The sequence below is a fragment of the Rhizobium sp. WSM1274 genome (assembly GCF_025200775.1).
Taxonomy (GTDB): Bacteria; Pseudomonadota; Alphaproteobacteria; order Rhizobiales; family Rhizobiaceae; genus Rhizobium; species Rhizobium leguminosarum_I.
In genome coordinates this window covers 1-57,671 of sequence record NZ_CP104140.1, presented here as the reverse complement: position 1 = coordinate 57,671, position 57,671 = coordinate 1, and the positions used below count along the sequence as shown (strand labels likewise).

The following is a 57,671-nucleotide window of genomic DNA, read 5'->3' as shown; positions in this document are numbered from 1 at the left end:
CCTTGCGGGCGCCATAAGGACCCATCGAAAATTGCCTGCGAGGCGGCGCTTTCGGCCGTGCATCAGGCGCAGGCGCGGGTCGCCGAGCTCAACAGGGACCGCGAGCAGAAGGGCCTGACCAGGGTCGGCTACGGCATCGGCCTGCATGTCGGCAACGTCATGTTCGGCAATGTCGGCCTCAAGGACCGCCTAACCTTCTCCGCCTTCGGCTCAGCCGTCAACGAGGTCCAACGTTTGCAGATCCTGACCAAGAAATACGGCCGCGAGGTCGTCGCCAGCCAGGCCTTCGCCGGTTATTGCGGCGGCGAATGGACAACGCTCGGCGAGGAGAAGCTGCGCGGCGTCCGCCAGAAGGTGACGGTGCTGCAGCCGCGCGCGCCGGCACCCACAATCAATGTCGACGAGAGCTTCCGCGAGGCCGTACAGAACGGACTTTCGGAAGCCGAGCAGGTCATTCTCCTGCATCGCGACGCCAAGAAACAGGTCAAGCGCACCAGCATGGAGAAATTCATCCAGTAAGAGCTTAGAACCCCTGCCATAATCTTCGCATCTCGCCCGGGGGAACTTCGGCGGGGGCGGCGGTTTTTCTATGATTGTCATCAGCTAGACACCCCGTTTGCGGTACGATAGTGTGCCTTAACGGGAACATAGAAGACTGGGGAATTTCATTGGTATGGCGTCTGCAGCCGATCTGTTGCGTATTGAAAATCTCGACGTCTCCTTCTCGGTTTTCGGTGACCGGTTACGCGTCGTAAAAGAAGCTAATCTTCGCATCCTTCCAGGCAAGGTCACCGCCCTCGTCGGTGAATCCGGCTCCGGCAAATCGGTGATCAGCCAGTCGGTCATGGGCATATTGCCCAATCCGGCCAAGGCCTCCGGCCGCATCCTCTTCACCGATCCGCTCGACGGCAGCACGACCGATATCCTATCCTTTCCGCGCGACAGCGAGGAAATGCGCGACCTGCGCGGCCGGCGCATGGCGACGATCTTCCAGGAGCCGATGACCTCGCTCTCGCCGCTGCATACGATCGGCAATCAGATCAGTGAAGTGCTGCTGATCCATACCGAGGCCGACAAGCGGGAAGCCCGTGAAAGGACCGAGGAGATGCTCGGCCTGGTCGGCTTTTCCAACCCGCATCGCACTTACGACATGTATCCGTTTGAACTGTCCGGCGGCATGCGCCAGCGCGCGATGATCGCCATGGCGCTGATCTGCAAGCCGGCTCTCTTGATCGCCGACGAGCCGACGACGGCGCTCGACGTGACGATCCAGGCGCAGATCCTGGAACTGCTCCGCGAGCTGCAGGCCAAGCTCGGCATGGCGATGCTGCTCATCACCCACGATCTCGGCATCGTCGCCAATATGGCCGACGAGGTGGTCGTCATCTATCACGGCGAGATCATGGAAGCAGGACCCGTCGAGGCGATCTTCCGCAATCCGCAGCATCCTTATCTCAAAGGTCTGATGGCCGCCGTTCCGCATTTCGACATGAAACCCGGCGAGCGGCTGAAAGCGCTGCGTGAGGTAACGGTCAATCTCGAGTCCCTCGTCGGCAAGAAGAAGCCGCTCCAGGCAGAGGCGCCGGGCACCCTGCTGTCCGTTGCCAATCTGTCGAAGACCTACAAGACGCGCAAGCGCAGTTTCTTCGGCAAGCACGAAGCCACCGTCCTGCGCGCCGTCGACGACGTCAGCTTCGACGTCCGCCGCGGCGAATGTCTTGGCCTGGTCGGGGAATCCGGCTGCGGCAAGACGACACTCAGCAAGATCCTGATGCGCGCCATCACGCCGGACAGCGGCGCGGTGGTATTCAACGACGGCAAGGAGGTCGTCGACGTCCTCTCCGTCAAAGGCGCCGAACTGCAGGACATGCGGACCAAGATCCAGATGGTGTTCCAGGATCCGGTCTCCTCGCTTTCGCCGCGCATGACGGTGCGCAACATCCTGAGCGAACCGCTCGAGATCCATGACCGCGGCGACAGTAACGAGCGCAAGCGCAAGGTCGAGGGATTGATGGCGGCAATCGGCCTCGACAAGCGTTATCTCAGCCGTTACCCGCACAGTTTTTCGGGCGGCCAGCGCCAGCGCATCGGTATTGCGCGCGCACTCGCGCTCGGGCCGAAGCTCGTCATCCTCGACGAGCCGGTCTCGGCTCTCGACGTTTCCGTGCAGGCGCAGATCCTCAACCTGTTGAAGGACCTGCAGAAGGAGCTGGGACTTACCTATCTCTTCATCTCGCACAATCTCGCCGTCGTCGATTACATGGCCGACCGTATCGCGGTGATGTGCAAGGGCCGCATCGTCGAGATCGCGCCGCGCGAGATCATCCTGCGCGATCCGGTGCATCCCTATACGAAATCGCTGCTCGCCGCCGTCCCCTTCCCCGATCTCGACCGGCCGCTCGATTTCAAGGCGCTCAGGGAAAACGGCGCCGCCGACAAGCAGAACTGGGGCGTGACCTTCACCGCCGAGCACGACGACGCTTCCGAACTCGCCTATGCCGACCTCGGCGACGGCCATCTGGTGCGCGCCCGCAAGGGCGCCGATACCAAGGAGTTGCGTTGATGGTGACGCGTCGCATATTCCTGGGCGGCCTCGTCGGCGCGGCGATCGCGCCTGCGGTGGTGAGGGCGCAACAAGCCGCCGAACCGGAATTCCTGAAGGAGCGGCTGACATCAGGCAGCCTGCCGCCGATGGCCGAGCGCATTCCCGCCCGCCCGCGCATCGTCAACCTGAAGGAATTGGGGCTGGAACCGGGTGCCTACGGCGGCACGGTGCGCACCATCATCGGCGGCCAGCGCGATATCCGCTTCATGACGATCTACGGCTATGCCCGCCTTGTCGGCTACAACAAGCACCTGCAGTTCCAGCCGGATATCCTGGCCGGTTTCCAGTCCGAGGACGACACGGTCTTCACCTTCACGCTGCGCGAAGGCCATAAATGGTCCGACGGGCAGCCGTTCACGGCCGACGATTTCCGCTACTGGTGGGAAGACGTCATCCTGAACGACAAGTTGACACCCGGCGGCGGCGCGCTGGAGCTTCGTCCGCACGGCAGCCTGCCGCGCTTCGAGATGCTCGATGCGCTGACCGTGCGCTACACCTGGGAAAAACCCAACCCGATGTTCCTGCCGACATTGGCAGGCCCGCAGCCGCTCGTCATCTTCGGCCCTGGTCATTATCTCAAGCAGTTCCACAAGAAATTCCAGCCGGACCAGGCGAAGATGGACGAGCTGATGAAGACCTACCGCGTCAAGAAATGGCAGGATCTGCACATCAAGATGGCGCGTTCCTATCGTCCGGAAAATCCGAACCTACCGACGCTCGATCCCTGGCGCAATACGACGCCGCTGCCGTCCGAGCAGTTCGTCTTCGAGCGCAACCCGTTCTTCCACCGCGTCGACGAGACCGGCAGGCAGCTTCCCTATCTCGACCGTTTCATCCTCAACGTCTCCTCCTCGTCGATCATCGCCGCCAAGGCGGGTGCAGGCGAAGCGGACCTGCAGGTGACCGGCATCGATTTCAACGACTACACCTTCCTGAAGGAGGCCGAAAAGCGCTTCCCGGTGAAAGTCAATCTCTGGAAGCTCGCGCGCGGCTCGCGCATCACGCTGCTGCCGAACCTCAACTGCGCCGACGAGGTGTGGCGCGGCCTCTTCCGCGACGTGCGCCTGCGCCGGGCGCTGTCGCTGGCGATCGACCGGCACGAGGTCAACATGGTGGCCTTCTACGGCCTTGGCACGCCAAGCGCCGATACGGTCCTGCCCGACAGCCCGCTCTTCAAGCAGGAATATGCCGACGCCTTCGTGAAGTTCGATCCCGACGAGGCCAACCGCCTGCTCGACGAGCTCGGCTTGACCAAACGCGACGACGACGGCATCCGGCTGCTGCCCGACGGGCGGCGCGCCGAGATCACCGTCGAGACCGCCGGCGAGAGCAATCTCGATACCGACGTGCTGGAGCTGGTGCATGACCACTGGGCCAATATCGGCCTTGCGCTCTATACCCGCACTTCGCAGCGCGACGTCTTCCGCAACCGGGCCATGAGCGGTTCGATCATGATGTCGATCTGGTACGGCCTCGACAATGGCGTGCCAACGGCCGACATGTCGCCCGCAGGCCTTGCGCCGACACTCGACGATCAGCTGCAATGGCCGCTCTGGGGCATGCATTACCTCTCCGCCGGCCAGGAGGGCGTCGCACCCGACCTGCCGGAGGCGGCCGAACTGGTCGACCTGCTTGGCCAATGGGGCTCGACGGCGAAATTCGAGGAGCGCCAGGTGATCTGGCACAAGATGCTGTCGCTCTATACACAGCAAGTGTTCTCGATCGGCCTCATCAACAGCACGCTGCAGCCGATCCTTCGCGCCGCCAAGCTGCAGAACCTGCCGGAGAAAGCGCTCTACGGCTTCGATCCCACCTCCTATCTCGGCGTCTATATGCCGGATGCATTCTGGTACAAGGAGGCCTGAGGCGTGTTCAGATATATACTTTGGCGGATCGCCGCCATGGTGCCGACGCTCTTCGTCATTTCGGCACTGGTCTTCACCATCATCGAGCTGCCGCCGGGCGACTTCTTCGAGAGCCAGATCGCCGAACTGCGCGCCTCGGGCGAAACCGCCAACCTCCAGGAAATCGAGGAGTTGCGCCAGCAATACGGCTTCGACAAGCCGGAGATCGTGCGTTATTTCTACTGGATCGGCGGCATGCTGCACGGCGATTTCGGCTATTCCTTCGAATACCAGCTGCCGGTCTCCGACGTGGTCGGCGATCGTCTATGGCTGACGATCCTCGTCTCCTTCACGACGATCCTGCTCACCTGGCTGATCGCCTTTCCAATCGGCATCTATTCGGCCACGCATCAGTACAGCTGGGGTGATTACGGGCTGACCTTCCTCGGTCTGATGGGCATCGCCATTCCGAACTTCATGCTGGCGCTGATCCTGATGTATTTCGCCAATATCTGGTTCGGCATCTCGATCGGCCATCTGATGGACCAGCAATATATCTCGGCGCCGATGAGTTGGGCGAAGGCGCAGTCGATCCTTGCCCATCTCTGGATCCCCGTCATCATCGTCGGCACGGCCGGCACGGCCGGCATGATCCGGCGGCTGCGCGCCAACCTGCTCGACGAGATGCAGAAGCAGTATGTCGTCACCGCGCGCGCCAAGGGCCTGCCGCCGCTGAAGGCGCTCATCAAATACCCGTTGCGCATGGCGCTCAACTTCTTCGTCGCCGATATCGGCTCGATCCTGCCGTCGATCATCTCGGGCGCCGAGATCGTCGCGATCGTGCTGTCGCTGGAGACGACGGGACCGATGCTCATCAAGGCGCTACAGAGCCAGGATATGTATCTTGCCGGCTCCTTCCTGATGTTCCTGGCCTTCCTCAACGTCATCGGCGTGCTGATCTCGGACATCGCGCTCGGCTTCCTCGATCCCCGCATCCGTCTGCAAGGCAGGAGCACCAAATAATGTCGCCCCTTCCCGCACCCGGCGCGCCGCTGCCGCATTACGTCTCGACCGCGCCTTTCGATCCGCTTGCGACCGAAAGCATGACTTCGGCGCAATCGCGCATCCATCTCGCCTCGCAGAAGCAGCTGATGTGGTGGAAGTTCAAGCAGCACAAGCTGGCCTTGATCTCCGGCATCTTTCTCGCCGCCGTCTACCTGATGATCCTGATCGTCGAGTTCCTGGCGCCCTACGGCCTGCACACGCGCAATGTCGATTTCATCCACGCGCCGCCGCAAACCATCCACTTTTTCGACAAGGGCAGCTTCGTCGGTCCCTTCGTCTACGGCCGCAGCATGACGCTCGATATCGACACGCTGCACCGCGTCTATACCGACAAGACGAACGACGTGCAGCCGATCCGTTTCTTCTGCCGCGGCGACGCCTATAAATTCTGGGGCGCTGTCGCCTCGAACTATCACCTCGTCTGCCCGGCGATCGGCGGCCAGATGTTCCTGCTCGGCACCGACCGGCTCGGCCGCGACGTGCTGTCGCGCATCCTCTACGGCGCGCGGATATCGCTGACCATCGGTCTGATCGGCATTTCGATCAGCTTCGTGCTCGGCATCGTCATCGGCGGCCTTGCCGGTTATCGCGGCGGCTTTTTCGATCTCATCGTCCAGCGCCTGATCGAAGTGTTGCAATCGCTGCCGAGCCTGCCGCTGTGGATGGCGCTGGCCGCCATCATGCCGGTGACGTGGAGCCCGATCGTCATCTATTTCGGCATCACCGTCATCCTCGGCATCATCGACTGGACGGGGCTGGCGCGTGCCGTACGCTCCAAGCTCCTGGCGCTGCGCGAGGAGGATTATGTCCAGGCCGCACAGCTGATGGGCGCCAGCACGCCGCGCATCATCGGCCGGCATCTGGTGCCGGGCTTCATGTCGCATCTCATTGCTTCGGCGACGATTTCAATCCCCGGCATGATCCTTGGAGAGACCGCGCTCTCCTTCCTCGGCCTCGGCCTTCGTCCGCCGATCACCAGCTGGGGCATTCTGCTGACCGAGGCAAAAAGCGTCAGCGTCATCGCCTTCTACCCGTGGCTGCTCTATCCGATCATTCCTGTTGTTCTTGTCATTTTGGCGTTCAACTTTCTGGGAGACGGCTTGCGTGATGCGGCAGATCCCTACAAATAGCAGGAAACGCGGCGGCGCATCTCGGCACCGCCCCCACCTCTTGCCCTCCGGACGGTGGGGGTACTAAGTATGTTGCTCACCCCAGAAGGGATGCCCATGTCCAGACGTCTCGAAGATGCGCGCATCCTCATGTACAGCCACGACACCTTCGGTCTCGGCCATCTCAGGCGCTGTCGCGCCATCGCCCACGCGCTGGTCGAGGACTATCGCGGCCTGAACATTCTGATCATTTCGGGTGCCACGATCGCCGGCGCTTTCGACTACCGCGCCCGCGTCGACTTCGTGAAGATCCCGAGCGTCATCAAGCTGCGCAACGGCGAATATACGTCGCTTGCCAGCCATATCGACCTGCACGAGACGCTGAAGATGCGCGAATCGAGCATTCGCCACACGGCCGAGACTTTCCAGCCCGATATCTTCATCGTCGACAAGGAACCGATGGGACTGAAGGGCGAAGTCGAAGATACGCTCGCCTATCTCAAGGCCCGCGGCACCGTTCTGGTGCTGGGGCTTCGCGAGATCATGGACGCGCCGCATCTGCTCGAGGCCGAGTGGAAGAAGAACAGCATCATGCAGAAGATCGACCAATATTACGATAGCGTCTGGGTCTACGGCCCACCTGACTTTTACGATCCGCTGATCGGCCTCGACGTGCCGGCAAGCCTGCGCCGGAAGATGGATTTCGTCGGCTTCCTGCAGCGTAGCGTCTCCAGGGGCAAGACCTCGATCAACGCCCGCAAGGACAATTACATCCTCGTCACCACAGGCGGCGGCGGCGACGGCTCCGATCTCGTCCACGACGTCATGAACGCCTACGAGGCGGACCCCACCTTGATGCAGAAGGCGCTCGTCGTGCTCGGCCCCTATATGCCGGCCGCCGAGCGCGCCAAGCTGGTGCAGAAGGGGGAAGCCATTCCCTATATCGAGGTGATCGAGTTCGACAATCACATGGAAGAGCTGATCGACAGCGCCACCGGCGTCGTTGCCATGGGCGGCTACAACACCTATTGCGAGATCCTCTCCTTCGACAAACCGGCCCTCATCGTGCCGCGTGTCAAACCACGCGAGGAACAGCTGCTGCGCGCGAAGCGGGCAAGCGAGCTCGGCCTCGTCGACATGCTGCTGCCGGAACAGTCGGTCGACCCCACAATCATGGCGGAAGCGCTGAAGCGTCTGCCCTTCCGCCAGCCGCCGTCAAAGAGCGGCGGCAACATGCGTCTTGAAGGGCTGGACCATATCTCGCAGACCGTCGGCCGGTGGATCGACGGCCGCGGCAGCCACCTTTCGCTCGTCGGCGCGGAATAGGGCCAAGCCTTGCCGCCACGCCGCAAGATCCTCGTCGTGCTGAAAGGCTATCCCCGCCTTTCGGAAACCTTCATCGCCCAGGAGTTGCTCGGGCTCGAAAAGTCCGGCTTCGACCTGACGCTGATTTCGATGCGCCGGCCGACCGACAAGAAGCGCCATCCCGTGCATGACGAGATCAGGGCGCGCGTCGTCTATCTGCCGGAATATCTGCACGAGGAGCCGATCCGCGTGTTGAAAGGCCTCATCGCCGGTTTCTCCAAGCCCGGCTTCAAGCCGCTGATGAAACGCTTCCTCGCCGACCTCAAGCGCGATATCTCCCGCAATCGCTTCCGCCGTCTCGGCCAGGCGCTGGTGCTGGGGCACGAATGGCCGGACGAGGGCGAATGGCTGCATGCCCATTTCATCCACACGCCGGCCTCGGTGACGGAATATGCGAGCATCCTCACGGAAACGCCCTGGACCTGTTCGGCGCACGCCAAGGACATCTGGACGTCACCCGACTGGGAGCTTAACGAGAAACTCGGCAGCGCCCGCTGGACCGTCACCTGCACCAGGACGGGCTATGACCACATGCGCACGCTGACATCACGCAAGGAGGCCGTGCACTTGAGTTACCACGGTCTCGATCTCGCCCGTTTCGGCCATTTTGCCGGCGAGCGTTCGAACAGGACCGGCAGCGACCCCGACGATCCGGCCTTCATCCTCAGCGTCGGCCGCGCCGTCGAGAAGAAGGGCTACGACGTGTTGCTGCGCGGGCTGGCGCTGCTGCCCGCCGACCTTCACTGGCGCATGGACCATATCGGCGGCGGCGAGGAGCTTGCGAAACTGAAGGCGCTGGCCAGCGAGCTCGGTATCTCCCGCCGCATCGTCTGGAAGGGCGCGATGGCGCAGGAAGACGTTCTCGATCACTACCGCCGCGCCGACCTCTTCGCGCTTGCCTGCCGCATCGCCGCCAACGGCGACCGCGACGGCCTGCCGAACGTCCTGGTCGAAGCCTCGAGCCAGCGGCTCGTCTGCCTCTCGACCGAAGTATCCGGCGTGCCGGAGCTGCTGAAGAACGGTGAAAACGGTCTCGTCGTGCCGCCCGAGGACCCGGCGCGGCTGGCCAGCGCGCTGGAGGCTGCGATCCGCGACCCGGCACTGCGCAAGCGCCTCGGCGACGCCGCCGAAGGCCAGGTGCGCGAACATTTCGACTATCACTCGAGCATCCGACAGCTCACAGGCCTGTTCGAGGCCGAATGGCAGAAGGCGTCATGACGGCACCGCGTATTTTCTTCTATGTCCAGCATCTGCTCGGTATCGGCCACATAGCCCGCGCCAGCCGCATCGCCAATGCGCTGGTCAAGGATGGTTTTGACGTGACTGTCGTGACCGGCGGCCTGCCGGTGCCGGGCTTTCCGGGCGAAGGCGTGAAGACCGTGGCCTTGCCGGCAGTCGTCGCCAGCAATGCCGGTTTCTCCGGCCTCGCCGATGCCGATGGCCGGCCAGCGGGCGAGGATTTCCTCCATGCCCGCTGCCAGCTGCTGCTCGATGCCTTTCATGCCGCAAGGCCCGATGTCGTCATCACCGAAGCCTTCCCTTTCGGCCGGCGACAGATGCGCTTCGAACTCCTGCCCCTGCTCGAGGCGATCGAAAGGGCCGAACCCCGGCCGAAACTCTTGAGCTCGGTGCGCGATATCCTGCAGGAAAACCGCAAGGCCGGCCGCGACGCGGAGACCGTCACGCTGGTCAAGGACCATTTCGATGCCGTGCTCGTCCACGGCGATCCCGGTTTCGTCAGGCTTGAGGACACCTTTCCGCTGACACCCGAGATCGCCGACAGGCTGCTTTATACCGGCCTCGTCGCACCCCCGCCGGCGCCGGAACCGACGGAGACATTCGACATCATCGCATCGGCGGGCGGCGGCGCGGTCGGCGCTGCGCTGATCGGCGCGGCGAAAGAGGCGGCAGCGCTGCTGCCCGCCGATCTTCGCTGGCTGCTGGTCGCCGGCCCGAACCTGCCGGAGGCAGATTTCGCCAAGCTGTCTGGAGACGCGGCGGCGAATGTGACGCTGGTGCGTTTCCGTAAAGATTTTCCCTCGCTGCTGCGTGGCGCCAAGGTCTCGATCTCGCAAGCAGGCTACAACACGGTCGGCGATCTACTGCGCACCGAGTGTCGGGCGATCCTCATCCCCTTCGTCGCCGGCGGCGAGACCGAGCAGACGGTGCGCGCCGAACGGCTGCAGGCGCTCGGCCTTGCCGATATTCTGCCGGAAAACGGACTGACCTCGGGCCATGTGAAAGAGGCCGTCGAAAAGGCGCTCACCACACCCACAAGGGGATCGTTCCTGCTCGACCTCGACGGGGCGGAGAAAACCGCCCTCATCATTCGCTCCATGATTGCCGAATCCCTCGCCCAATCCAAAATTCCTGTGGTATAAGCAATGTTCCGGCGAGAATCGGCGCTTTTGCGGCCGGTCGCTTCGCCTTGTTTTCATTGCGATATCGGCGGTCCGGCTGCATGATCCTCTTCTCAGAATTCCTCCCCGACCCGGCGCCCGGATCGCGCCCTCGGAATTTCCCAGCAAGCTGACGGTTAGCCATGGAAAAAAGCCTCGCCCGCTACATCTGGAAGAACACGCGGCTGCAGCAGCTGTGGATTCTGGCTGTCGTCGCCGCTTCTATGGTGCCCTATTTCCTGTCCTTCGACCTGCCGAAGCAGATCGTCAACGGACCGATCCAGGGAGACGGGTTCGAAGGTCCGGGCGCAAGGCAGACCTTCATGCATATTGCCTACGACATTCCGCTGATCGGACATGTCGAATTCTTTCAAGGCTTGCAGCTCAACCGATTCCAGATGTTGATGGCCCTCAGCATGGTGTTTCTGGCACTGGTGGTGCTGAACGGGCTCTTCAAGTTCTATATCAACACCTATAAGGGCCGGCTCGGCGAACGCATGCTACGCCGTATCCGCTTTGAGCTCATCGACCGGGTGCTGCGGTTTCCGCCCATCCATTTCAAGCGGGTAAAATCGGCCGAAATCGCCACCATGATCAAGGACGAGGTGGAGCCGATGGGCGGTTTCACCGGTGATGCCTTCGTCTCCCCTGCCCTTCTCGGCGGCCAGGCGATCACGGCGCTCGCCTTCATCATCGTGCAGAATTTCTGGCTTGGCATGATCGCGGCGGGCATCGTCGGCGTGCAGGCGCTCGTCATTCCCCGCATGCGCAAGCGCCTGCTGGATCTCGGCCGGCAGCGGCAGCTGACGGCGCGTGAGCTTTCCGGCCGCGTCGGCGAAATCGTCGAAGGCATCGGCACGATCCACGGCAACGACACGTCGAACCTCGAACGCGCCGACATCGCCTCGCGGCTCGGCCGGATCTTCTCGATCCGCTACGACCTTTATCAGTGGAAGTTCCTGGTGAAGTTCATCAACAATTTCCTGGCCCAGGTCACGCCGTTCCTGTTTTACGCGATCGGCGGCTACCTCGCGCTGCAGGGCAGGCTCGACATCGGCCAGCTCGTCGCCGTCATTTCAGCCTATAAGGACCTGCCCGGCCCGCTGAAGGAACTGATCGACTGGGACCAGATGCGCCAGGACGTGCAGGTGAAGTACCAGCAGGTCTATGAGCAGTTCAACGTCGAGCCGCTGATCGACAGCCGCATCCAGGAACTCGCAACCGCCCCCGTCGGCCCGCTGACGGGCGCGTTCGTCGTCACCAATCTGACGCTCTCCGACGACAGCGGCGCCCGAATCGTCGACCACGTCTCCGTCGAGATCAAACCGAACGAGACGGTGGCGATCGTCGGGCCGAACGGCAGCGGCGCGGAAGCGTTCGCCGAAGCGCTCGGACGCATGGTCTGGCCGGACTCCGGCCGCATCACCATCGACGGGCGCGATCTCCTGGAGATGCCGGAATCGATCACCGGCCGGCGGATCTCCTATGCCTCGTCCGACACCTTCTTCTTTCACGGCACGCTTGCCAGCAATCTGCTCTACGGCCTGAAACATGCGCCGATGACCGATCCCGTTTACGATGAGCGGGAAGCGCTGGAATATAAATGGCATTCCGCCGAGGCGGAGAAGGCCGGCAATCCGACGCTCGACCTCAACAGCGACTGGGTGGACTACAAGGCCGCCGGCGCCAGCGGGCCCGAGGATCTGCTGAAAGCGATCCGCCCTGTGCTCGACGCCGTCCTGATCTCGCAGGACATCCTCGATCTGGCGCTGCGCTCGACCGTCAACACCGACGTGCATGTGGCGCTCGGCGACCACGTCGTGGCGCTCCGCGCCTCGCTGCGCGACAGGCTGCGCGACGAGGGGCTCGACACGATCGTCGTGCCTTTCGATTTCGACGCCTACAATGCCCAGGCGACGGTTGGTGAGAACCTGCTCTTCGGCACGATGAAGCGGCCGTTGATGACCAATCGAAGGCTTGCCGCGCATCCCTATTTCCAGCAGCTCTTCCGTGAGACCGGCCTCAGCACCGATCTCTACGACATGGGCCTCGAGATCGCCGAGAACGCCGTGGAACTCTTCCACGACCTGCCGCCGGACCATCCTTTCTTCCAGCAGCTGACCTTCATGACGGCGGACGACATCCCGGCCTATCAGGCGCTGCTGCAGAAGCTTCAAAGCCGCCGCTTCGAGGACGCCACGCCAGAGGAACGTTCGGCCATCATCCGGCTGAGTTTTGCCTATATCGAGCCGCGCCACCGCTTCGGCTTGCTGACGAACGAGCTTATGGACAAGATCGTCAGTGCCCGCAAGCAGTTCCACGAACATATTCCGGCCGATCTCTCCGAGCTGATCGAGCGCTACGACGCCGAGCGTTTCACTCCGTCGGCTAGCCTGATGGACAATGTGCTCTTCGGTCGTATCGCCTATCAGCAGGCCGACGCCTCCGACCGCATCCGCGGCATCATGGGCGAGCTCTTCGATGCGCTCGACCTTTATGACGACGTGCTGTCGATCGGCCTCGAATTCGATGTCGGCTCCGGCGGCAAGCGACTGACCATGGTGCAGCGGCAGAAGCTGAACCTGGCCCGCGCCCTGTTGAAGCGCTCGGACTATTTCATATTCAACCGGCCACTGTCGGCGCTCGACCAACGCGTTCAGGATCAGATCACCCGCAATATCATCGAGAACCTGCACGAGGAAGGCCATCGGCCAGCGATCATCTGGGTGCTCTCCAATGCCCGGCTGGCAGAAATGTTCGACCGGATTCTGCTCTTCGACCGCGGGGGATTGGCGGAAGCCGGAAACTATCCGGAACTTTCCGAGAAAAACGGGATGTTCAAGGAACTGTTATCGTAATATTCTATAGGGGCGGCGATGGTGGGTGTTCCCGATGGGGAGCGCCTCGGAGTTTGAAGATGCCTGGTCTTATGGACCCTGCGTCAGGGGATTGAAACGCTCATGCTGTTGAGAGACGAAGTCGAAATGCTGCGAAGGGTACCGATCTTTTCAAGGATCGCGCCAGCAAAGCTCAAGCTTTTGGCCTTTACCTCCGATCGCATGACCTACAAAGCCGGGCAGAACCTCTTTCATCAGGGCGATGTCGGTGATGCGGCCTACGTCATCCTCTCGGGTACCGCCGATATCGTTGTCGCCTCGCCAGCGGGCGAGATCAAGGTCGCCGACGTCGAACCCAATTCCATCGTCGGCGAAATCGCCATCCTCTGCGATGTCTCGCGCACGGCAACGGTTCGCGCCACCTCGCCTCTCGAAGTGTTGCGCATCAGCAAGGAGCACTTCCTGAAGCTGCTCAGCGATTTCCCGGAGATGGCCGTGGAAATCATGCGGGTGCTGGCCGACCGCCTGAACCATACCACCGCGGAACTGACCGCGGCTCGGGCGGCGAAACAGCCGCAGATGGCGCAGTAAAACGCATTCAGCGTTTCGGCGGCCATTGCTGCGCGCCATGTAGAAGGCGCAGTATTTCCACCCTCTGTGCTTTTCTGTCGATGCGATAGATCAGCAGAAATGTGGTACGCGGAATGACCAATTCCCGGGTTCCGTCAAGACGGCCGCCGCGTCCTGCTTCGGGGTGATCGGCGAGCATTTTGGCCTGATGTCGGATAACATCATCCAATGCGATTGCAGCCTCTGGATTTTGAGCGAAGACGTGCCGGATCTGAGCTTCCCGATCCCGGAGAGCCTGTTGCAGCCATTTGACGATCAAGAAGCCTTATCTCCGGATTCCAGCTGCGCGAGCAGTTCGGCCCGAAGCTTGTCCATTCGCTCTTCGGCGTCCTGCGCGCTGATCCAGACCGCGTTCGGATCATCGGCTTCCCTGATCGCTTCCTCGATCTGTTTGCGGAACCACTTGTCGTATTCCGCCGCCTCATGGGTACGACGTAGAGCTGCGGCCCGATCCGGCCGCGATGCCGTCCCCGGAACGTAATCGGCCGCATCGACATCGAACTGCGAGATGCCGACATCCTTGAGATAAGACACCAAGCTATCCATGCGCTTGAACACGCGCACCTGCCGGCTGCGTTGGGCGGCGAGTGGGCGCTCGGCCTTGCCGTAGCGGATGACGACGGACCAGCCACCGGTCTTGCCGACGACATGAGCCGCCTCAACCGCCCCTGCTTCGACAAGGCGGGAAAGGGTCGAATGATCGATGGTTTCCGCGGTCATGGCCTATCCTCGTTCAGGCCGACAAGAATATGCATTTAATTATAGATTGCAATGCATTCAATAATTGAAATTGCGCTGCCCGAAGACGAAAGCCTGCATGGTTTCCCATGCAGGCCCCCATGCGTTCAAATCCGTCTATTCACGCTGTTCCAGCGCCCTGCTGAAGGCGAGGGCCGCAAGCGTGCAGATGGCGCCGGACAGCAGGTAGTAGCCGACGAAAGTCAGGCCGAAGCGGCTGGAAAGGCTGAGCGCCACCAGCGGCGCAAAACCCGCGCCGATCAGCCAGGCGAGGTCCGAGGTGAAGGCGGCGCCCGTATAGCGGTAACCGCGGCCGAAGCGCGAAGAGATCGAGCCCGTCGCCTGGCCGAAGGAAAGGCCGAGAACGCCGAAGCCGATGATGACGAAAGCGTCATGACCACTGTTGCCGGACGCGATCAGGATCGGCCCGACGAAGCTGAAGATAGCGATGATGACGGCGCAGATGGCAAGCTGGGCGCGTCGGCCGATACGGTCGGCAATCAAGCCCGAGGCGATAATGGTGACAATGCCGACCATGGCGCCGACCACCTGCACCACCATGAAGGCGCCGATCGGCTGGTTGCCGTAAAGGCTCATCCAGCCGAGCGGGAAAATGGTGACGAGGTGGAACATGGCAAAACTTGCCAGCGGCACGAAGGCGCCGATCAGGATGTCACGGCCATGGACGCGCAGCACGTCGAGGATGGGGGCTGCTTCCAGCTCGTGCTGTTCCAGCAGCGTGCCGAATTCCTTGGTCATGACCAGGCGCAAACGCGCAAACAGCGCCACGACATTGATCGCGAAGGCGACGAAGAAGGGATAACGCCAGCCCCAGGAGAGGAAATCCTCACTGGAAAGATTGGCGACGAAATAACCGAACAGGGTACTCGCCAGCGCAAAGCCGATCGGCGCGCCGAGCTGCGGTATCATCGCATACCAGCCGCGGTGCTTGGCCGGCGCATTGAGCGCGAGCAGCGAGGCAAGGCCGTCCCAGGCGCCGCCGAGCGCGAAGCCCTGGCCGAGACGAAAGAGCGCCAGCAACGCGATCGACCAGACGCCGATCTCGTCGTAACCCGGCAGGAAGGCGATTGAGGCCGTGGAGCCGCCGAGCAGGAAGAGCGCGATCGTCAGCTTCGTGCCGCGGCCGTACAGCCGGTCGATCGTCATGAAGACGACGGAGCCGACCGGGCGGGCCAGGAAGGCCAGCGAGAAGATGGCGAAGGAATAAAGCGTTCCCGTCAGCCTGTCCGGCGCGAAAGGGAAGATCAGCTGCGGAAAGACCAGGACCGAGGCGAGACCGTAGACGAAGAAATCGAAGAATTCCGACATGCGGCCGATCACCACGCCGATGGCGATGCTGCCCGGCGAAACCGGCTTGTCGTCGTGAATGCGCCGCGCGTCGCGTTCCAGCGACGACGATGACGGTCCGTAATGCGATGTTGTAGCCATGAAACGCCTCCCTCGTTGAAGCGCTTTCGCCAAGGCGCCTCAACCTGATCTTGATCAAACCTGCAGGCTTATCAAGTCCATAAGACGTAAATAGTTCATCATGGCGGCTCAAAATGAGGCGTGAACGGAAAAAACAGCGTGATCCGGACCGCGATTTTCCGACGGGATGCTGGCCTGCCCGGTTCTGGCGGATATATTGCTTGGAAACATGCGCTGGCGGAAGAATCCTTCTTGAGTTCATCAGGATTTCAAAGCTGTAGTGCGACATGATTCTTGCCGCAGTGCGGCATGATTGCTGCGCTGCGACCAAACACCTCATGTCGCTATCGGGTCCAGTGCGTTAGTCGCGGAACGAACGAAACAACAAGAGCTTAGAGACGTGCTAAAACTCATGAAGTTTTCCCGCCTTCTATCCGTCTTGCCGCTGCTTTTCCTGGCAGGATGCAACATGGTGGTCATGGCGCCTTCCGGCGACATCGCCATGCAACAGCGCGATCTCATCGTCATCTCGACGGTGCTGATGCTTTTGATCATCATACCGGTGATCTTCCTCACGCTGTTCTTCGCCTGGCGCTATCACCGCTCCAATACGGCTGCAACCTACGCTCCGGAATGGCACCATTCGACCCGTCTCGAAATCGTGATCTGGGCAGCACCGCTGGCGATCATCATCGCGCTCGGCGCCGTCACCTGGATTTCCACCCATAAGCTCGATCCCTACCGCCCGCTCGACCGCCTCGATGCGGAGCGGGCCATTCCGGCCGATACCAAGCCGTTGAACGTCGAGGTCGTAGCGCTCGACTGGAAGTGGCTGTTCTTCTATCCCGAACTCGGCATTGCCACCGTCAATGAACTCGCTGCCCCAGTGGACAGGCCGATCAATTTCAAGATCACCGCCTCCTCGGTGATGAACTCCTTCTATATCCCCGCCCTTGCCGGCCAGATCTATGCCATGCCGGGCATGGAGACGAAGCTGCACGCCGTCATCAACAGGGAAGGCGAATACGAGGGCTTCTCCGCCAATTACAGCGGCGCCGGCTTCTCGCACATGCGCTTCAAGTTCCACGGTCTCACCCAAGAGGGATTTGACCAATGGGTGGCGCAGGTCAAGCAGCAGGGCACCATGCTCAACCGCGACGCCTATCTGAAGCTCGAAAGGCCGAGCGAGAAGGAACCGGTGCGTTATTATGCCGGCACCGATGCCGACCTTTACAACGCCATCCTCAACCTGTGCGCCACGCCAGGCAAGATGTGCATGAACGAGATGATGCACATCGACATGATGGGGGGCGGCGGCAAGGAAAGTGCGGAGAACCGCGAGAAGCTGCGATATGACGGCCGTCACGCCGGCGGAGGTGTCGTCGAGCACGGGGCTACCGTGCCGGCAACGGGTGTTCCGGCACAAGTTGAGCCGCCCAAGAGCACCGATGGCGGCATGCAGCACGACATGCCTGGCATGCCCGGTATGCCTGAAATGGACATGCAGCATGAGGGTCATTCCATGCCAGGCATGAGCAATGGCGCCGATCCGGCGCCGGCGCAGCTCAACAACAACAATTAACCTGGCGCTTTGCGTCGCGAGACATAATGAACGGGTTGTTCCATGTTTTCCAATCCTGACCTCCTGAAGTTCGTCTTCGGCCGGTTGACCCTCGATGCCATCCCCTATCACGAGCCGATCCTGGTCGTGACCTTCCTTGGCGTCATCATCGGCGGTCTCGCCGTGCTCGGCGCCATCACCTATTTCAAGTTCTGGGGTCCGCTCTGGCAGGACTGGATCTGCAGCGTCGATCACAAGAAGATCGGCATCATGTATGTGATCCTCGCCGTCATCATGCTGTTGCGCGGTTTCTCCGACGCGATCCTGATGCGCGTCCAGCAGGCGATCGCCTTCAACGGTTCGGAGGGCTATCTGCCGCCGCACCATTACGACCAGATCTTCACCGCCCACGGCGTCATCATGATCTTCTTCGTGGCGATGCCCTTCGTCACCGGCTTGATGAATTTCGTGGTGCCCCTGCAGATCGGCGCGCGCGACGTCTCCTTCCCCTTCCTGAACAACTTCTCTTTCTGGATGACTACCGCCGGCGCGATCATCATCATGCTGTCGCTGTTCATCGGCGAATTCGCCCAGACCGGCTGGCTCGCCTACCCGCCACTGTCGGGCGCTGCCTACAGTCCAGGTGTCGGCGTCGACTATTATATCTGGGGCCTGCAGGTGGCCGGGGTGGGAACGACGCTTTCGGGCATCAACCTGATCGCCACCATCGTCAAGATGCGTGCTCCGGGCATGACCTTCATGAAGATGCCGGTCTTCACCTGGACGGCACTCTGCACCAACGTGCTGATCGTTGCCTCCTTCCCGATCCTGACCGCCACGCTCGCGCTGCTGTCGCTCGACCGCTATGCAGGCACGAACTTCTTTACCAACGACCTCGGCGGCAATCCGATGATGTACATCAACCTTATCTGGATCTGGGGTCATCCGGAGGTCTACATTCTCGTGCTGCCGGCCTTCGGCATCTTCTCGGAAGTCGTCGCCACCTTCTCCGGCAAACGCCTCTTCGGCTACGCCTCGATGGTCTACGCAACCTGCGTGATCATGATTCTTTCCTACATCGTCTGGCTGCACCACTTCTTCACGATGGGCTCGGGCGCCAGCGTCAATTCCTTCTTCGGCATCACCACGATGATCATCTCGATCCCGACCGGGGCGAAGATTTTCAACTGGCTCTTCACCATGTATCGCGGCCGCATCCGCTTTGAGGTGCCGATGCTGTGGACGGTCGGCTTCATGGTGACCTTTGTCATCGGCGGCATGACCGGCGTCATGCTTGCCGTGCCGCCGGCCGACTTCGTGCTGCACAATTCGTTGTTCCTCATCGCCCACTTCCACAACGTCATCATCGGCGGCGTTCTCTTCGGTATGTTCGCCGGCGTGAACTACTGGTTCCCGAAAGCCTTCGGCTTTAAGCTCGACGCCTTCTGGGGCAAGATGAGCTTCTGGTTCTGGCAAATCGGCTTCTGGTTCGCCTTCATGCCGCTCTACGTGCTGGGCCTGATGGGCGTCACCCGCCGCATGAGCCAGTTCGAGGACCCGTCGATACAGATCTGGTTCATCATCGCCGCCTTCGGCGTCGGCCTGATCGCGCTTGGCATTGCCGCCTTCCTGATCCAGATCGTGGTCAGCTTCATGAAGCGCGAGGAATTGCGCGACGACAGTGGCGATCCCTGGGACGGCCGCACCCTTGAATGGTCGACCTCCTCTCCGCCACCGGACTACAACTTCGCCTTGACGCCTGTCGTGCACGACCATGACGGCTGGTACGACATGAAGAGCCGTGGTTATGCGCGTCCGCTGGAAGGCTTCCGGCCGATCCATATGCCGAAGAATACCGGCACCGGCGCGATCCTCTCGGCCATCAGCATCGCCCTCGCCTTCGGCCTGATCTGGTACATGTGGTGGCTGGTGGCCGTTTCCGTCGTCGCCATGCTCTCTGTGGCGATCGGCCACACCTTCAACTACAGACGCGACTTCTACATCCCCGCCGAAGAGGTGACCGAAACGGAAGGCAAGCGCACCGCGTTGCTTGCCGAGCAGGTGTGATGACCATGAGCGATCAGACTATCGACGCGGCCGAAAAGCCTGAATTCTACCTGACGGAAGATCATCATCCGGAAAACAGCACCAATCTCGGCTTCTGGCTCTACCTGATGAGCGACTGCCTGATCTTCGCGGTTCTGTTTGCAACGCACGGGGTGCTCGGCCGCAACTATGCCGCTGGTCCGTCGCCGGCCGATCTCTTCGATCTGCCGATCGTTGCCCTCAACACATCGATGCTGCTGTTTTCCTCGATCACCTACGGCTTCGCCATGCTGCAGATGGAGCGGAATGCAAAGGCGGAAACGCTGTTCTGGCTTGCTGTGACCGGCTTGTTCGGCGCAGCTTTCATCGGGCTCGAACTCTACGAGTTCATCCACCTGATCCACGAAGGCGCCGGGCCGACGCGCAGCGCCTTCCTCTCCTCCTTCTTCACCCTGGTCGGCACCCACGGGCTGCACGTCACCTTCGGCATCATCTGGCTGATCACGCTGATGGTACAGGTGTCGATGCACGGACTGATCGAGGCCAACCGCCGCCGCCTGATGTGCCTATCGATGTTCTGGCACTTCCTCGACGTCGTCTGGATCGGCGTCTTTTCCTTCGTCTATCTGCTGGGAGTTGTCGGATGAGTTCGCAAGCACCTGCACATGAGGATGCCCACGAGGCTCATCACGGCCACAGCCACGGCCATCAGGCCGGCCATGGCACGTTCCGCAGCTACATGACGGGCTTTGCGCTCTCCGTCATCCTGACTGCCATTCCCTTCTGGCTGGTCATGTCAGGCGTGTTCGACAGCCCGGCGGTGACGGCGGTGCTGGTGATGGGCCTCGGCGCGATCCAGATCGTCGTCCACATGGTCTTCTTCCTGCATATGAATACCAGGAGCGAGGGCGGCTGGACGATCATGGCGCTGATCTTCACCCTGATCATCGTCGCCATCGCGCTCTCCGGCTCGCTCTGGGTCATGCATCATCTCAACACCAACATGATGCCGATGAGCCCCGAGATGATGAAGAACATGCCGTGACTATGACGAAGGGGCGGCGCCAACGCCGCCCGCAGCGGGTCAGCTCATGAGCGAGGCTCACTCGGAAAAATCGGAAAGACGGCGTTATCAGTTCAAACGCGCGATCTTCGCCGCCTGCGTGATGCTACTTGCCGCGGCACTCGCCGCACTCGGCACCTGGCAGGTTGAGCGCCTAGCCTGGAAACGCGACCTCATCGCCCGCGTCGACCAGCGTGTGCATGCGCCACCCGTGCCGGCCCCGGCACGCGCCGACTGGAACAAGGTCAACGCCACTGATGACGAATATCGGCGGGTGACCGCAGTGGGGACGCTGGCCAACGACAAGGAGACGCTGGTCTATGCCTCCACGATGCTCGGTCCAGGTTATTGGGTGATGGCGCCGCTGACGCTTGCCGACGGGACATCAATCCTCGTCAATCGCGGCTTCGTGCCAACCGACCGGCGCGACCAGGCCTCGCGCCGCGAAGGCGAATTGTCAGGCCCTATCGAGACCACCGGGCTACTGCGGATGACGGAGCCGAAGGGATCGCTGCTGCAATCCAATGACGCCGCCGCCGACCGCTGGTATTCGCGCGATGTCACAGCGATCGCTGAAAAGCGCGGCGTTACTGCGGTCGCGCCCTATTTCATCGATGCCGATGCCAGTGCCAACCCCGGCGGTCTGCCTGTCGGCGGCCTGACGATCATCGAGTTCCCCAACAACCATCTCGTCTACGCGATCACCTGGTACGGGCTGGCGGCGATGGTGCTGGCATTGCTGGTGTTCATTCTTCGCGGCGGGAGGGCTGCTGCATAATGCAGCAGTGATCCCCTTATGGAGCGATCCGGCTGATCGCCTCGGCGAGTTGTGCTTGGGAAAAGGGTTTGCCGAGGCGGGGCAGATTGGCGATGCCGGCCCCTTCAGGAACTTCGGCGTAACCGGTTGCGAGAATGATCGGCATCTCGGGCCATTCGCTGCGGATCGCCTCGGCGAGCTGCGCGCCCGTCATGCGCGGCATGGCATGGTCGCAGATTACCAGGTCGATCTGTTGTTTGCGCAGGATGTCGAGCGCCTCAGGACCCGCCATCGCCTCGAATACCGTATGGCCGAGATCTTCCAGCATCAGCGTCGTATTCATCAGGACGAGACCATCGTCGTCGACGGCGACGATGCGCAGCCGGCGCGGCGCATTTTCCTCCTGCTGCGGCCGGTCGGCAGTTGCCTCGGTCGCCCGTTCGACAATTGCGACCGGGAACCACAATTCGGCGGTCGTGCCTTCGCCGAGGCTGCTCTTCATCGTGAGGCGGCCACCGGACTGGGACACAAGGCCCTGCACCATGGAAAGGCCAAGCCCGGTGCCTTTGCCGACACCCTTGGTGGTGAAGAACGGCGTGATCGCCTGCTCTAGCGTCTTTGCGTCCATGCCCTCGCCTTCGTCGATCACTGCGATACGGACATAGCGGCCAGGCGACAGCGGGCCTTTGCCTGATGGCAGCGACTCCTCGGACGCGCGAAGCATGATCCGGCCGCCGGACGGCATGGCGTCGCGGGCGTTGACTACGAGGTTCAGGATCGCCATCTCCAGCTGGTTCGGATCGGTCAGGATCGTCGGCAGCCTGACGGGGAAAGAGGTCTCGATCACGGTCAGCGGGCCGAGCGAACGGCTCAGCATATCCATCATGCCGCGGATCAGGCCGGAGACGTCGATCGGCTCCATGTGCAGTTCCTGCCGGCGGGAAAAGGCCAGCATGCGTTGCGTCAGCGCCGCACCCCGCTGGGCGCCCTGCATGGCATTGTCGACCAGCGATGTCAGCGAGAGATCCTGCGGCATGCGTTTCTTCAGGATTTCGAGACTGCCGAGGACAGCCATCAGCAGATTGTTGAAATCATGGGCGATACCGCCGGTCAATTGACCGATCGCCTCCATCTTCTGCGACTGGAAGAGCTCTTCGCGAGCCTGCTCCAGGGCCCGCTGGGTCTCCATCTTCTCGGTGATATCGCGGGTGATCTTGGCAAAACCGATCACATCGCCTTCGTCGTCCCGGATGGCGTCGATGACGACGCTGGCCCAGAAACGGGTGCCGTCCTTGCGGACGCGCCAACCTTCCCTCTCGAACCGGCCCTCGGTACGCGCGAGGCCAAGCGCGATCTCCGGCAGGCCGGATTCGCGGTCCTCGGGGGTATAGAAGGTTGAGAAATGCCTGCCGATGATTTCTTGCGGCCGATAGCCCTTGATCCGCTCGGCGCCGAAATTCCAGCTGCTGACATTGCCGTCGGGATCGAGCATGTAGATCGCATAGTCCGAGACGCCCTGGATGAGCCGGCGGAACTGTTCCTCGCTCTGGCGGATCGCCTTTTCGGCAGCCATGCGTTCGGTCAGGTCGCGGGTGATCTTGGCATAGCCGATAAGTTCGCCGGAGGGGCGGCGGATCGGATCGATGACCACATGCGCCCAGAAGCGACTGCCATCCTTGCGCTGGCGCCAGCCTTCCCCCTCGAACCGGCCGTCCTCCGATGCCGTGGCAAGCGCGCGCGCTGGTGCACCCGCGGCGCGGTCCTCTTCCAGATAGAAACGGGAAAAATGCTCACCGAGAATTTCGGAAGGCTGGTAACCTTTGAAGCGCTGGGCGCCGGTATTCCAGCTGGTGACGATGCCTTCGGGGCTCAGCATATAGATAGCGTAGTCGGTGATGGCATCGACCAGAAGGCGAAAGCGTCCCCCTTCGTCAAGAGACGTGTCATGTCGATTCAGCAATTCCATCGGCCCCTCTGAGTCACCAGCGCTTTAACGCCGAGGCAGCCAGATGGTTCCGAAACAGCTCCAGATTTTCAGACGGCCTTGACCCTTGGATAGAACCGTTCGCCGACGCGCTCGGCAACGGCATAGGCCTGCGAGACGATCTCGGGCACCAGATCGATATCGGGCAGGCTGCCGAGGCCGAGCGGGCCGACGGCAAAGAGTCCGGCGACCGTCGAACCGTCCTCGAGGAAGGGCTCGCCGCGCGCATTGACGGCTAGCCCGAGCGAGAGTTCGTCCGGCACGGCAAGGCCGGCGGAAAGCAGGCTTTGCATCAGCGGCGCTGAAAGATCCGGCGCCTGACAGCGGCAATCGATGATGCGCTCGGCATGAATGATCTCCTCGGCGGCGGAACCGGCCGGCGTGAAGAACAGGCCGCTCAAGCCGCGGCGGCCGGCCCGGCCGCGGCGCAGCACCGTGCGGCCTTCGGCGAGCTCACGTTTCAGACGCAGGTGCATGGCTTCCGGCAGCCGGTTGCGATGGCTGTCGTAGATTGCCCTGAGGTGCCGGTTGAACTGATGTTTGTCGCGGGCCGGCAGCGAGCGCCAGAGCGAGCGGGCATGTTTCCTCAGGCCGTTCATTACCGATTGCCAGCTTCGCCCCGCCTCCTCCGCCTCGCGACAGGCTTCACGGATGAAGCGCACGATCTCCGGCAGGCTCTGCGGCAGCGTTTCGGCCGGGAACACCGGATCGGCGGAATTCGGCGTATGGCTCTGGGGCAGGAAGCCGCGCCTTGAAATGATCGTCACCTGGCCGGTATAACCGGAATCGCGCAGCTGCAGCAGCTGGTCGACGACGCGGATGCCGCTGCCGAGCAACACCGCATGCGGCCGCGCGAAGAGGCGCTGGGCTCTGACCGGCGAAGCATCCTCACCGCCGGCATTCGGCGCAGCCAGGCCGTAGCCGGTGGCGAGGATCACGGTATCGAACAACGGATTGGCGGGATTGGCGCTTTCGAGCAGGAAGCGGTTGCCGTGGCTCCTGCGGATCGCCACGACCGGATCGTTGCAGACCTGGACGGTAATGTCCCTGCGCGCGGCCAGTGCTTCCGAAAAGCGCTGGTAGACATAATCGCTGAAGATTTCCTTCGGCACGAAGATCTGCCGGAATCCGGGGATGGCGGCCGGCACGGCGGCGCGGAAGGCGGCGTTGCTGCAAAGCCAGTCGTTGAAATCGTCATTGTCGCCGACCGAGACCGAGAGGTCCCGCACGCGGGTGTTGAGGATCGTCGAGGAGCGGACTGAGGCCAGCGCCTGCCCACCGCTGACCGACGAATTCGGATCGAACAGCTGCAGGTGGAAGGGCGCGCGCACCGTCTTCATCAGCGCGATGGCCGTCATCATGCCGGAAAAGCCCCGCCCGACGATCGCAATGCGTGGTACGGCTGATATCTGCGCCGTCGCATTGGCCCTCGCGGAAAAAAGTCCCTGAACCGTCATCGCAACTCCTTTGCGGCTTCATCCGCACCGTGGGTCGATCGAGGTTTCAACGCATAAAACAGCGGTTCACGCGTTGATGAGGTTCATGCGGCCATTCACAACATCTGCCGCGGCATCGGGGTCCGAACCAGCGGTCCCGCAAGAGAACTAGGGGAGCAATCACGCTCGTCCATAGTCTATCAAACTAGTAGTGTATGAAAGCGCCAAATGGCGCAGGTGGCAAGAGGTTTGTTGCCGTTTTTTTTAACCTGTTGAAATGCAAAGTAATTTATAGGCAATCTGCGAAAATATGACCGACCTTTGCACCCCAGGCTGCCGGGATTGGCCGTTGGCAAGATTGCTCCCGCCGGGGATGCGAGGAGACCTCACGTAAAAATAACCAACTGGTGAATTCTTTACTTGAACCCCCAAATGGAATCGGCAAAAGTGAAGGCGCTATCAATCCCTTCATGGATTTGCCGTCTTTTCGGGCCAGCGTCCGACCACACATCTACTGGAAAAATACCGTGAGCAGCGATGCGTTAATACGCGCGACGAAGCCTTCGGCTTCGATGGCGCTTGCAACTGCGGCAGGCTGGGGCCGAGGCCTCTTCACATTGGTGCGCATCACCATGATGGCCTTCCGCCACCCCTGGCAATCCGGCTTTGCGATCGGCGCCACGCTTGTTGCCTCCACCTTCCAGCTGATGATTCCGCGCCTTCTCGGCCGCGCCGTCGACCACACGCAGATGGCGATGAGCGGCGGTGCGGCGGGCCAGGTGGCACAGGACGCGCTTCTGACCACGGCGCTACTGCTGCTTGGCGCCAGCGTGCTGCGCGGCCTCTTCACCATGGTCCAGAACTATTACAGCGAAGCCGTCGGCCATCACATCGGCTACGAACTGCGGCTGGCCTGCTACGAGAAAATCCAGCGTCTCTCTTTCAGCTTTCACGATACCGTGCATTCCGGCGACCTGATCACCGTCGGCCTGCTCGATCTCGAAGGCGTGCGCATGTATTTTTCCACGGCGCTCGTCCGGATGATCCTGCTGTCGATCCTGATCGGCATCGGCGCCTATATGCTGCTGTCGACCGATGTCGTGCTCGGCCTTCTGGCGCTAAGCTTCGTGCCCTTCGTCGGCTGGCGCTCCTCGGTGACGCAGCTCAGGCTACGTGCCACCTGGCTCGACCTGCAGGAGCGGCTTTCGGTGCTGACCCGCATCATGGAGGAGAATCTTGGCGGCATCCGCGTCGTGCGCGCTTTCGCCGCCCACGAACACGAGATTTCGAAATTCGAGGCCGCGTCGAAGAGCGCATTGGCGCTTGCACACCAGCGCGTCGGCATCCGCGTCACCAATACTAGCGCCATGACCTTCTCTTTCTTCGCGGCGATGGGCCTGGTGCTGTGGATCGGCGGCGGCAAGGTGATGTCGGGCGAGATCACCGTCGGCACGCTGGCTTCGTTCCTGACCTTCATGACCATCCTGCAGATGCCGGTGCGCCAGCTCGGCCTGATGGTCAACGCCTTTGCCCGCGCCTCCACTTGCGGCTCGCGGCTCTTTGCCCTTCTCGACCTCGACATCGCGATCAAGGATGCGCCGGACGCGAAGGAGCTCAACCTCACTGACGGCGTGTTGCGCTTCGAGAATGTCAGCTTCGCCTATCCGGGTTCCGAAAAGCGCACCGTGCTCCAGGATATCTCCTTTGAAGCCCGCCGCGGCCAGACGATCGGCATTGTCGGGCCTCCGGGCAGCGGCAAGTCGACGATCGCCCATCTTATTCCCCGCTTCTACGACGTCAGCGGCGGCAAGGTCACGATCGACGGACAGGACATCCGCAAGGCGACGCTGCAATCGCTGCGCCGGACGGTGGCCGTCGTGCAGCAGGATTCCTTCCTGTTCACGACGACGATCGAGAACAACATCGCCTATGGCGACCCGTGGGCGAAGGAAGGCCGCATCGAGCGCGCAAGCGAAAGCGCCCAGCTGCACAACTACGTGCTCGGCCTGCCCACAGGTTACGGCACCGTCGTCGGCGAGCGCGGCGTTTCGCTTTCCGGCGGCCAGCGGCAGCGACTTTCGATCGCCCGCGCGCTGATGCTGAGACCTGCGGTGATGGTGTTCGACGATTCGACGGCGGCGATCGATGCGGCCACCGAACAGCGCATCCGCAGCGCCATGCGCCGCTACGCCGCAGACCGCGTAACCATTATCGTTGCCCACCGCCTGAGCTCGCTGATGCATGCCGACCAGATCCTGTTCGTCGAAGACGGCCGGATCGTCGAACGCGGCACGCATGCGGCGCTGCTTTCGCTCGGCGGGCGTTACAAGGCGCTCTACGACCTTCAGGTGCGACCGGGCGACGAGGCTTTAAGCGCCTAGCGCATACTCCCTCTTCTCCCCAGCGGGGAGAAGAGCGGACAAAATACTGACTATGCAGGCAACCTGAAGTGTTGGCCGCGGGAGGAATGACATGGCCGAGGAACTGGAAACCGAGCGTCCCGACGTTCGCGAGGACGGACGCCGCCCGCCACGGGCAGTCGTCGGTTCACATCGCGTCGAAGAGGAGATGTTCGGCAAGGCCTTCGACGGCAACATCGTCAAGCGCATCTGGGTCTTCGTCAGCCCCTATCGCCGGCAGGTCCTCTGGTCGGTCGTCGCCGTTTTGACCTTCACGATGATGCAGCTGATCATCCCGCTAATCATCCGCTATGCCATCGACCACGGCATGTCGCCGGGCGGCAACGCTTCGGCGCTGATCTGGTCGATCGTCGCCTTCACGATCGCCATCCTCATCAACTATGCGGCGAGCTACGCGCAGGAGACCCTGGTCGGCGGCGTGGCGGAAGACGTGCTCTTCGATATCCGCAAGGCGATGTTTTCGCATCTGCAGCGCGTCTCGCTCTCCTTCATGGACAAGACCGAAGTGGGACGGTTGATGTCGCGCCTGCAGGGCGACGTCAACTCGATGCAGGAATTCCTCGAGACCTCGGTGCTCTCCGTCGGCGACATCATGCTGCTCTTCGGCATCGTCTTCGTGATGCTCTATCTCGACTTCAAGCTGGGGCTGCTGACGCTCTCGGTGCTGCCGGTGCTCTTCATCGTCCGGCTGTTCTGGTTGCCGCTGGCGCGCAAGTCCTTCATGGCCGCGCACGAGACCAATTCGGTCGCAAACGGCGCGCTTGCCGAGGCGATCCACGGCGTGCGCGCCGTCCAGAGCATGGACAGGCAGGGCGTCAACTTCACGCTCTACGACGACAAGGCGCATGCCAACCTCGAGACGCATCTGACGGCGGCGCGTTATGCGCAGGTGATGGTGCCGATCGTCGACAGCCTGACGGGCGTAGCGATGGCACTCGTCATCGTCGTCGGTGGCGCACGCGTTCTCAATCAGGCGCTCGATGTCGGCGTGCTTGTCGCCTTCCTGTTTTATATTCAGCGTTTCTTCGACCCGATCCGTTCGCTGACCCTGCAATACTCGGTGATGCAGCGCGCCATGGCGTCTGGCCAACGGCTGACCGAAGTGCTCGACGTGCCGGTCGACATCAAGGACGCGCCTGGCGCCAAAGCCTTGTCGCGCGACATGGACGGCTCGGTGGAATTCAAAGACGTCGTCTTCGGCTACAATCCGAAAAATCCGGTGCTGAAGCACGTCAGCTTCAAGGTCAATCCCAGCGAGACGGTGGCGCTGGTCGGGCCGACGGGGTCCGGCAAATCTAGCTGCATGTCGCTGATCCACCGCTTCTACGACGTTCAGCAGGGCCAAGTGCTGGTCGGTGGCCATGATGTGCGTGATCTGACGCAGGATTCGCTCGGAGCTCAGATCGCCATGGTGCTACAGGAACCCTTCCTCTTCACCGGCACGGTCTTTGAGAACATTCGCTACCACATGCGCGAGGCGACGCGCGAACAGGTGATCGAGGCGGCGAAGGCCGTTGGCGCGCACGAGTTCATCATGCGCCTGCCGGAGGGCTACGACAGCGTTCTCGGCGAGCGCGGCGGCAATCTCTCGCTCGGCCAGCGCCAGCTTTTAAGCTTTGCTCGCGCGCTGGTGGCGGATGCGAAGATCCTCGTGCTCGACGAAGCGACGGCCAATATCGACAGCTATACCGAGATGCTGATCCAGAAGGCACTGGTGAAGCTGCTCGAAAACCGCACCGGCCTCGTCATCGCCCATCGCCTCGCGACGATCCGCGAGGCGGATCGCATCATCGTGCTGCAGAACGGCGAAATCATCGAAAGCGGGAACCATCAACAGCTGATGAAGAATGGCAAGCTCTATTCGAAGCTCTATAACCTCAACTATGCGTCCTTCGACGATATTCCCGAAGACGTGCTGGAGGAGACGACGGCGACGCAGTCGGCGACTTGATGGTGTGTAATGACTTGAATTAACACTTTTGCAAAGTTTGAACGAACAAACGCGTTGCTGCCGCATTTCCCTTTTATCCGGGGCGAATGCCACTGAGGAGAATGTCATGAAGAGAGTTATTAGCAGCCTGTTGATCGCGACGGCCCTCGTTGGATCGGCTATCCAGCCTGCTGCCGCGCGCGATCACCATCATCACAATAATACCGGCCGAGTCATCGCCGGCGGCGTTGCCGCAGGCGTCGTCGGCGGGCTGATCGGAGGCGCAATCGCCAATAGCGGTCCTCGCTATGTCGATGGCCCTCGTTATGTCGAACCCGCGCCAAGATGCTGGTATGAGGACCGCGACGTCCGTAATCGCTACGATGGCGGTTATCATACCGAAACCGTGCGGGTCTGCGAGTAGCAAGTTCGCACCGGGACCATTTGCGGTCGCCGCTGATTTTTGCCCCTCAACCGAGGCTGCATCTGGGCAGCCTCGGTTTTTCTTTGTGACGACCATTGTTCTGCCTCGGGCCAATGCGATTGGTTCACAGCCATTCTCCGCAGCAATAATTTCTGGCTGCCCTCGGCCGCCTGTCATCCGGCTGTTAGGGGCGACCAATAGCTGAAGCCGATGAATGATGGTCCAGTGAACGGCGGTAAGACGCCAAAGAAAGAACGCATGCGCTTCGTCAGCGCCGAGCAGGTGGCGCAATTGGCGGGGGTTTCGCGCTCCGCCGTCTCGCGCACCTTCACGCCGGGCGCCAGCGTGGCGCCTGCAACGCGCGAAAGGATGCTGCAGGCGGCGCAAGAACTCGGCTACCACATCAACGACTTGCGCGCCGTTCTTGCCAATCAGAGCCGCCTGGTCGGCATCGTCGCGACCCTGCTCATCAAACGCGGCAGCATCTCGATCCTTGTCAATACCGGCCAGCCGGAAGACGAGCTGCTCGCCGGCCAACGTGCCGAGGCGACCATCATCCTGTCCGGCTCGCCGCCGGCGAGTTTCTTCGAACTCGCGCAGCGAAATGGCCAGCCGCTCGTCCAGGTTACGAACGCGTCATTCCGGAGCTCGTCATCCGCCAGAGCTTCAGAGCCTAATGCCTCCCCCGGCTTTTCGCAGGCGCCATCCTGTGGCAAGAAAGGATAAACGCGATCCGGTGGGGAGGAAAATCGTCGAACATGAAGGGAATCCGCCAGCTCGCCGAGCATCTCGACATTTCGATCGGAACGGTGTCCCGTGCGCTGAACGGCAAGCCCGACGTCAACGACGAAACGCGCCGGCGCGTGCTCGCCGCCGCCGAGGAGCTCGGTTACGTCGCCAACCAGTCGGGCCGCAGCCTTCGCCAGGGCATGACCAACGTCATCGGGCTGATGCTCGAGGTGAGCCGCGAGACGGTCGAAAACAGCGACGATTTCTTCCTTGGCGTCACTGACGGGCTGCAGAGCGTCTTTTCCCGCCACAAGCTCGATCTCGTCATGCTGCCCTGCCCTGATGACGAGGACCCGCACGAATATCTGAAGCGCATGGTGGCGCGCCGGCTTGTCGACGCGTTGATCATCTCTGCGACACGACGCACCGACCGGCGCATCGAACTTCTGGAGAAGGCCCGCATCCCCTTTGTGGCGCTCGGCCGCAGCGCGTCGGGCGGCAGCTACACCTGGGTGGATCTCGATTTCGAGGGCGTGGCGACGCACGGCGTCGACCGGCTGGTCGCCAAAGGTCACCGGCGGATCGCCGTGGCTGTCCCCTCCTCCGACATCAATCTCGGCTACCTCTTCCTCGACGCCTACCGCCAGGCACTGCAACGGCACAGCATCCCCTACGACCCGGCCCTCGTCATCCGTGTCAAGTCGAGCGAACAGGGCGGTTATCAGGCCGGCCATGAATTGCTGATGATCGCGCAGCGGCCAACCGCAATCATCCTGATCCATGAACTGATGGCGATCGGGCTTTACCGCCGGCTTGCCGAGGCCGGCATCGTGCCCGGCCGTGACCTCGCCATCGTCGGTTTCCGCGAGGAGCCGCGCACGCTTTTCTTGCAGCCGACGCTGACTTCCTTCCGCATGTCGCTGCGCGATCTCGGCGCGCAGCTTGGCGAAACCCTGCTCGCCACCATGCCGGCCTATGCCGATCATTATCCGCAGGGGGCCCGCAACAGGATCTGGCCGCTGGAACTCGTTCCAGGCGAAAGCGACGCTTTCACGCTGCCGACCTGAAGCCCATCGCGTAGATACTTTTGGGTGTCTGCATCAGACCCGGCTTGGAGCCGCCGGATGCTCCCTCTGTGACAGCTGACGCGTGACGACGAAGACCAGCAGGGCGCCGAACGCAAGACAGGCCGAGAGAAAGAACATCGGCGCGATCGTGCTGCCGCTCTCATCCTTGATCCAGGGCACGACGTTCTGGGCGACGAAACCGCCGAGATTTCCAACCGAATTGATGGCGGCAAGGCCCGCCGCAGCCCCCGCGCCCTTGAGGAAACGGGAGGGGAGGCTCCAGAACACCGGTTGGGGTGCGAAGATCCCTGCAGCGGCGACGCAGAGGAAGGCGAATTGCAAGGTGTGGTTCGGGATCAGCGCCGAGAGCAGCAGGCAGGCGGCGCCAATGAAAGCGGGAATGACGATATAGGGCGTCTTCGATTGCGCCTTGTCGGCCATGGCGGGAACGGCATAGAGCGCGATCGCGACCAGCACCCAGGGAACGATGTTGAGGAACCCGTTCACCGTGTTGCTGACGCCGAAAGCCTTGACGATCGTCGGCAGCCAATAGCTGAGGCCATAGGCCGAAAGCGGAAAGGCGACATAGCAGAGTGCCATCAGCAGGACGCGCGGGTCGATGAGCGCCTTGAAGGCGTTTCCGGCATTCTCGCCCATGCCGGCATTTTCAGAGGTGAGCCTGCGTTCGAGCCAGTCCTTCTCCTCGCTGCTCAGAAAGCTTGCACTTTCAGGCCGGCCGGGAAGATAAAAGAAGGTGACGATGCCGGCGATCACAGCCGGAACACCGGTCGCCAGGAAGACCCACTCCCAGCCGGCAAAGCCGTAGAGACCGTCGAGATCGAGCAGTATGCCCCCGAGCGGCGCACCGACGGCATTGGCAATCGCACTGAAGATCATGAACAGTCCGACCATCCTGCCGCGATAGGCCGAGGGAAACCACAGCGTCAGCAGATAGAGGACGCCGGGAAAGAAGCCGGCTTCGCAGACACCGAGCAGGAAGCGCAGGATATAGAACATCGTCGCGTTCTGCGTGAAGGCGAGCGCGATGGTGACGATGCCCCAGGAGACCAGAATGCGGGCGAACCAGACACGGGCGCCGAGCCTGTCGAGGAAAAGGTTGCTCGGCACCTCGAAAAGAAAATAGCCGATGAAGAACAGCGAAGCGCCGAGACCATAGGCATATTCGCTCATTCCGAGGGCATCGACCATCTGCAGCTTGGCGAAACTGACGTTCTGCCGGTCGATATAGGCGATGAGATAAAGGATGCCGAGAAACGGCATCAGCTTCCAGGTGACTTTCGAGATCAGCCGCTTCTCGTCGACCATAAGTTATCCTCCGGTATGACCATGCTTCGTCATGGCGTAGATAGCGCAGCCTGCCGATAATCAATTGCACGTTGCATTTTCTCCAGGGCCGCGACCGGATCATTGGGTCGCACCCGGACACCGGGTGCGACCTGTCTTGAGATCATTCGGCAGCGGCGACGGCGGCGCGGCGGCCGATCGTTAGCTGCGTCAGCGCGAAGGCTGAGAAGGCGCAGAGCGCAATGCCGACGGCCATCGGAACGGCTGTTCCGTCGAAAAAGACGCTCGATATGACCATGGCGACGGCGGCGATCACGAAATGCAGCGTACCCATCAGCGACGAGGCGGTGCCGGCGATCTCGCCGTGATCCTCAAGCGCAAGCACTGCGCTCGTCGGGATGACGAGGCCGAGGAAGCCGTAGCTGATGAACAGGAAGGTCGCCAGCACAGGCAGCTGGTTGAAGCCGGAGGCCATCACCACCGCCATCACGACCATCGCAAGCGCGTAAGCGCTGACCGCAATCCGCATGACGCGCACGAGGCCGAAACGCTCGCCGAGCCAGCCCGTCGCCTGCGATACCGCGAAGAAGGACACGGCGTTGATCGAGAAGGCGAAACTGTATTGTGTCGGCGTCAGCCCGTAATGCTGGATCAGGACGAAGGGCGAGTTGGCGAGATAGACGAGGAAGCTCGAAATGCCGAGGCCGCCGATGAAAGTCAGCGTCAGGAAATTGCGGTCGGTTAGCAGAAGGCGGTAAGCCGCCATGGCGCTCTTCAGACCGCTGCCGTTGCGTTCGTTCGCCGAACGGGTTTCGTCAAGCTGGGTGGCGAGCAGGACGAGGCCGATGAAGGCTGCGATGGTCACAGCCCAGAATACGCCGCGCCAGCCGTAGAACTCGATGACGGCGCTGCCTGTCAGCGGCGCGAGGATCGGCGAGATCGAGAAGACCAGCATCAGCAGCGACATCAGGCGCGCGGCCTGCACGCCAGTGTGCATGTCGCGGACGATGGCGCGCGGAATGACCATACCGGCAGCACCGCCGATACCTTGAACGAAACGGAAGGCGATCAGCGTTTCGATGTCGGTTGCCAGCGCGCAGCCGATCGAGGCGATGGCGAATAGGCCGATGCCGAGATAAAGTGGCAGCTTGCGGCCCCACATATCCGACAGCGGACCATAGACGAGCTGGGCGAGCGCAAAGGAGATGAAGAAGGCAAGAAGGGTAAGCTGGGTGACGTTGTTATCGGCATGCAGGTCCTGGCCGATGGACGGCAGCGCTGGCAGATACATGTCGATGGCGAAAGGCCCGATGGCCGACAGAAGGCCGAGAATGAGGGCAATGCGAAAGAAGGGAGCCGTCATAATGGTGATCTTTCATAATAGCGCAGCGGAGGTACCGGATTGTCGCTTCGCCGCATTGTTCTGAGGGCGCCGTGCGTCCTCTCGGAGGCACAAGGGACGCTCTAACACTATAAATCTACGCATCGTGCTTTCCGAAAATCGGTTCCGATTTTCGGGCCGATGCGCCCGTTCAATGATAATCGTTCGCGCGAAGACGAAGTTGGGAGCTCATATCTCAGCTGGAACCAGGAGTGTCAACAAATTTGGACACGGATGTAAAAATAGACGCCATTGTCTAATACGTCAAGACGTCTTATCTTCGATCGCATGAAAGATCGCATGACACCGGCAGTCCGGATGACAGGGCATACGCAGCGTGGACAATGCGCCAAGCGCATGTCGATCCTCGATGCCGCGGCCGACGTATTCTGCCGCCAGGGTTTTGCCGGCGCCAGCATCGACGAGATCGCCGCCGTCGCCTGTGTCTCGCGCCAGACGATCTACAATCACTATCGCGAGAAGGAAACGCTGTTCGTCGCCGTCGTCGAGGACGTCATGAACCGCGCCAATGCCATGCTCTTTTCCGTGTTGTCGACCTTTCCTGATCGTCCCGACAATCTGGAAGACGAGCTGACGGCCTTCGCCGTGCGCCTCAACAAGAACTGCATCTGCAACCACGACGGAAAATTTCTGCGCAAGTTGGTGCAGACCGAGGGCGAGCGATATCCGCACCTCTTCGAAGGCTGGCGCCAGCAGGGGCCCGGCAAACTGACCACCGCACTTTCCGCACTTTTCGCGCGGCTTGCCCACAAGCAAGCGCTCGTCATCGATGATTTCGACGTTGCCGCCCGGCAATTCGTGGCGCTCGGCAATGCCGACCTGCAGATGATGATCCTTCTCGGCGCCACGCCCACCGATGAAGAGCTGGAAAAGGCGGCGCGCAACGCCGTGCGTACCTTTCTCAAGGCCTATGGCCGGGCAGAGGCTGAAAAGACCGGCCATCCGCCGCAGCTCGCAGCCATATCAGGCTAACCAGGACTTTCAGATAAAACCGGCAGATCAAGCCGGCCGATCAGGCAAAGATCGTCATCTGCGCGGGCACGACCGCGAACATGCCGACACGGCGCGCGGCAAGATATTTCACCAGCTGCTCGACAACCGAAGGCATCACCGGCTTCTGGACCACGCCGACGGCGCCCTTGACGCCGTCAGCCACCACTTCGGGATTGCCGGTCATGAAGACGACGGCAATGCCATGCTCCTGCGCCAGCCGTCGGCCGATCTCAGGCCCGGTCGGGCCATCGGCGAGATTGACGTCGACGAAGGCGATATCGGCAAGCGGCGCCAGCCGCAGGGCCTGCTCGCGACCATTCGCAAGGCCCGCAACTCGCATGCCCATGCCTTCCACCGTCGCCTCGAGATCGAGCGCGATCAGGAATTCATCTTCGACGATCAATACTCTCTGTTTCATGAGATCATCTCGCTGCCAGCGCCGCACGACATTGGTGGCCATGATACGTCCCTTTGGTTACGCCTATACTTCTAACGAGTGATCCGCTCCGACAGCCTATCCCACGCGAAACTCACGGTGGTAACGGGCAACTCAACGATATGTTCCGCCGTGGAACGCCGTTTTTTGCATTTAAGATATTGTTAACGTTGATAAATTCTTAAGTGCACAGAGGTGGCGCAGAAAGGGCGGCACCATTGCCGCCTCGATAATGCCAGCACCGATAGGGTTAATCAGCCTTTGACCTTCATCACCAGGACCGGTTTGCCGCGGTAGTCGGCGGGAAACAGTGACTTCAGGTTCTCGATTTTCGGCAGGTCGTTGTAAACGATATAGGGATAGGTCGGATTGAGCGTCAGGAAATCCTGATGATAGGCTTCGGCCGGATAGAAACCTGCGGCTTCAGAGACCTTGGTGACGATCGGCTGCGAGAAGACATGCGCCTTGTCGAGCTGGCTGATATAGCTCTCGGCAACCTTACGCTGCTCTGGATCGGCAACGAACAACGCCGAACGGTACTGCGTTCCCCGGTCCGGGCCCTGAAAATTCAGCTGCGTCGGGTTGTGCGCCACCGAGAAGAAGATCTGCAGCAACTTGCCGTAGCTTACCTGTTTCGGATCGAACTTCACCTGGACGGATTCGGCGTGGCCCGTCGAGCCGGTGCTGACGGTTTCGTACTGCGCCGTTTTGGCGTCGCCGCCGGCATAACCGGAGACGGCGCTCTCAACGCCCTTCACGTGCTGGAAGACGCCCTGGACGCCCCAGAAACAGCCGCCGGCGAAAATGGCGGTCTCTGTGCCTGGCCCGGCCGCCTCGTCGACGGACGGCGGCGGGATGACGACGGCATCTTCGGCCGCGCCTGCAGCACACGTACCGAGCGAGAAAATGGTGGCTGCAAGGAGCGCGGCAAGGCTCCTGCGGTGGGAAGACGGGGACATGGCACTACCTCCTGCGATCACCCAAATCCTTGCTCATCCTTGCAAAAGCCGCAAATCACAAGGCGGTCACTCACGCCGATGTGACAGCCAGACGAAAGCGCCTGTGTGAAGATGAAACAGCGCTCAACCTGAGTTGACAATCTCGCGAGGAGTGAGGAGAGTGCCGCCGGTCAGAGCCAGCATTTCCGGGGGGAACCTATGTCCGTGCGCTCGTTCTTCGCATTCGCGACAATCGCATTTTCCATGATCGCCATCAGCTTTCCCGCCGCCGCTGCGGACACCAAGCGAGACATCCAGACGATCAAGGACGCCGATTTCTTCGGCTTCGATCTTCGCACCGAACAGAACGTCTCGCTCGATCAGTGCAAAACCTCCTGCATCGGCGACAAGAGCTGCAAGGCCTTCACCTACAATCCCAAGGTGAAATGGTGCTTCCTGAAATCCGATTTCAAGACGATGAACGCCTTTCCTGGCGCCATCGCCGGCAAGATCGTCGAAACGGCCGGCCAGCAGGAGCCGGATATCGGCGCCGCGCCGCGCCCCACCTTCCTGACCAACGACCTCATTCAGCAGGCCCGCGACTTCAAGGACAATCTGGAGCTTGCCGACGACCAGCATGGCCAGAGTGTCGACAGCCTGACGGCCAATGCCCGCATCGACCTTACCGGCAACAACCTGGCCGACGCGCTGAAGTCCTTCCATGGCGCGCTGTCGATCACACCTGACGACGCTGATCTCTGGCTCGAAGCCGCCCGCGCCGCCGCTTCGCTGGGTACCGTCGATAGCAATACGAGCGGCCAGGCCGTGCTCGACGCGCTGAACGGCTACGAGCTGACTCGCACCAAGCCCAAGCGCGCCGAGGCGCTCGCCGTCCTCGCCGACGCCCTGGACCGAAACGCCAATTACCGTCCGGCGCTTGACGCCTACAAGGCGAGCCTGGCGCTGGTTGCCTCCGAAGACGTGCAGACCGCCTACCTGCAGCTGAAATCGACGCAGGGCTTCCGCATCACCGAACACACGGTCGATGCCGACAGCGCCACGCCGCGTGCCTGCGTCACCTTCTCAGAAGCGCTCGTCAAGACCACCGACTACACGCCCTTCGTGACGCTGAACGGCCAAGCGCCGAAGGCGCTGGAAACCAAGGACAAGCAGATCTGCGTCGAGGGGCTGACGCATGGCCAGACCTACAAGATCGCTTTCCGCACCGGCCTGCCGTCGTCGGTCGACGAGCCGCTCGACGCCCCCGTCAGCATCGACGTCTATATCAAGGACCGCAGCCAGATGGTGCGTTTCACCGGCGACAGCTTCGTGCTGCCGTCGACGGCGCGCCGCGGCATCCCGATCGTCTCGGTCAACATGGCCTCGGCCAACCTCAAACTCTATCGCATCGGCGATCGCGCCATCGCGCCGCTGCTGACCAATTCGCAATTCCTGTCCCAGCTCGACGGCTACAGCGCCCAGAACATCCAGGACCAGAGCGGCGAGCTCGTCTGGCAGGGCTCCATCGACATCGCCAATGAACTCAACAAGGACATCGTCACCAGCTTTCCGGTCGACGAGGCGCTGCCCGCGCGCAAGCCCGGCATTTACGTGATGACCGCAACGGCAGCAAACGGCCCCGCGCAGGAGTGGGATTCGCAGGCGACGCAATGGTTCCTGGTCTCCGATATCGGTGTCACCACCTATGCCGGTACTGATGGCCTCAACGTCTTCACCCGCTCGCTCGCTTCGGCAAAGCCGATATCAGGCGTCGAACTGCAGCTGCTGGCCAAGAACAATGAAGTGCTAGGCACCGCCACCACCGACGAAAACGGCCGAGCCACCTTCACCGCCGGCCTGATCCGCGGCACGGCGGCGCTGACGCCCGCCGTCATTACCGCCAGGAACGGCGCGTCGGACTACGTCTTCCTGGACATGACGCGCGCCGGCTTCGACCTTTCCGACCGTGGCGTGACGGGCCGCGCCGCACCCGGCGCGATCGACGTGCTGACCTTCACCGAACGCGGCATCTACCGCGCCGGCGAGACGGTGCATGCCCAGGCACTAGCCCGCGACACCGATGGCAACGCCATCGACAACCTGCCGCTCACCTTCATTTTCAGCCGTCCCGATGGTGTCGAAGACCGGCGGATCGTCAGCCAGACCAGTAATCTCGGCGGCTATAGCGTCGATTTCCCGACCCAGGAAAACGCCATGCGCGGCACCTGGACGATGAACATCTATACCGATCCCAAGGGCAGCGCGATCGCCACCAAGAGCTTCCTCGTCGACGATTTCGTCCCCGATCGCACCGACATGGAGATCAAGACCGAGGCCAAGGAAGTCGGCCCGGACACGCCGGCGACGATCACCGTTTCGGGCAAATATCTCTACGGCGCCCCGGCCGCCGGCCTGACGCTCGAAGGCGACGTCGTCGTCAAGCCGACGCGCGAGAGTGCGGCCTACAAGGGCTTCCTCTTCGGCCTCGCCGACGAAGAGGCGAGCGAAGATTCGCGCCTGCCGATCGACGGCCTGCCGGAACTCGACGAGAACGGCGAAGCCTCGACGGATCTCACCATCAGCGAACTGCCGGCAACGACACAGTTGCTGAACGCCACCGTCTATATGCGCATGCAGGAGGCGGGCGGCCGCGCCATCGAGCGCTCTTTGACCATTCCGGTGAAGAACGAGCGCGCTTCGATCGGCATCAAGCCGGAATTTTCCGACGATCTGCCGGAGAACGCGATCGCCAACTTCACGGTGATCAGCGTCAAGGCCGATGGACAGAAGCAGGAGACGAAGAGCCTGCGCTGGAAATTCTACAGCCTCAACCGCGAATATCAGTGGTATCGCGAGGGAACGGCTTGGAAATACGAGCCTGTTTACACCGCCGAGCAGGTCTCCAACGGCAGCGTCGACGCGACGATGGACGGCGGCAAGATCTCCGTGCCGGTGAGCTGGGGCCGCTATCGTCTCGAAGTGGAAAGCCCGGATGCCGACGGCCCGACTTCCAGCGTCGAATTCGACGCCGGCTGGTTCGTGACCTCGACCTCGACCGAAACGCCCGACGGGCTTGAGATCGCCCTCGACAAGGACAGCTACAAGATCGGCGAAACCGCCAAGCTCAAAGTCACCTCGCGCTATGGCGGCGAGCTGATGGTGACGGCCGGAACCGAAAAGCTGGTGGCGGTGCAGAATGCCACGATCGGCGAGACCGGCGGCGAGGTCGACATCCCCGTCACGGCTGATTGGGGTGCCGGCGCATATGTGACCGCCACGCTCTTCCGCCCCGGCGACGCGCAGGACAGCCACATGCCGATGCGCTCGATCGGCATCAAATGGCTGAAAGTCGATCCTGAACAGCGCGCGCTGCAGGTAACGCTCGACACGCCCGAAAAGATATTGCCGCGCGGACCGCTGAATATTGGCCTGCAGGTGGCGGGCGCCGGCGCCAACGAGGATGCCTATGTCACGGTTGCCGCCGTCGATGTCGGCATTCTCAACCTGACGCGCTACGAACCGCCGAATCCCGAAGACTGGTATTTCGGCCAGCGCCAGCTCGGCCTTGAAATCCGCGACCTCTATGGCCGCCTGATCGACGGCTCGCTGGGTGCGACTGGCAAGCTCCGGACCGGTGGCGATGGCGGTGCCATCGCGCTGCAGGCAAGCCCGCCGACGCAGAAGCTCGTCGCCTTCTTCTCCGGGCCGGTGAAGCTCGACGCCGAAGGCAAGGCCAATGTCTCCTTCGACATCCCGCAATTCAACGGCACGGCGCGCGTGATGGCGGTCGCCTGGTCGAAATCAGGCGTTGGCCACGGCGTCAAGGATGTCATCATCCGCGATCCTGTCGTGGTGACTGCAAGCCTGCCGAAGTTCCTCGCCCCCGGCGACAAGGCTAATCTGCGCCTCGACATCGCCAACACCGATGCGCCAGCCGGCGATTACAAACTGCAGCTGACCGGCAATGACGCGGTCGGCATCGAGCAAGCGTCCGCCTCGCAGACGATCCGTCTCGAGGCCGGCGCGAAATCCGAGCTGACGCTTTCGCTCATCGGCAAACAGCCGGGCGCCGGCAGCGTCTCGATCAACCTCTCCGACGCTTCCGGCCTCTCGCTCGACCAGAACCTCGACGTGCCGGTGCGCCCGGCCTCCTTGCCGATCACCGAACGCAGGGTGCTGGCGCTGAAGCCCGGGGCAAAGCTCACCGTCGACAAGAACCTGCTCGCCGACAGCGTGCTGCCCGGCGCCTCGATCAGCGTCAACGTCACCCGTTCTGCCGCCTTCGATATCCCAGCCCTGCTGATGACGCTCGACCGCTATCCCTTCGGCTGCGCCGAGCAGACCACCAGCCGGGCGCTGCCGCTGCTCTATCTCGCCGAAGTGGCGAAGCAGGCCGGCATGGAAAACGACGACGATGTGAAGAAGCGCGTCCAGGATGCGATCTACCGCGTGCTCTCCTATCAGGCCTCGGCCGGCAGCTTCGGTCTCTGGGGACCGGATTCGGGCGATGTCTGGCTCGATTCCTACGTCACCGATTTCCTGACGCGGGCCCGCGAAATGAAATACGACGTGCCGGAAAGGGCTTTCGTGCAGGCGCTCGAAAACCTGCAGAACACGCTGTCCTACACAACCGACATCAAGGGCCAGGGTGACCAGATCGCCTATGCCATCTACGTGCTTGCCCGCAACAAGAAGGCTGCGATCAGCGATCTGCGCTACTATGCCGATACGATGATCAACGACTTCCCGACGCCGCTCGCCAAGGCGCATATCGCCGCCGCACTGGCGCTCTATGGCGATGCGCAGCGTTCGAAGACCATTTTCCTCGACGCGCTGCAGATGTCGGAGCAGTCGATGGTGTCACGCGTGAACCTGTCGCGTACCGACTATGGCACGATCCTGCGCGATGGTGCGGCGATCCTGGCGCTCGCCGCCGAAAGCCGGCCGGTGCCGCCTGTCATCCCGGAGCTTGCCAAGGCCGTCACCAAGGAATGGGGCCGCAGCAAATATAAGAGCACCCAGGAAGAGGCCTGGATGCTGCTCGCCGCCCGCGCCATCCAGGGCGGTGACGACGGCCTCAAGGTCGATGTCAACGGCGCGCCGCACACCGGTGCCTACATGGCGAAGATATCAGGCGATGCGCTGAGCGACCATCCGCTGACGCTGACCAACCAGACGGGCGACGCGGTTTCGGCCGTCGTCACCACCGTCGCCGCGCCCACCGTGCCGTTGCCGGCCGGCGGCGACGGCTTCATCATCGACCGCACCTATTACACACTCGACGGCGAAGAGGCGAATGTCAGCGAGGCGAAGCAGAACGAGCGCTACGTCGTCGTCATCCATGTGCGCGAAATCAATGCCTGGCCGTCGCGCATCGTCATCACGGATCTGCTGCCGGCCGGCTTCGAGATCGACAATCCGAATCTCGTCGACAGCGCGCAGATGACGAATTTCGACTGGATCGGCGAGATCTCCGCCGCCCATAACGAATTCCGCTACGATCGCTTCGTGGCCGCCTTCAACCGCGCAGAAGGTGACGAGCGCGAATTCAACGTCGCCTATGTCGTGCGCGCCGTCACCCCCGGCACCTACGACCATCCGGCGGCAAGCGTCGAGGATATGTACCGGCCGGAGCTTTCGGCCCGCACGGCTACCGGCAAGATGGAGGTCGTGACGGCGCAACAATGAGGCGGTGGCACAAGTTTGCGATCGGGTCCGCAGCCGGCATCGTTCTTGCCGGTGCGGCTCTCTTTGCGCTCGATGCCGCCGACAAGACCTTTCCGCCGCCGCTCGACAGGGCAAATGCCGTCTCCGCCGAAGTGCTGGATGCCGACGGGCAATTGCTGCGTGCGTTTGCAACGTCGGAAGGCCGCTGGCGGCTGAAGACGGCGGTCTCCGACGTCGATCCGCAATTCCTGCGCATGCTGATCGCCTATGAGGATCAGCGTTTCTACGAACATGGCGGCATCGACCTCTGGGCGCTCGGGCGCGCTGCCGTGCAACTGGTCAGCAACGGCCGCATCGTCTCCGGCGCCTCGACGCTGTCGATGCAGGTGGCGCGGCTGATCGAGCCGCGCGAAGGCCGCTCGCTTTCGGCAAAACTGCTGCAACTGGCGCGCGCCGTGCAGATCGAACGGCGGCTGTCGAAGGAAGAGATCCTCGACCTCTATCTGACGCATGCGCCCTATGGCGGCAATCTGGAAGGCGTGCGCGCCGCAAGCCTTGCCTATTTCGGCAAGGAACCACGCCGCCTCACGGTCGCCGAGGCAGCCCTGCTTGTCGCCCTGCCGCAATTGCCGGAACGACGCCGGCCGGATCGCAATCTCAAGGCAGCCGAGGAGGCACGCAAGCGTGTCCTCGATCGGGTGGCGGTCGCCAGAGCCGTTGGTGACGGCGAGGCGGAACGGGCCGAAGGCGTCGCGGTCCCGCCCCAGCGCATGCAATTGCCGGCACTTGCCGCCCATGTCGCCGAAGCAGCACTGCGCAAGGAGCCTGATGTCCTCAAGTATCAGACGACACTGAAGAGGCAGGTGCAGCAGGGGCTGGAGGCGGTTGCGCGGGCAGCGGCATTCAAGCTCGGGCCGAAGCTTTCGCTTGCCATGGTGATGGCGGATGCGCAGACGGGCGCGATCGTCGGTGAGGTCGGCTCGGCCGATTATTTCGATGCCAGCCGCTCCGGCTGGATCGACATGACACGCGTGAACCGCTCGCCAGGCTCGACGCTGAAGCCCTTTATTTACGGGCTGGCTTTCGAACAGGGCCTAGTGTCCCAGGAGACGATCATCGAAGACCGCCCCGCCGATTTCTTCGGCTACCGGCCGCGCAATTTCGACATGAGCTATCAGGGCGACGTTACCGTGCGCGAGGCGCTGCAGCTTTCGCTAAATGTGCCGGCCGTCAAGCTGCTCGATGCCGTCGGGCCGTCACGGCTGATGGCACGCTTCCGCCGCGCCGAGGTACGGCCGGTCCTGCCGCCGAATGAGACGCCGGGGCTTGCGATCGGGCTGGGCGGCGTCGGCATCACCCTGAAGGATCTGGTGCAGCTCTATACGGCGCTCGCCGATCGCGGCCAACCGGCAAGGCTCGGCGACGGCGTCACCGGCGCACCGGGCAAGCTCGACGGCGAACCGCTGCTGGAGCCGGTCGCGGTCTGGAACGTCGCCGATATTCTCTCCGGCGTCATCCCCCCCGTCGGCGCGCCGCAGCGCGGCATAGCCTACAAGACCGGCACGAGCTATGGCTATCGCGACGCCTGGTCGGTCGGCTATGACGGGCGCTATGTGCTCGGCGTCTGGGTCGGACGGCCTGATAACAGCGCCGTGCCGGGATTGACCGGTTATGGTACCGCCGCGCCCATCCTCTTTGAAGGGTTCGCCAAGTCAGGCATCGCGACGACGCCGATGCCCCGCCCGCCTGCAGGCGCCGTACGCATCGCCCAGTCCGAGCTGCCGATCAGCCAGCGGCGTTTTGCCCTCAATGCCAGCGGCCTGCTCACCTCCGGCCACGAGGCCGCGCCTGAGATTATCTATCCGCCCGAGGGCGCGCATGTCGATCTCGGCGCTAGGCAAGGCAACCTGTCACCGCTGATGCTGAAGCTCCAGGGCGGCCGAGCCCCCTTCCGCTGGCTTGCCAACGGCAAGCCGCTGCCCGATCTCTCCCGCCGGCGCATCCAGCAATGGCTGCCTGATGGCGGCGGCTACTCGAAACTGACGGTCATCGACTCGGCCGGCCGCGCCGCAAGCGTCGGCGTTTTCATCGACTGAAGCATCGTTCTTTGCACGTCTGAAAAGACACGCCGGCCAGTAAGGGAACAAAAGCTATGCTGCAACCGTTGGGGACAGTCTCCCTCCAACGTCAGACGGCCTCATGACACTTCCGACCGCGACCTACCGGATACAATTCCGCAACGGCATGACCTTCGATCGCGCCTGCGGCCTCGTCCCCTACCTCAAGACCCTCGGCATCAGCCACCTCTATGCCTCGCCGATCTTCACCGCCGTCAGCGGCTCGACCCACGGCTATGACGTCACTGACGCCAACGACATAGACCCGGCGCTCGGCGGCCGGGTAGGATTCGACAGGCTGACCGAAAGCCTCGCCTCGGCGGGCCTGGGGTTGATCCTCGACATCGTCCCGAACCACATGGCGGCCTCGCCGGAAAACGGCTGGTGGCGCGACGTGCTGACATTCGGCCGGCAAAGCGCCTATTGCAGCTATTTCGACATCGACTGGAGCGAGCCGCTGACGCTGCCACAGCTCGGCCAGGATTTCGATGGGGCGCTGGCTGACGGCGAGCTTCGCATCACGCTCGACGAAACGCATGGCAACTTCGCCTTCGGTTATTTCGAGACGCTGTTGCCGCTGAACCCCGGGAGTTACGGGGCGATCGCAAACCAGCTCGACGATCCGGTTGCCACCAGAATGGCGGAAGCTGCGGCCGTGACATCCGGCGAGAGCTTCAACCGTGCAATGCGAGACATTCTCTTCGAAGCCGGCGATCGGGCAGTCCTCCAGCAAAAGCTCGATGACATCTCGGCCGATCGCGATTTCATGAGAAGCCTGCATGAGGCACAGCATTGGCGGCTGACGCATTGGAAGGAGGCGGCGCGACATCTGAGCTATCGCCGTTTTTTCGAGGTGACCGGACTGGTCGGCACCCGCGTTGAAGACCCTCCTGTGTTCGAGGACATGCACCGGCTGGTGCTCGAGTTGGTGCGCCATGGCAAGGTCCAGGGCCTGCGCGTCGACCATATCGACGGGCTCGCCGAACCCAAGGCCTATCTCGACAGGCTGCGCGAGGCGGCCGGACTGGACACCTATATCGTTGTCGAAAAGATCCTCGGAGCCGGTGAGGTCCTGCCGGAGAGTTGGCCGGTCGCCGGCACCACGGGATATGAATTCATCGCCGCCCTGAGCGAGCTGTTCATCGACGGCGGTGGCCTGCGCATATTGGACGATGCCTATCGCGGCATCGCCGGCGAGACGGGTGATCTCGAGGCGGGCCGGCGGAATGCCAAGCAACTGATGGTCGAGCGCAATTTCGCCGGTGAGACCGACCGGCTGGTGTCGATCGCAGCAGGCATCTTTCCCGAGCTAAAAAGAAACGAGATCGCCACCGCCCTCAGCGAACTGCTGATCACCTTTCCCGTCTACCGCACCTATGGCGACGGCGGCCCGCTTTCGTGGCAGGATTCAGCCGTCCTTGCAGCGACCGCCTCGCAAGCCATGGCGCGGCTCGACGATCGGCGTGCCCCAGACCATGTGCTGAAGCTTCTGGAAGGCAAGGTCGAAGGTGACGCGGCCCACGAGTTCCGTATCCGCTTCCAGCAATTGAGCGGACCGGTGATGGCGAAAGCGACAGAGGACACGCTGTTTTATCGCTATAACCGGCTGCTTGCCGCAAACGAAGTCGGTGGCGAACCGGGCAAGGCGCCTGGCGGCCTGGAGGAATTCCACCGCCGAATGGCCGAGCGGGCGCGGCTGCAGCCGCATGGGCTTTCGGCAAGCGCCACCCACGACACCAAACGCGGCGAAGATGCGCGCGCAAGACTTTATGCCCTGAGCGAGGGAGCCGACGTTTTTGCACAGGCGGTCGAGCGGTGGCGCGAGATGAACCGGCCGTGGCTGAAGGATCTGCCGGAGGGTGCCGCGCCGGAACCCAATGTCGAATGGATGCTCTATCAGGCGCTGGCCGGCATCTGGCCGGAGGATTTTGACAGAGGACAGACGGAAGAACTCGGCGAACGCTTCACCAATTACGCGGTCAAGGCCGTGCGCGAAGCGAAACTGCGTAGCAACTGGACGGAACAGAATGCCGCTTACGAGGAAGCGGTCGCCACCTATGCCGCGGCGCTGGTCTCGCCTGACAATGACGTCTTTCTCGAGGACTTCGAAAGCGTGCTGCAGCCTTTCATCGCGGCGGGTTACCTCAACAGCCTGTCGCAGACGCTGCTCAAGCTGACGGCCCCCGGCATTCCCGATATTTACCAAGGTGCGGAAGGCTTCGATTTCAGTCTCGTCGACCCCGACAACCGCCGGCCGGTCGATCATGAGCGGCTGACGGTGTGGCTTGATGAAGCCGGACCGATCGCCAAGCTGCAGGCGGCGGCGCTGAAGCAGCGCCTCGTCGGGATCGGTCTGCAGCTGCGTCAGCGGCAGGCGGAACTCTTTGCCAGAGGCGACTATCTGCCGCTGAAGGTGACGGGCGCCCGACGCGACCATGTGCTTGCTTTTGCCCGGGTGCATAAGGATGATTTCGCGATCATCGCGGCGCCCCGGCTGATGTTCGGCTGGCTTGATCCGGGTGTGCTCTTTGCCGGCCCGGAATTCTGGGAGGATACGGCAATCGCCGTGCCCTCCCCGCTTCACGGTCTGAAGGCCGACCTGCTGACCGGAAAGACAATCGAGCCCGGGGGCAGCATTTCAGTCGCCGCCCTGCTCGGGAGTCAGCCGGTCGGGCTGATCACCCCGATCTGACGATCAGCCGTCGCAAAAATCGAGTCCATGAAAATAGTGCTTGACCTTCCAGTCGCTGGAAGGTGGATAAGCCTATCCAACCGCCCTCCAGGCACAGGAGATAGTCATGGATATCAAGCACGAACACGATCACCATCACAGCCACGCCGATGGCGACGATCATTGCCATTGCGGCCATGAACAGGAGAAGGCTGTCAGCGCCATGATCCGTGATCCTGTCTGCGGCATGACCGTCGATCCGCAGGCTGGCAAGCCCTCGCTCGATCATGACGGCCGCATTTATCATTTCTGCTCCGAGGGCTGCCGGACGAAGTTTGCGGCGGCACCTGAGGATTATCTGACCGCGAAGGACCCCGTCTGCGGCATGACCGTCGATCGCTCGACCGCAAAACATTTTTTGAAAGTCGAGGGCGAAAAATTCTACTTCTGCTCGGCCGCTTGCCAAGCGAAGTTCCAAGCCGACCCCGCAGCCTATCGCGACGGCAGCAGCCCGGTGGCAAAGCCGGCACCTGAGGGTACGCTTTATACCTGCCCGATGCACCCGGAGGTCGTCAGCGATCGCCCCGGCGACTGCCCGAAATGCGGCATGGCGCTGGAGCCGATGGGCATTCCGCCTGCTGACGAAGGCCCGAACCCGGAACTCGTCGATTTCGTCAGGCGGCTCTGGATCAGCACCATTCTCGCCATACCGTTGCTGGCGCTCAGCATGGGGCCGATGCTCGGCCTGCCGCTGCGAGAAGCAATCGGCGAGCCACAGGCGACCTACATCGAATTGCTGCTGGCAACGCCGGTGGTGCTCTGGGCGGCCGTGCCCTTCTTCCGCCGCGCATGGGCGTCTGTCGTCAACCGCAGCCCGAATATGTGGACGCTGATCGGTCTCGGCGTCGGCACCGCCTATGTCTACAGCGTCGTCGCCACGCTTGTACCCGGCATCTTCCCCATGAGCTTCCATGGCCATGGCGCGGCTGTGCCCGTTTATTTCGAGGCGGCAGCCGTTATCGTCGCGCTCGTCTTCGTCGGCCAAGTGCTGGAATTGAAAGCGCGCGAACGCACCGGCTCGGCAATCCGCGCTTTGCTCGACCTTGCGCCGAAGACAGCGCGGCGCATCGATGCCGAGGGCAGCGAGAACGACGTGCCGGTGGACGATATCCAGCCTGGTGACCGGTTGCGCGTGCGCCCCGGCGAACGGGTGCCGGTGGACGGCTCCATCCTCGAAGGCCAGTCGACGGTCGATGAATCGATGATATCAGGCGAGCCCCTGCCGCTGGAGAAGTCGAAGGGCGACCCGCTAACCGGCGGCACGATCAACAAGAACGGCACCTTCGTCATGACCGCAGAGAAGGTCGGCGCCGACACTGTGCTGTCGCGTATCGTCGACATGGTCGCCAGGGCGCAACGCTCGCGAGCGCCGATCCAGGGCGCGGTCGACCGGGTGTCGGCCATCTTCGTGCCGGCGGTGGTCGCCGCCGCCGTGCTTGCCTTCCTCGTCTGGGCCGCGATCGGTCCGGAGCCGCGCATGGCGAATGCACTGCTTGCCGCCGTTGCCGTTCTGATCATCGCCTGCCCCTGTGCACTCGGCCTTGCGACGCCGATGTCGATCATGATCGCGACGGGGCGAGGGGCGCAGGAAGGTGTGCTGATCAAGGACGCAGAAGCGCTGGAGCGCTTTTCCAAAGTCGACACGCTGATCGTCGACAAGACCGGCACGCTGACGGAGGGAAAGCCGAAGCTTACCGACATCGTCACTTTCGGCGGGGTCGGGGAAAATCGGCTGCTGTCGCTGGCGGCAAGCCTGGAGCGCGGCTCCGAACATCCTCTGGCCGAAGCGATCGTTTCGGGCGCCGAGGAGCGCGATGTCCCCTTCGTGGAGGTCACCGGCTTCGAGGCAAAGACCGGCAAGGGCGTTCAAGGTCGTGCCGGCGGCACGACGGTAGCGCTCGGCAATGCGGCGATGCTTACCGATCTCGGCATCGATCCAGCGGTCCTTGTCGAGAAGACCGAAGTCCTGCGCGGCGACGGCAAGACGGTGATGTTCGTGGTGTTCGACGGTGCACTTGCCGGTCTCGTCGCCGTTGCCGACCGCATCAAGCCGACGACATCAGCCGCCATCAAGGCACTGCACGATAGCGGCCTGAAGATCATCATGGCGACAGGCGACAACGAGCGCACGGCACGTGCGGTGGCAAAAAGCCTCGGCATAGACGAGGTCCGCGCCGATGTGCTTCCGGAAGGCAAGAAGGCGCTGATCGACGAGTTGCGGGCAAAGGGCGCGATCATCGCCATGGCCGGCGACGGCGTCAACGACGCGCCGGCGCTCGCCGCCGCCGATGTCGGCATCGCCATGGGTACCGGCGCCGACGTCGCGATGGAAAGCGCCGGCATCACCTTGGTGAAGGGCGACCTGAACGGCACCGTCAGGGCACGGCGGCTGGCGGAGGCGACGATGCGAAACATCCGGCAGAATCTCGGCTTTGCCTTCGGCTATAATGCGCTCGGCGTGCCGGTCGCGGCCGGCGTGCTCTACCCGATCTTCGGGCTGCTGCTTTCGCCGATGATCGCGGCGGCGGCGATGAGCCTATCGTCCGTCTCGGTGATATCAAATGCGCTGAGACTGCGTTTTGCAAAACTATAGGAGATGGCGATGAATATCGGCGAAGCATCGGAACGATCCGGCCTGCCTTCGAAGACCATCCGCTACTACGAGGATATCGGCCTCATCCGCCCCAAAAGGGGCGGAAACGGCTATCGCGACTATGCCGCGACCGACGTCCATAAGCTGCGCTTCCTGCAGCGCTCGCGCGGTCTCGGCTTTTCCGTCGCGGAATGCCGGCAATTGCTGGCGCTCTATGAGGACAAGGACCGGGCGAGCATCGATGTCAAGGATATTGCTGAGACCAAGCTTGCCGAGATCGACCGCAAGATCCGCGAACTGACGGAACTGCGCCGCACGCTCGAGCATCTCGTGCATGCCTGCCATGGCAACGACAGGCCGGACTGTCCGATCCTCGAAGAGCTTTCGGACGGCGGCTGGCCATTCCGGGAGAGCAGGCGTCGCGTTTCAGATGATCTGCATCAGGAAAGCTGAGGCATGTTCTGGTTGGCCGCCTGCGAGGATTGAGGCCGCTCGTCGGGGCCCTCGTCTTCGGTGTCGTCCAGCACGCCGTCATGCAACCGATGCTTGATCGCCAGCGCATAGATCACGTCGAGAATATTGCGGTCCTTCAGGTGAGAATCGGTCAGGGCGAGAAGCGAGGCTCGAACGATCTTCCTGCTGGTGGCCTTCGGACAACGCGCCTTGACGAAATCGTAGAGCGCCTGATCGGTCAGCCCTTCCATGGCGCCGTCCACGAGAGCTTCGTAGACCCGCTTCTTTTCCTTCATTCTTTCTATTCCCCTCCAAATCAGCGGCGCCATGATCTGTCATGTAATTGTCATAAACAATCGCGGATTTAAGGCGCGCGGCCGCTGAAGAGGGATATTTGAGATGATCGGGCGAGGTTTTTGGTCCCGCATGATTTTTTTACGCCGGCCGGGAATAAAATCCGCCGCACGCGCGTATACTCAAGCATGGAACGCAAAGAACGCCCCTTCGACGTCATCGGACAGCTTGCAGCGCTGAGGCGCTACGCTCGCTCGCTGGTGCGCAATTCGGATGAGGCGGAGGATCTGGTGCATGATGCGCTGGTGCGCGCCTTCGAAAAGCGAAAGAGCTTCCGCAGCGGCGGCAACCTGCGCACCTGGCTGCTCTCCATTCTGCACAATGCCCATATCGATCGTCTTCGCCGGCACCGATCGCTGACGCGCCGCCACGATGAGGCGGCTGTCGAAGCCGAGCAGTCACTGCCGGCCGGCCAGGAACATGCCGTGCGCCTGCAGCAGGTGCGCAACGCCTTCTTCGACCTGCCGGAGGAACAACGTGAGGCGCTGCATCTCGTCGCGATCGAAGACCTTTCCTACCAGGAAGCCGCCCAGGCGCTCGGCATTCCAGTCGGCACGCTGATGTCGCGCATCTCCCGCGCGCGCGCTCAACTGCGCGAATTCGAGGAGAAGACGCCGCGGGTTTCGCATCTGAGAATCATCGGAGGGAACGGCAATGAAAGCAATTGATCCGATCCTCGATGCCGATCTTAACGCCTATGTCGATGGCGAACTCGATGTCGCCCGTCGCATCCAGGTGGAATCCTATCTTTCCGAGAATCCGGCGATTGCCGCCAAGGTCATGGCCGACCTCAGCGTGAGGGGCGAACTGCGTCTGGCGCTGGCCGGCGAAAGTGCCTTTGGCCGCCCCGAGACCCGCGATGCCGCCCGCCGGCTGGAACGTGGCCTTTCCTATGGCCGTATCTTCCATTCGATGCAGCGCGTTGCCGCCGTCGGCATTCTGATCGCCGCCGGCTGGGTGGCGCACAATTCCTTCGGCGCCTTCTCGGCGACTGAGGTGGTGGCATCGGTTCCGGCACCCGCCTATGTCGAGGATGCCGTCCGCGCCTATCAGACCGCGGCCCTGCGCCAATCGATGCCTCCGCAGACGCCAGCCACTTATAGCGCCGACGATATTCGCGCCGCCACCGCGATCGTGATGCCCGAACTGCCTGGGGATTGGAAGGTCGCCGACGTGCAGATCTTCCCGTCCGAATTCGGCCCCAGCGTCGAGATGGCGATCGAACAGTCGGATGGAAAGCGACTGTCGCTTTTTGCCGTCCGTCCGGGCGCCTTCGAGGTCAAGCCGGTCAGTCATCTCACGCTGGAAAAAGCAGAAGCCGCCTACTGGCAGATCGGCGAGGTCGCTTATGCGCTGATCGCCGACGATAGCGGTCTCAATCTCGACCAGGCGGCCGAACGGCTCGCCCGCTCGCTCTATTAATTCAAACCGAGGAGATCAGCATGAACCCGATCAATCCCCGCTACGGCGCCGTCGCCGGCTCCCAGGCCCTCTTCGACGAAGGCCTGCGCCAGCATATGCTGCGCGTCTACAACTATATGGCTCTCGGCCTCGTCATAACGGGCCTCGTCGCCTTTGTCGTCGGCTCGACGCCGGCACTCTACGTCCCGATCTTCGGCTCGCCGCTGAAGTGGGTGGTGATGCTTGCCCCGCTCGCCTTCGTCTTCTTCTTCTCGTTCAAGATCCAGACGATGTCGGCCAGCACCGCCCAGATCACCTTCTGGGCCTTCTGCGCCGTGATGGGCTTGTCGCTCGCTTCCGTCTTCCTGGTCTTCACCGGGATGAGCATCGCGCGGACCTTCTTCATCACCGCCACGATGTTCGGCGCCACCAGCCTCTACGGCTATGCGACGAAGCGTGATCTCTCGCGCATGGGCTCGTTCCTGATGATGGGCCTCTTCGGCGTCATCATCGCCTCGGTCGTCAACATCTTCCTGGGTTCGAGCGCGCTGCAGTTTGCGATCTCGGTGATCGGCATCGTCGTCTTCGTCGGTCTCACCGCTTACGACACGCAGAACATCAAGGAACAGTATTCGGAAAACTTTGATCAGGAATCGAACCAGAAGCTCGCCGTCTTCGGTGCGCTTTCGCTCTACCTGAACTTCGTCAACATCTTCCAGCTTCTGCTCAACTTCACCGGCGAGCGGGAATAGGACTGCGCTTCTGGGGGCAAAGGAAGCGCAAGAGCGCCTGGTCTGCAGTCTGTGACAGGATGGCGGACTGGGTGCTCACCTAAACGAGACGGCCGGGTCAACGCCCGGCCGTTTTCGTTTAAAGCGCATCGCGTCAAATCGGAATCATACGACGCGCTTTAAGTCTTTATTTTATGCATGTCGTTGTCCCAAAACCGCTGCACACTTTTGGGCGACATGCATTAGATGATACCCCAGGCGCGATAGCGGCCCCGGCCGGTAATTTCACGAATGCCGATCTCATTGACGAGGTTCAGCGCACCGCGCGGCGTGATGCGCAGATGACGGGCGATCATCGCCGCCGAGACCATCGGCCGCGACAGGATGAAATCGGCAAGCTCCGGCAAGCTGCTGTTCGAACGGCGGCCGCGGAAGCGCAGCTCCATCTGCGTGCGTGCTAAGGACAAGCGGTCGATTTCCTTGAGGCCGGCCGCAGCACCCAGATGCATCGCCTCCAGAAAGGCTTGCAGCCGCGTGGCCCGATCGCGCGCCCGACGACGCTCATGGCGCACCAGCTTCAGCCCGCCGTAAAAAGAAAACAGATGCGAGACGACCTTGCCGCCGGCGCGTAGATGGCTTGCGACCAGAAGGCCGCCGAGCCAGTGCTGACGCCGCAACGGCTCGATCCTTTCCCAGGCTTCGAAGAGGATGATGGCGCCGAGAACCGGCGCCAAGCTGTCGGCCAATGGCAGGACGCTCCGCCACTCCGCAAGCCGCTGTTCCTCGTCCCACTCGTCGTCACCGAGCAAGCCAAGAGGATCCTCGTTGCGCCTTGCCGGGGTAACGGCGGCCGTCTCGCTTGCCGGCGTTTTCCCTGTGTGGATATCGAGCAGCTTCTGCGAGCGGGCAAGAAGCGCATCGATCTCCGCCATCTCCGCAGCAAGCGGCCCGTCTTCATGCTCGCCCTCCTCGTCGATCTCGACCGGAGCTGCGGGGCTCTTCGCGTCCGGCACTTTCCCCTCCCCCTCCCCGCCGGTCGCAGTCAGGGTCGCAAGGCCCGAGACTCCGAGTGCCCAGGAGGGTTCGCCGGTCCAGATGCGCCGACGTGCCCGCAGTACGGAATGGGCGATCGTCAGTTCGTGGGTGGGAGCGCGGCTATCCATATGCGCATCATGCAAAACGAGATCCTCGACATGCACAAGTTCGCCGGCCACCCAGAGCGCGCCGGCGGCGTCGAAGAAATGGCTGCGTTCGGCAAATCCCCCGCCGACGGGCGAGCGTAACACGCGTTCGTCCAGCCGCGCCACCGCATCCTCCGCCGCGGCAATGGAGGGAAGCAGGGTTTGAAGCATTGCACCGTCAATATCGTAGCGCATTGTTAAGCTTTACAGTTTTTCACAAATGGAAGCAAAACGAACGTTTCCTTCCGCCATGTATGACATGGTTAACAGCGGTTTTCAACAAACTACGGGAAAGGAAGCCGTCAAGACGGCTGATCGACCGGCCGCGTATGCTTCTAACCGTCGCAGCTGGCGCGAAACTTTTTCATAGCCGTTCATCCGGTTTTCCTCGCCGTCGGACCATTTGACCGCATCAGCGCCATCAGCATCGGTCCGATCGAGAATTCGCCACGCTCCGCCCGCCGCGTCAGGTCACGCAGGTAACCGCCGGCGGAGTTGATATGTCCGCCCCTTTCCAGAATGCAGGCGATCACCGTGGCGGCGTTTTCCGGCCCCATGACATCGCAGGCCAGCTGATAGGCGCTGGGGCTGACGCCAAGCGTGGAACGGACGATGACGGCCGCGGCCATCAGATCTCGCCAGCTGCCAATGCCGCCGCCCGGTCCGTAAGCGATGATCTCCGGGCAGGCCTGCAGCACCATGGCAAGAGGAAAGCATTTTGGCGGCTCCCGCCACGGCTGCGGTTCTTCCTCCGGCTTTGCGCCCTGCTTCGTTTCGAAGCTTGGTTCAAGTTCAGATGGGGGGTTTGGGTTTGAATTATGTATGTGCCGACCGTTTTGGTTATCATTGGCGTCTGTTTTTTCTGTTTTCGACTTCGATTCCAGCGTCTTGACGATCAATTGCCGGAAAGCTTCGAGATCAGCCAGCAGGCTTTCCATCTCGGCAGCCGACGGGCGGCGCGGCAGGCTTGCGGAAAGCAGATTGAAATGCGTCTGCATCTCGATCCATTCGCCGGCAATTTCCTCCTCCAGCGCGATCTCGATGAGCTTGGCGATGTCACGCCGGCAAAGCGTCAGGCGCTCCCTCAGGCGCTTCCATTCGAGTTTGGCGGCCATCACTTGAGCAGCCTGCGCCTCGATCTCGCGAGCGCGCACCAGGAGCGGCGCCAGGCTGAAACCAAAGGCCTCACCAAGCCCGCCCTCGCCGTTACGGCGGGCAAAACGTTTCCCGTTCGGGCTATCTCGCCGGATGATCAGACCGGCTTCCACCAGCATTGCCAGGTTCCGCCGCAGCGTCGTGCCGGCCATGCCATGCGTGCGCAGCGACAGCTGGTCATTCGATGGGAAGACGACGAAACCGTTGGCCTCGGTAATCTCGTTCTTCGGGTAGAAGGTCAACAGCGCGTTGAGAACGGCCAAGGCACGGTCCGATACGCCGACCATGTCCTTTGCTTCGCAGAGCGCACGAAATATCTTCCACTTGTCGACCGATGCGTCCGGATCGACCTTGCTGGCGCTTTCCTGGCTTGCCAGCATGCCAAGCGTCATCGATCGCCGCCCGAAGGGCGTCGATACATATTGAGGCTCCATGTCCCTCACCTTTTCTCAAGGCAAAAGAAACCTACCACCCAAAAGGATGCCGAAGACGCTTGACAGTGATTCGAGGAAGTGCGATTCTCAGATTGTCCAGATATGAGAAAGGCTTCCGCGACGGCAACGTTCGGAGGCTTTTTTCTTTTGCGGCCTACTCTCCTGCTTGCAACTTGCCGGCCCGATAGGCTTCGTAAAGCTCATCGAGACGGCGTGAAATGTAAGCGCCGAAATCCGGCGCATCGCCGGTCTTCAACGCGATCGTGAAGGAATTGCCGGCGCTCTTGATTCGGCCGGCAATCTTGCCGCCGCTCTTCGGCTTCCAGTCATATTCCGTGGTTTCGGGCTTTGCCTCTTTCTTGGCGAGCTCGGCAACCAAGAGCTCGAAACGGCGGTCGCTCTCTTCCGCCATGAAACCTCCCGAGGCAATAAGCTTCGCAAGCCGGGCGGCCGTCATCCCATTCCAGTCCTGGGCAAGCGCCATCCACCGGCGTCGCCCGATACCAGGCGCGGCTCCGACCGACCTGACGATCTCGGCGGGAATAGCTTTTGCAACAGATATCAGCTTCGATAACTCCGTCTTGTCCGTCGACAGCGCTTTCATGATCACCGGGCGCTCAAAACCCTTCAGCTCGAGATTGAGGGCAAAGACCGCGCGCTCGATATAGGAAAGGTTGCGGCGCGCCGAATTCTCGATACCCTGCGCGATGACGACATCGGTATCGTCGAGCTTACGGACGATCGCCTGCACCTTAAGGCCGAGCAGCTTAACCGCCTGCAGGCGGCGATGGCCGTAGGCGATCTGGTAGCGGTCCTCATTATTGGGATGGCGGCGAACGAGGATCGGCACTTCCTGGCCGTTCTCGGCAATCGACTGCACCAACTCATCCTCAATATCGAGGGGCTGGTCGGCAAGACGATCGCGGACGAAGGAGGAATCGATCAGATCAGGGTCGAGCTCGACGATGCGCTCACCGGAGAGCAAAGCCTCCTGCATCGCCCTGCTCTCTTCCTCCATGCGGCCAAGGGTCAGCGCCATCGTCCGAACCGGCCCGGCCGATCCGCGCGAGGATGGTTCCTCGTAGTTGGCCGCGGCCAACTCCTGCGCTGTATCGTCGAAAAGACCTTTCAGGCGATCGCGTCTGCTCATGCTCGACCCCAGGCTTTGTGAATACCGGCGAGAACCTCGCTGTTGGCGGCATTGACCGATTCCAGCGCCCGGTCATAGGTCGAGCGGCGCACCTGCCCCTTCTCGATCTCGTAGAGCGTCTGCTTGGTCAAGCCGACATCGGCGATCGCCGTCGATTTGAGAATGGTCGCCGTCAACACGTCGTCACTGAAAAGACTGCGCAGCAGCGCAACGATCTGCGACTGCGGCGCATCGAAGGGCTCGTGACGAGTGACAACATATTTGATGAAATCATGCTGCAGGTCGCCGCCGGCCTTGCGCACGACGGAAAGCAGATCCGAAGTCATCAGCAGGAACTGCGACATGGAAGCGACGTCGACCATCTGCGGATGGATGGTGATGAGCAGCGATGTTGCGGCGCAGACGGCGCCAAGCGTGAGGTAACCGAGCTGCGGCGGGCAGTCGATCACCACGATGTCGTAATCGGCCTCGACCTCGGCAATGGCGACGCCGACACGGCGGAAGAACAGCTCGCCGGGCCGCTGCCGGTCGTTCAGTGCCCGTGGCGTCTCATGCTCGAACTCCATCAGTTCGAGATTGCCCGGCACCAGATCCAGCCCGTCGAAATAGGTCTTGCGGACGATCTCCTTCAGCGGCTTGCGGCCCTCATCATAGCGAATTGCGCCATAGAGCGTATCGCCTTCGGAAAGATCGAATTCGGGCTGAACGCCCAGCATGGAAGAGAGCGAAGCTTGCGGATCGAGATCGATGGCAAGCACCCGGTAACCCGCCAGCGCCAGATACTGAGCCAGATAGAGCGTCGTCGTAGTTTTGGCCGAGCCACCCTTGAAATTGGTGACGGCAACCGTCTGCAGCTTTTCGCCAGGGCGGCGCCAAGGCTGATAGGAAAGCGCATCCTTCGGCTTGAGCTTGGCCATATATTGGCGCAATTCGTTGATCTGGCCGAGCGTGTAGGAACGCCGGCCATTCTGGGCAAGATCCGGCTGCGGTCCCTTGCCATCCAGCGAAAGCTGGCGAAGATAGCCGTCCGAGACGCCGATCATCTGGGCCGCCTCGCCGGAGGAGAATGTTCGTAGCGTCTTTTGCGAGAGCGGCGGAAACAGCTTGTCGCGGAGGAGCTTCAGTTGCCGCGAAAGCTGGTTCGCATGCCGCTCGATCCGTACATCTGTCGTCGATACGCTAATGTTGTCCAA

The 57,671-nt window shown here is 62.1% G+C and carries 41 protein-coding genes and 2 pseudogenes (1 of these 43 running past the window's edge); 29 read left to right on the top strand and 14 right to left on the bottom strand.

Going from position 1 to position 57,671, the window contains the following annotated elements; all coding sequences use genetic code 11:
• The 10 genes from N2600_RS30010 to N2600_RS29965 form a co-directional block, all read left to right on the top strand.
• Positions 1-519, top strand: partial view of an adenylate/guanylate cyclase domain-containing protein gene (locus N2600_RS30010; RefSeq protein WP_260111934.1) — the end only. It extends 825 nt beyond the left edge of the window; only the last 519 of its 1,344 coding nucleotides appear in the window; the start codon falls outside the window, past its left edge; its stop codon occupies positions 517-519.
• 154 nt (positions 520-673) lie between these two features.
• Positions 674-2,563 carry an ABC transporter ATP-binding protein gene (locus N2600_RS30005; RefSeq protein ID WP_260299625.1) on the top strand — a complete coding sequence of 630 codons (1,890 nt, stop codon included), beginning with the start codon at positions 674-676 and terminating at the stop codon, positions 2,561-2,563.
• The gene (locus N2600_RS30000) at positions 2,563-4,470 is read left to right on the top strand and encodes an ABC transporter substrate-binding protein (RefSeq protein ID WP_170262614.1); all 1,908 of its coding nucleotides are present in this window, start codon (positions 2,563-2,565) and stop codon (positions 4,468-4,470) included. Before N2600_RS30005 ends, N2600_RS30000 begins: the two co-directional genes overlap by 1 nt.
• Before the next feature lie 3 nt (positions 4,471-4,473).
• Positions 4,474-5,472: an ABC transporter permease gene (locus N2600_RS29995; protein WP_260299624.1), complete on the top strand. Its 999-nt coding sequence runs from the start codon at positions 4,474-4,476 to the stop codon at positions 5,470-5,472.
• The gene (locus N2600_RS29990) at positions 5,472-6,644 is read left to right on the top strand and encodes an ABC transporter permease (RefSeq protein WP_162115188.1); all 1,173 of its coding nucleotides are present in this window, start codon (positions 5,472-5,474) and stop codon (positions 6,642-6,644) included. Before N2600_RS29995 ends, N2600_RS29990 begins: the two co-directional genes overlap by 1 nt.
• 96 nt (positions 6,645-6,740) lie before the next feature.
• Positions 6,741-7,949, top strand: coding sequence for a glycosyltransferase family protein (locus N2600_RS29985; protein WP_260299623.1), 1,209 nt, complete (start codon positions 6,741-6,743; stop codon positions 7,947-7,949).
• Between the two features lie 9 nt (positions 7,950-7,958).
• Positions 7,959-9,206 (top strand): glycosyltransferase family 4 protein, encoded by a 1,248-nt coding sequence (locus N2600_RS29980; RefSeq protein WP_260299622.1) that lies wholly within the window; start codon positions 7,959-7,961, stop codon positions 9,204-9,206.
• The gene (locus N2600_RS29975; RefSeq protein ID WP_260299621.1) at positions 9,203-10,369 is read left to right on the top strand and encodes a glycosyltransferase family protein; all 1,167 of its coding nucleotides are present in this window, start codon (positions 9,203-9,205) and stop codon (positions 10,367-10,369) included. Before N2600_RS29980 ends, N2600_RS29975 begins: the two co-directional genes overlap by 4 nt.
• Before the next feature lie 161 nt (positions 10,370-10,530).
• Complete coding sequence (locus N2600_RS29970) at positions 10,531-13,245, top strand: ABC transporter transmembrane domain-containing protein (RefSeq protein WP_162115184.1); 2,715 nt, start codon at positions 10,531-10,533, stop codon at positions 13,243-13,245.
• 102 nt (positions 13,246-13,347) lie between these two features.
• On the top strand, positions 13,348-13,815 hold the full coding sequence (locus tag N2600_RS29965) for a cyclic nucleotide-binding domain-containing protein (RefSeq protein ID WP_017968198.1): 468 nt from the start codon (positions 13,348-13,350) through the stop codon (positions 13,813-13,815).
• 7 nt (positions 13,816-13,822) lie between these two features.
• Here N2600_RS29965 and N2600_RS29960 read toward each other — a convergent pair whose 3' ends face one another.
• The 3 genes from N2600_RS29960 to N2600_RS29950 form a co-directional block, all read right to left on the bottom strand.
• Entirely contained in the window at positions 13,823-14,113 is a 291-nt protein-coding gene (locus N2600_RS29960; RefSeq protein WP_162115183.1) for a type II toxin-antitoxin system RelE/ParE family toxin, read from the bottom strand.
• Positions 14,110-14,574 (bottom strand): hypothetical protein, encoded by a 465-nt coding sequence (locus N2600_RS29955; RefSeq protein WP_017968196.1) that lies wholly within the window; start codon positions 14,572-14,574, stop codon positions 14,110-14,112. The genes N2600_RS29960 and N2600_RS29955 overlap by 4 nt, the downstream gene beginning before the upstream one ends.
• 135 nt (positions 14,575-14,709) lie before the next feature.
• Positions 14,710-16,041 (bottom strand): MFS transporter, encoded by a 1,332-nt coding sequence (locus N2600_RS29950; protein ID WP_017968195.1) that lies wholly within the window; start codon positions 16,039-16,041, stop codon positions 14,710-14,712.
• Between the two features lie 379 nt (positions 16,042-16,420).
• Here N2600_RS29950 and cyoA point away from each other — a divergent pair, with 379 nt between their 5' ends.
• The 5 genes and pseudogenes from cyoA (at position 16,421) to N2600_RS29925 (ending at position 21,468) form a co-directional block, all read left to right on the top strand.
• Positions 16,421-17,602, top strand: coding sequence for a ubiquinol oxidase subunit II (gene cyoA, locus N2600_RS29945; protein ID WP_260299620.1), 1,182 nt, complete (start codon positions 16,421-16,423; stop codon positions 17,600-17,602).
• Between the two features lie 42 nt (positions 17,603-17,644).
• Positions 17,645-19,648 (top strand): cytochrome o ubiquinol oxidase subunit I, encoded by a 2,004-nt coding sequence (cyoB, locus tag N2600_RS29940; RefSeq protein WP_260299619.1) that lies wholly within the window; start codon positions 17,645-17,647, stop codon positions 19,646-19,648.
• A gap of 5 nt (positions 19,649-19,653) precedes the next feature.
• The gene (cyoC, locus tag N2600_RS29935; RefSeq protein WP_260299618.1) at positions 19,654-20,274 is read left to right on the top strand and encodes a cytochrome o ubiquinol oxidase subunit III; all 621 of its coding nucleotides are present in this window, start codon (positions 19,654-19,656) and stop codon (positions 20,272-20,274) included.
• Positions 20,271-20,672, top strand: coding sequence for a cytochrome o ubiquinol oxidase subunit IV (gene cyoD / locus N2600_RS29930; RefSeq protein WP_018246250.1), 402 nt, complete (start codon positions 20,271-20,273; stop codon positions 20,670-20,672). Before cyoC ends, cyoD begins: the two co-directional genes overlap by 4 nt.
• Positions 20,669-21,468: pseudogene (locus N2600_RS29925) on the top strand (SURF1 family protein). Before cyoD ends, N2600_RS29925 begins: the two are co-directional and overlap by 4 nt.
• Before the next feature lie 16 nt (positions 21,469-21,484).
• Here the strand turns inward: N2600_RS29925 and N2600_RS29920 are convergent.
• Both N2600_RS29920 and N2600_RS29915 read right to left on the bottom strand, forming a co-directional pair.
• Positions 21,485-23,413, bottom strand: coding sequence for a hybrid sensor histidine kinase/response regulator (locus tag N2600_RS29920; protein WP_260299617.1), 1,929 nt, complete (start codon positions 23,411-23,413; stop codon positions 21,485-21,487).
• Between the two features lie 68 nt (positions 23,414-23,481).
• Positions 23,482-24,888, bottom strand: a complete 1,407-nt coding sequence (locus tag N2600_RS29915) for an FAD/NAD(P)-binding protein (protein WP_260299616.1) — start codon at positions 24,886-24,888, stop codon at positions 23,482-23,484.
• Positions 24,889-25,439: 551 nt separating this feature from the next.
• On the opposite strand from N2600_RS29915, the gene N2600_RS29910 reads away from it, so the two are divergent.
• The 5 genes and pseudogenes from N2600_RS29910 (at position 25,440) to N2600_RS29890 (ending at position 31,437) form a co-directional block, all read left to right on the top strand.
• Positions 25,440-27,248, top strand: a complete 1,809-nt coding sequence (locus N2600_RS29910; protein ID WP_020486261.1) for an ABC transporter ATP-binding protein — start codon at positions 25,440-25,442, stop codon at positions 27,246-27,248.
• Positions 27,249-27,339: 91 nt separating this feature from the next.
• Complete coding sequence (locus N2600_RS29905; protein WP_162115178.1) at positions 27,340-29,238, top strand: ABC transporter ATP-binding protein; 1,899 nt, start codon at positions 27,340-27,342, stop codon at positions 29,236-29,238.
• 106 nt (positions 29,239-29,344) lie between these two features.
• Positions 29,345-29,641 (top strand): hypothetical protein, encoded by a 297-nt coding sequence (locus tag N2600_RS29900; RefSeq protein ID WP_017968186.1) that lies wholly within the window; start codon positions 29,345-29,347, stop codon positions 29,639-29,641.
• A 210-nt stretch (positions 29,642-29,851) separates the two neighbouring features.
• Positions 29,852-30,325: pseudogene (locus N2600_RS29895) on the top strand (LacI family DNA-binding transcriptional regulator); the annotation flags it as partial.
• A 74-nt stretch (positions 30,326-30,399) separates the two neighbouring features.
• Positions 30,400-31,437, top strand: coding sequence for a LacI family DNA-binding transcriptional regulator (locus N2600_RS29890; RefSeq protein WP_260299615.1), 1,038 nt, complete (start codon positions 30,400-30,402; stop codon positions 31,435-31,437).
• 33 nt (positions 31,438-31,470) lie between these two features.
• Here N2600_RS29890 and N2600_RS29885 read toward each other — a convergent pair whose 3' ends face one another.
• Positions 31,471-32,763 carry an MFS transporter gene (locus N2600_RS29885; protein WP_260299614.1) on the bottom strand — a complete coding sequence of 431 codons (1,293 nt, stop codon included), beginning with the start codon at positions 32,761-32,763 and terminating at the stop codon, positions 31,471-31,473.
• Positions 32,764-32,905: 142 nt separating this feature from the next.
• Positions 32,906-34,105, bottom strand: a complete 1,200-nt coding sequence (locus tag N2600_RS29880) for a multidrug effflux MFS transporter (RefSeq protein ID WP_260299613.1) — start codon at positions 34,103-34,105, stop codon at positions 32,906-32,908.
• Positions 34,106-34,375: 270 nt separating this feature from the next.
• Here N2600_RS29880 and N2600_RS29875 point away from each other — a divergent pair, with 270 nt between their 5' ends.
• On the top strand, positions 34,376-35,116 hold the full coding sequence (locus N2600_RS29875; RefSeq protein WP_170262628.1) for a TetR/AcrR family transcriptional regulator: 741 nt from the start codon (positions 34,376-34,378) through the stop codon (positions 35,114-35,116).
• Positions 35,117-35,156: 40 nt separating this feature from the next.
• On the opposite strand, the gene N2600_RS29870 is transcribed toward N2600_RS29875, so the two are convergent.
• Positions 35,157-35,597, bottom strand: a complete 441-nt coding sequence (locus N2600_RS29870; protein WP_017968559.1) for a response regulator — start codon at positions 35,595-35,597, stop codon at positions 35,157-35,159.
• 230 nt (positions 35,598-35,827) lie between these two features.
• Complete coding sequence (gene msrA / locus N2600_RS29865) at positions 35,828-36,532, bottom strand: peptide-methionine (S)-S-oxide reductase MsrA (protein WP_260111925.1); 705 nt, start codon at positions 36,530-36,532, stop codon at positions 35,828-35,830.
• A 198-nt stretch (positions 36,533-36,730) separates the two neighbouring features.
• On the opposite strand from msrA, the gene N2600_RS29860 reads away from it, so the two are divergent.
• The 5 genes from N2600_RS29860 (at position 36,731) to cueR (ending at position 50,072) form a co-directional block, all read left to right on the top strand.
• Positions 36,731-42,199 (top strand): alpha-2-macroglobulin family protein, encoded by a 5,469-nt coding sequence (locus N2600_RS29860; protein ID WP_260299612.1) that lies wholly within the window; start codon positions 36,731-36,733, stop codon positions 42,197-42,199.
• Entirely contained in the window at positions 42,196-44,274 is a 2,079-nt protein-coding gene (pbpC, locus tag N2600_RS29855) for a penicillin-binding protein 1C (protein ID WP_260299611.1), read from the top strand. Before N2600_RS29860 ends, pbpC begins: the two co-directional genes overlap by 4 nt.
• A gap of 103 nt (positions 44,275-44,377) precedes the next feature.
• Positions 44,378-46,987 carry a malto-oligosyltrehalose synthase gene (gene treY, locus N2600_RS29850; protein WP_260299610.1) on the top strand — a complete coding sequence of 870 codons (2,610 nt, stop codon included), beginning with the start codon at positions 44,378-44,380 and terminating at the stop codon, positions 46,985-46,987.
• A 106-nt stretch (positions 46,988-47,093) separates the two neighbouring features.
• Positions 47,094-49,619 carry a heavy metal translocating P-type ATPase gene (locus tag N2600_RS29845; RefSeq protein WP_260299609.1) on the top strand — a complete coding sequence of 842 codons (2,526 nt, stop codon included), beginning with the start codon at positions 47,094-47,096 and terminating at the stop codon, positions 49,617-49,619.
• 9 nt (positions 49,620-49,628) lie between these two features.
• Positions 49,629-50,072, top strand: coding sequence for a Cu(I)-responsive transcriptional regulator (cueR, locus tag N2600_RS29840; protein WP_260299608.1), 444 nt, complete (start codon positions 49,629-49,631; stop codon positions 50,070-50,072).
• On the opposite strand, the gene N2600_RS29835 is transcribed toward cueR, so the two are convergent.
• A complete protein-coding gene (locus N2600_RS29835) occupies positions 50,060-50,368 on the bottom strand; it encodes a hypothetical protein (protein ID WP_260299607.1) in 309 nt (102 codons plus the stop codon). The two genes, cueR and N2600_RS29835, sit on opposite strands and share 13 nt — an antisense overlap.
• A 186-nt stretch (positions 50,369-50,554) precedes the next feature.
• Here N2600_RS29835 and N2600_RS29830 point away from each other — a divergent pair, with 186 nt between their 5' ends.
• From N2600_RS29830 to N2600_RS29820, 3 genes are read left to right on the top strand one after another with little or no spacing between them, the layout of a single operon-like run.
• The gene (locus tag N2600_RS29830; RefSeq protein WP_128412070.1) at positions 50,555-51,094 is read left to right on the top strand and encodes a sigma-70 family RNA polymerase sigma factor; all 540 of its coding nucleotides are present in this window, start codon (positions 50,555-50,557) and stop codon (positions 51,092-51,094) included.
• The gene (locus tag N2600_RS29825) at positions 51,081-51,848 is read left to right on the top strand and encodes an anti-sigma factor family protein (RefSeq protein WP_128412069.1); all 768 of its coding nucleotides are present in this window, start codon (positions 51,081-51,083) and stop codon (positions 51,846-51,848) included. Before N2600_RS29830 ends, N2600_RS29825 begins: the two co-directional genes overlap by 14 nt.
• Positions 51,849-51,868: 20 nt before the next feature.
• A complete protein-coding gene (locus N2600_RS29820; protein ID WP_018246224.1) occupies positions 51,869-52,579 on the top strand; it encodes a Bax inhibitor-1/YccA family protein in 711 nt (236 codons plus the stop codon).
• Positions 52,580-52,800: 221 nt separating this feature from the next.
• Here N2600_RS29820 and N2600_RS29815 read toward each other — a convergent pair whose 3' ends face one another.
• The 4 genes from N2600_RS29815 to repA all read right to left on the bottom strand — a co-directional run bounded on the left by N2600_RS29815 (position 52,801) and on the right by repA (position 57,671).
• On the bottom strand, positions 52,801-53,934 hold the full coding sequence (locus N2600_RS29815) for an RHE_PE00001 family protein (RefSeq protein ID WP_260299606.1): 1,134 nt from the start codon (positions 53,932-53,934) through the stop codon (positions 52,801-52,803).
• A 179-nt stretch (positions 53,935-54,113) separates the two neighbouring features.
• On the bottom strand, positions 54,114-55,328 hold the full coding sequence (gene repC, locus N2600_RS29810; RefSeq protein ID WP_260299605.1) for a plasmid replication protein RepC: 1,215 nt from the start codon (positions 55,326-55,328) through the stop codon (positions 54,114-54,116).
• Positions 55,329-55,482: 154 nt separating this feature from the next.
• A complete protein-coding gene (repB, locus tag N2600_RS29805) occupies positions 55,483-56,478 on the bottom strand; it encodes a plasmid partitioning protein RepB (RefSeq protein WP_162115160.1) in 996 nt (331 codons plus the stop codon).
• On the bottom strand, positions 56,475-57,671 hold the full coding sequence (repA, locus tag N2600_RS29800) for a plasmid partitioning protein RepA (protein ID WP_026154606.1): 1,197 nt from the start codon (positions 57,669-57,671) through the stop codon (positions 56,475-56,477). Before repA ends, repB begins: the two co-directional genes overlap by 4 nt.

Excerpts from the sequence above, each read along its gene's own strand:
- N2600_RS29830 (WP_128412070.1), top strand. The coding sequence starts at position 50,555 with ATGGAACGCAAAGAACGCCCCTTCGACGTCATCGGACAGCTTGCAGCG.
- N2600_RS29955 (WP_017968196.1), bottom strand. The coding sequence starts at position 14,574 with ATGACCGCGGAAACCATCGATCATTCGACCCTTTCCCGCCTTGTCGAA.
- N2600_RS29970 (WP_162115184.1), top strand. The coding sequence starts at position 10,531 with ATGGAAAAAAGCCTCGCCCGCTACATCTGGAAGAACACGCGGCTGCAG.
- pbpC (WP_260299611.1), top strand. The coding sequence starts at position 42,196 with ATGAGGCGGTGGCACAAGTTTGCGATCGGGTCCGCAGCCGGCATCGTT.
- N2600_RS29860 (WP_260299612.1), top strand. The coding sequence starts at position 36,731 with ATGTCCGTGCGCTCGTTCTTCGCATTCGCGACAATCGCATTTTCCATG.
- N2600_RS29990 (WP_162115188.1), top strand. The coding sequence starts at position 5,472 with ATGTCGCCCCTTCCCGCACCCGGCGCGCCGCTGCCGCATTACGTCTCG.
- cyoC (WP_260299618.1), top strand. The coding sequence starts at position 19,654 with ATGAGCGATCAGACTATCGACGCGGCCGAAAAGCCTGAATTCTACCTG.
- N2600_RS29820 (WP_018246224.1), top strand. The coding sequence starts at position 51,869 with ATGAACCCGATCAATCCCCGCTACGGCGCCGTCGCCGGCTCCCAGGCC.
- N2600_RS29825 (WP_128412069.1), top strand. The coding sequence starts at position 51,081 with ATGAAAGCAATTGATCCGATCCTCGATGCCGATCTTAACGCCTATGTC.
- N2600_RS29890 (WP_260299615.1), top strand. The coding sequence starts at position 30,400 with ATGAAGGGAATCCGCCAGCTCGCCGAGCATCTCGACATTTCGATCGGA.
- N2600_RS29915 (WP_260299616.1), bottom strand. The coding sequence starts at position 24,888 with ATGACGGTTCAGGGACTTTTTTCCGCGAGGGCCAATGCGACGGCGCAG.
- N2600_RS29975 (WP_260299621.1), top strand. The coding sequence starts at position 9,203 with ATGACGGCACCGCGTATTTTCTTCTATGTCCAGCATCTGCTCGGTATC.
- N2600_RS29910 (WP_020486261.1), top strand. The coding sequence starts at position 25,440 with ATGGCGCTTGCAACTGCGGCAGGCTGGGGCCGAGGCCTCTTCACATTG.
- N2600_RS29885 (WP_260299614.1), bottom strand. The coding sequence starts at position 32,763 with ATGGTCGACGAGAAGCGGCTGATCTCGAAAGTCACCTGGAAGCTGATG.
- N2600_RS29845 (WP_260299609.1), top strand. The coding sequence starts at position 47,094 with ATGGATATCAAGCACGAACACGATCACCATCACAGCCACGCCGATGGC.
- repC (WP_260299605.1), bottom strand. The coding sequence starts at position 55,328 with ATGGAGCCTCAATATGTATCGACGCCCTTCGGGCGGCGATCGATGACG.
- N2600_RS29870 (WP_017968559.1), bottom strand. The coding sequence starts at position 35,597 with ATGGCCACCAATGTCGTGCGGCGCTGGCAGCGAGATGATCTCATGAAA.
- N2600_RS29985 (WP_260299623.1), top strand. The coding sequence starts at position 6,741 with ATGTCCAGACGTCTCGAAGATGCGCGCATCCTCATGTACAGCCACGAC.
- msrA (WP_260111925.1), bottom strand. The coding sequence starts at position 36,532 with ATGTCCCCGTCTTCCCACCGCAGGAGCCTTGCCGCGCTCCTTGCAGCC.
- N2600_RS29815 (WP_260299606.1), bottom strand. The coding sequence starts at position 53,934 with ATGCGCTACGATATTGACGGTGCAATGCTTCAAACCCTGCTTCCCTCC.
- cyoB (WP_260299619.1), top strand. The coding sequence starts at position 17,645 with ATGTTTTCCAATCCTGACCTCCTGAAGTTCGTCTTCGGCCGGTTGACC.
- cyoD (WP_018246250.1), top strand. The coding sequence starts at position 20,271 with ATGAGTTCGCAAGCACCTGCACATGAGGATGCCCACGAGGCTCATCAC.
- N2600_RS29965 (WP_017968198.1), top strand. The coding sequence starts at position 13,348 with ATGCTGTTGAGAGACGAAGTCGAAATGCTGCGAAGGGTACCGATCTTT.
- N2600_RS29880 (WP_260299613.1), bottom strand. The coding sequence starts at position 34,105 with ATGACGGCTCCCTTCTTTCGCATTGCCCTCATTCTCGGCCTTCTGTCG.
- repB (WP_162115160.1), bottom strand. The coding sequence starts at position 56,478 with ATGAGCAGACGCGATCGCCTGAAAGGTCTTTTCGACGATACAGCGCAG.
- N2600_RS29950 (WP_017968195.1), bottom strand. The coding sequence starts at position 16,041 with ATGGCTACAACATCGCATTACGGACCGTCATCGTCGTCGCTGGAACGC.
- N2600_RS29920 (WP_260299617.1), bottom strand. The coding sequence starts at position 23,413 with ATGGAATTGCTGAATCGACATGACACGTCTCTTGACGAAGGGGGACGC.
- N2600_RS30000 (WP_170262614.1), top strand. The coding sequence starts at position 2,563 with ATGGTGACGCGTCGCATATTCCTGGGCGGCCTCGTCGGCGCGGCGATC.
- N2600_RS29900 (WP_017968186.1), top strand. The coding sequence starts at position 29,345 with ATGAAGAGAGTTATTAGCAGCCTGTTGATCGCGACGGCCCTCGTTGGA.
- N2600_RS30005 (WP_260299625.1), top strand. The coding sequence starts at position 674 with ATGGCGTCTGCAGCCGATCTGTTGCGTATTGAAAATCTCGACGTCTCC.
- N2600_RS29835 (WP_260299607.1), bottom strand. The coding sequence starts at position 50,368 with ATGAAGGAAAAGAAGCGGGTCTACGAAGCTCTCGTGGACGGCGCCATG.
- cueR (WP_260299608.1), top strand. The coding sequence starts at position 49,629 with ATGAATATCGGCGAAGCATCGGAACGATCCGGCCTGCCTTCGAAGACC.
- treY (WP_260299610.1), top strand. The coding sequence starts at position 44,378 with ATGACACTTCCGACCGCGACCTACCGGATACAATTCCGCAACGGCATG.
- N2600_RS29905 (WP_162115178.1), top strand. The coding sequence starts at position 27,340 with ATGGCCGAGGAACTGGAAACCGAGCGTCCCGACGTTCGCGAGGACGGA.